Origin of the sequence: Halomonas sp. GXIMD04776, assembly GCF_049808615.1 — a bacterium.
Classification (GTDB): domain Bacteria; phylum Pseudomonadota; class Gammaproteobacteria; order Pseudomonadales; family Halomonadaceae; genus Modicisalibacter.
The window spans coordinates 56,161-106,276 of sequence record NZ_JBNCAN010000015.1; the positions used below are offsets into that span (position 1 = coordinate 56,161).

A 50,116-nucleotide genomic window follows, 5' to 3' on the forward strand; every position below is an offset into this window, starting at 1 on the left:
GATATAGTAGGCGGGGCCGCCACGAAACACGCCGTCTTCGTTGGCATGCTTGTAGAGCTGGGCCAGGGACGACTCGATGAAGGCGGTGGCGAAGCCCACCAGGGCGGTGACCCACATCCAGAAGATCGCCCCGGGCCCGCCGATCCACAAGGCGATGGCCACTCCTGCCAGATTGCCGGTGCCGAGGCGCGCCGCCATCGAGGTGGCGAATGCCTGGAAACCGCTAACGCCTCCGTTGGCTCCCCGGGCGGTCACCGTCACCTTGGCCATGTGCCGGAACATCCGGAACTGCATGCCGCGGGTCATGACCGTGAAGAACAGTCCGGCCCCCAACAGCAGGTAGACCAGGATGTAGCTCCAGATGAAATCGCTGATCGGGTTCATGACGGCATAGATGCCATCGCGCAAAGGTTCGATGAATGAAAGTAAGGCTTCCATGGCATTATTCTCCTGATTTTTCCTAGGCCCGATCCAAAGGATAGCGGCGCGAGCGGCATCGCGAAATACCGCCAAGAAAATGTTTTTGTCGACACGTACTTAACAGGAAAACCCAGGATGGACAGACACATCGAGGAGTGTTGCTATGCGAGAACGTACTAGCTGGATCGCCACGGCGTTGAGTGGCTGCGTGGTGGTACTGGCCGGCGCCTTCGGCGCTCATGGTCTGGAGGGTCGTGTCAGTGAGCGCCTACTCGCGGCCTTCGAAACCGGGGTGCGCTATCAGGCCTGGCATACTCTGGCGATTCTGGTAGTGCTGGTCTGGTGTCAGCAGCAGCAACTACGCGGTCAGAAACTCGTGATGGGACTGTGGGGCGCGGGTATGCTGCTGTTTTCCGGCTCGCTGTATCTGATGACGCTGACCGGCATTCGTACATTGGGCATGATCACCCCCGTGGGAGGCGTACTGCTCATGGCAGGCTGGTTATCACTGGCCTATACGGTCTGGCGTACCAAGCATCTTGAAAATAGTGAACGCTAGTCATCATCTCGATCGGGCAGCACATAGGTCGCCGTCACGATCGCGACCGGGTCGTTGTCACCGGCGGAGAATAGCTCGACCTCGCCCACCGCGAGTCGCTGCCCCAGTTTGATCACTCGTGCGTTGGCGATCAGATCGCGATCGCCCCGAGCCCGGCGCAGGAAATGACAATTGAGATCCGTGGTCACCGCCATGGGTTCAGGGCCAATCTGAGCGAGAATCGCCACGTAGAGGCAAACATCCGCCAGGCCCATCATGCTGGGGCCGGAAACACAGGCGCCGGGCCGCAGGTGCTCGTCCTCGATGGCCAGGCTCATGGTGGCGCGCATTTCATGAACGCCCTCGATGGTGCCCTGACGATGGGGAAAGACCTCATCGAGAAAATCCTCGATGGCGGCAGCGGTCATTACGGTCATTGATGTTCTCCCGGCGGCAACTTACCAAGGGTTCCAAGATAGCGTAACCGCATAAGGTGTCACAGTCTTTGCAGGACCCCTGTTCCTCGACCCAGTCAACGCAAACGTCGTCAACAGCGTCTTTTGATTGTAAGAACATATAAAAAACGCTTAGCTATAAAGTCGCTTTTCATGAAGAAACACACCCAAGAAGAAAGGGCGCCATGGACTCCGCTGCGGAATCACCTCGAACAACCACTTTTGGCGCTGCCTGGAGCCTATGGGCCCTACTGCTGGGTGTTGGGCTGCTCATGCTGGGCAATGGCTTGCAGGGCAGCCTGCTCGGTGTCCGTGCGTCTAGCGAAGGCTTCGGCAATACTGTCACCGGCATCGTCATGTCCGCCTATTTTGGCGGTTTCCTGCTCGGTTCTACCCTGACTCCCCACAAGCTGCGCGATGTCGGACATATACGCGTGTTTGCGGCGCTCGCCTCGATCACCTCAGTGGCCATCCTGGTGCATGTCATGTACGTCGACCCCTGGGTGTGGGGCGCCATGCGCTTCGTGACCGGATTCGCCTATGCAGGGTTGTACGTGGTCTCGGAGAGCTGGCTGAACGGTTACGCCTCCAACCGACTGCGCGGACGCTTGCTGGGTTTCTACATGGTGATCAGCTATTTGGGCCAGGGAGGCGGCCAACTTTTGTTGAACCTGGCCGACCCGGGCGGCGTGCTGCTGTTCCTGCTGGTGTCGATCCTTGTATCCCTGGCACTGGTGCCAATCCTGCTCAGTTACACACCGCAGCCGGATACCAGCCAGCCCGAGTCCATGAGCCTGATACGCCTTTGCCGACTCTCCCCACTGGGCACGATCGGGTGTTTACTGAGCGGCATTTCAACGGGTGTCATCCTGGGCATGGGGGCGGTCTTCGCCACCAACAGCGGCATGACCGTGAATCAAGTGGCGACGTTCATGGGCGCCTTCATTCTCGGGGGCGCGCTTCTGCAATGGCCGATCGGCAAGCTATCGGACAAGAGCGACCGGCAATGGGTGATTGTTGCAGTGGCCGCTATCGCCATGCTGCTGGCCTTGTTCGGGCTGGGTCATGCCGACTGGTCACCCATGGCGCTGACCTTGCTGGCCATCCTGCTGGGTGGCACGACCCTCACGCTCTATTCGCTGTTCCTCGCCTGCGCCAACGATTTCCTGACACCTCACCAGATCGTCACCGCCAGCAGCAGCCTGGTGTTGGCGCTCGGTATCGGCGCCATTCTCGGCCCGGCCAGCGCGGGGCTGCTGATGGATTGGCTGGGCCCCAATGGCTTCATGTGGGACCTGGCGCTGATTCACGGCGCCATCGTGGTATTCGGTCTTTTCTGTATCCAGCGCTATCCCAGCGACGCCTCCGAGGAACATGGCCATTACGTCGCCGCATCGCCCGGGACGGCAACATTGGGCGCCGCCTGGACCGAAGAGGCCGCCGGCGAGGCGATACAGCTTGAGTTACACTGGATGAGGTCGAAGACAACGCTTGAGATCCCCGGCTCTGTAATGCAAGAAGCCCTGCCACGCTGTAGTGACAGGGCCTCTTGTTTGACAAGCCCTACAGCGATATCAGCGGCTTATTTCGCCTTTTCCACCGCCCGCCAGTGATGCAGTAGCGGCTCGGTATAGCCAGAAGGCTGTTCGCGACCCTTGAAGATGAGATCTGTCGCTGCCTGGAAGGCCGTGGAATCTTCAAGATGCGAGGTCATCGGCGTGTAGTCGGGGTCGCCTTCGTTCTGCTTGTCGACCACCTCCGCCATGCGTTCAAGCGTCCGATTGACCTGGGCTTCGCTGATCACGCCATGATAGAGCCAGTTGGCGATGTGCTGACTGGAGATACGCAGCGTCGCACGGTCCTCCATCAAGCCCACGTCATGGATGTCCGGCACCTTGGAGCAGCCCACGCCGTGCTCGACCCAGCGCACCACGTAACCAAGAATGCCCTGGCAGTTGTTGTCGAGTTCCTGCTGGATCTCTTCTGCAGACCACTCGGCTTTCTCGACCACCGGCACGGTCAGCAGATCATCGAGCAGATCGACCGTGCCCTGATCGTTCAGCTCATGCTGCACGGCATTGACGTCGACCTGGTGATAATGCAAGGCGTGAAGCACCGCGGCGGTCGGTGATGGCACCCAGGCGGTATTCGCCCCGGCCTTGGGATGACCGACCTTCTGCTCGAGCATGGCAGCCATCAGGCCCGGCATCGCCCACATGCCCTTGCCGATCTGGGCACGTCCTCTCAAACCGCAATCAAGACCCACATGAACGTTGTTGCGCTCATAGGCATCGATCCAGGTCGCCCCCTTCATATCGCCCTTGCGCAGCATGGGGCCGGCTTCCATGGTGCTGTGCATCTCGTCGCCGGTACGATCCAGGAAGCCGGTATTGATGAACACGACCCGACTGGCGGCCTCATTGATGCACGCCCTGAGGTTGACGGAGGTACGACGCTCCTCGTCCATGATACCCATCTTGAGGGTATTGCGAGGCAAGCCCAACACGTCTTCAACCCGTTCGAACAAGGTATTGGCGAAGGCAACTTCCTTGGGACCATGCATCTTGGGCTTGACGATGTAGACCGATCCGGTGCGACTGTTCTGGATGCCCTTCGACGCCCCCGGATCGCCGCCCAAGACTCGCGTCTTCTTCAGGTCGTGCATGGCAATCAGGCTGGTGAGGACGCCGTCGAGGACGCCTTCGGGTACCTCGTTGCCCTCGCCATCGAGCATGGCCGGCGTGGTCATCAGATGTCCGACGTTGCGCACGAACATCAACGAACGCCCGGGCAGGGTCAGATCGCTCCCATCGGGACGGATATAACGACGGTCCGCATTCAGGCTGCGCGTATAGCTCTTGTCCCCTTTGTCGATATACTCTTCGAGATCGCCGCGCATCAGGCCCAGCCAGTTGCGATAGACGCCGACCTTGTCTTCGGCATCGACCGCGGCCACCGAATCCTCGCAGTCCATGATGGTGGTGATAGCGGCCTCGACCACGACATCCTTGAGATGTGCTGCATCGGTCTTGCCGATGGGATGCTCGGCATCGAACTGCAACTCCAGATGCAGGCCATGCTGGGTCAGCAGGATCGTATCGGGCTTGGCGGCATCACCCTGGTAGCCGATCAGCTGATCCGGGCGCTCTAGGCCGGTCTCACGATCATCCTCCAGTGTGACCACGAGCTGGCCATCGCGTAGCGCATAGTGCACCGCATCGCGGTGGGAAGCACTGGATAGCGGCGCGGCCTGATCAAGCACATTGCGCGCATAGGCGATGACCTTGGCACCCCGCTTGGGATTATAGTCACCGCCGATCTCAGCACCATCCTCTTCGCTGATGGCATCGGTGCCGTAGAGCGCATCATACAGGCTGCCCCAGCGTGCATTGGCGGCATTCAGCGCGTAGCGGGCATTGCTTACCGGAACCACGAGCTGAGGGCCGGCCTGAACGGCGATCTCATCATCGACGTTCGCGGTACTCGCCTCGACCTTGGCGGGGGCATCGACCAGATAGCCGCTCTTTTTCAGAAAGGCGCGATAGGCCGCGAGATCGCGTACCGGACCAGGATGCTCCCGATGCCAGGTATCGAGTTCTGCCTGGAGTCGCTCACGCTCCGCCAGGAGTTCACGGTTGTGCGGCGCCAGCTCATGGATCAGGGCGTCGAGGCCGGACCAGAAAGCATCGGCGTCAACTCCGGTACCGGGTAGGGCTTCATCGCTGATGAAGCGATCGAGTTCAGGAGCCACCTGGAGACGATGGCGGGAGATGCGTTGGGACATGAAAAAACACTCCTGCTGCATTGCTATCGCCTTTTAAACAGCGATAGATAAATTCGTTATGACAATGACGCCTGTGAAAATGACGCCCATATGATACCTGAAAGCAAACTCGAGATGTGCTTCACTTGACCAATGACTTAGAGGAACGTCTTCGTTTTCCTGCACGATTCGGGCTAGCATGGGAACGTACAGGGAGAACTCGATGATCGACTTCGCACCACTGCAAGCCTTGGGGCCCTTGGCTCCGATCACTGAACCACAGTCCTCGACACTGATTCATTATCTTGATCACTACCAGCTGACACCCTTGCTACGCGACAACGTAGGACTGTACGCAGGATTCGTCGATACCGGACATTATCGTTTGTGGGCGCAGTTGTGGTCACCCCCGGATCCTCTCGGTACGGCATTTGTCGTGCATGGCTACTTCGATCATCTCGGACTCTACCGCCATCTACTGGAGTGCCTGCTGGCACGGGGCCTGCGGGTCGTCTTGTGGGATCTGCCCGGTCATGGCTTGTCCAGCGGCCCACGGGCAACCATCGACGATTTTCAAGAGTATGGCGCATGTTTACAGGCCGTGCAGCATCACCTGCTGCTGAACGATCTGGCGCCACGGCCCTGGATCGGTATCGGGCAGAGCACCGGTGCAGCGATTCTCGCCACGGACGCCTTGTCCCGAGGCGAAGATGCGCCTTGGCAGGCACTGGTCCTGCTGGCTCCTCTGGTCCGCCCCTGGGGGTGGAATCAGTCGAACTGGTTGCATTGGCTGGCAAGCCCCTTCATCAACTCGATTCCTCGTAGTTACCGCCCCAACTCCACCGACGCCGAGTTCGTCGCCTTCCTGCGCGAAAACGATCCGCTTCAAGCGGATCGGCTTACTCTGAGCTGGGTAACCGCCATGCGCCGCTGGATGACGCATCTGCTGACCCTACCAGCCAGCGATGTCCCGGTGCTGATCCTGCAAGGTGAACAGGATTTGACCGTCGATTGGCAATGGAACCTGGATGTGCTGACCCGCAAGTTTCCTGCGGCACGGGTTCGCCGGCACCCCGAAGCGCGCCATCATCTGGTCAACGAGACAGACAGCATCCGCGAATCTCTGTTTGCCGAACTGGACGACTTCCTGGTCGAGATCGAACAAGCGCATCCCCCCTCTTCACCTGGATCACCTCGCTCTGCCACGCTATGACGATGAAACGATTGTGTCATGTATTGATGATCAGCCTACTCGCGGGTTGCACCAGTGCGCCCCAGACTCCTCCCCAACGTCAAGCGCTGTATGGCCTGGGCGAGCGTGCCGCCGAGACCGTTGTCAACGAACCCGACTGGACGGCCGCAGATATCGTACTGCTGTTGGCACGCCCGGACATCGAGACCTCGCTCGATGTGGATACCGACTATTTTCGCGAAACCTTGACCCGAGCCTTGCTGGCGCAAAACGACGGCCCCCAGGTGCTCAATTGGGTCCCGTCGATGGCGGATGCGTCGACACCGGAAAATCAATGGTTGCTGAAAACCCGTTTGTTGGCCGAGGGGCCGGCCATCACGCTCTCCGATCGCGAATTGCGTCCTTATCGTCTGGAGCTAGCTCTGTACAGGCCCGGCAACGCGACCCCGCGATGGCACTGGAGCATTGACGGCGCACTGGATATCAGCGCGCTGTAGCTTGGCAGTCCGCAGCCCGGGCACCACAATGATCGATCACATCCACTTCATCTCGGAGCCGCCATGCCTCGCCACGCCAACCATCTTTATCATGAAGGGCCCCATAACCCCTTCCCCGGCGTCAAGGCGCTGGAACGACGACTGGGCCGGGAAATACCGCACCGGCTGGGTTCCAATGAAGGCCTGGACATGCCCCATACGGCGCTGTCCAGGCGCCTTGGTGATGAGGTCGCGGCGCTCGCACGCAGTTATAGCGATGCCGAGGCACTCGGGGTGCGCCGGCGCCTGTCGAAACACCTAGGCACCTCGCTCGACGCCCTACTGGTGGATGCGGGTGCCGACAGCCTGATCGCCCTGGTGCTCAGGGCGATATGCGATCCCGGCTGTGTCGTGATCACCAGTGCCGGCACCTATCCGACCTTTCGCTATTTTGCGCAAGGCCAGGGGTGCGCCGTGCTAGAGGTCTCCTACCAGGACCGCCCGGGTGTGCTTGCACCGGATCTCGCCGCCTTGGCCAACGCCGCCGCCAGCCATCGCGCTCGGCTGGTCTATCTGGCCAACCCGGACAATCCCGGTGGCCACCTGCATGACGATCAGGCCATCGCCACGTTGCGGCGCGCCCTGCCCGGGGATTGCACGCTGTTGTTGGATGAGGCCTACCACGACTTCCGACAGGACGCGGCGGCACCGGATAGTGGCGAGACATGGCCCGGCGTGGTGAGGGTACGCACCTTCTCCAAGGCCCATGGTCTGGCTGGGCTGCGCATCGGTTATGCCATCGCCACGCCGGAATGCATCGAGGTGCTACAGAAAGTAAGGATTCACTACGCGGTCTCATCCCTGGCTCAGGTGGCTGCCGAGACCGTGCTCGATCATGCCGACGAGGTGCAAGCCCATATCGCCGACGTAATCGATCGCCGGGAGCGTCTGGCATCCTGGCTAAGGGGACTGGGCGGCGACGTGCCGAATAGCGCCACCAACTTCGTCGCCCTGCGCATGCCGAGTGCCGAGCAGGCTGCCCAGGTGAACGCTGAACTGCTCGACGCCGGCAGCCTGATTCATCGTCCGCCCCATCCTGCATTGGGCCACGTGCTCAGGATCAGCGCCCTGGAAGATGCGCTGGTACCGGGGCACCTGGCGGCGCTGGAGAAAGTGCTGCGGGATACTCAATGATAGGGCGGCTCAATCCTTGCCACCCGAGATCAGGATCATTACCACGCCGGCGGCATAGCAACCGATGATCGCCACGCTCTCGAAGCCGATACGCCCTGGCCCTTGCTCTTCGCGGCGTATCAGCCCCATGAGCAGCACACCGGTCATGAGTAGCGACAGAGCGACCCACAGCGCGACGGAATCCGGCACCACGTGGTAAATCGAGCCACCGCGATAGGCGATATCCGAGGCGGCGGCAAAGAGGGTGTCGAAGGCGTTGCCACCAATGATACCGGCCACCGCCAGGGTCAGAGCGCCACGTTTCACGGCAGCGATCGTGGTGACCAGCTCCGGTAGCGAGGTGGCTACCGAGGTCAGCAGCACCCCCACAGCGGCCTGACTGAGCCCTGTCTCCTGGGCGATTACCGAAGCGCTACGCTCGAGCATGAAACCGGAGATTCCCAATATGGCAGCCAAGAACGCGAATAGCAGCCACAATGAGGTCAGCGACTGCTGCAGGGCCTGCTCGTCCGGCTCATCGACCCGGGTCTCCCGGGTGCGCGACGGTCGCCACATGGGGTTGGCCTGAGCCTTGCCCACCAGGTGCAGTCCATACACATAGCCGATGAACAACAGCGGCGTGATTGGATGCACATTCCAGAAGGTCACTTCCGGTGAGAAGCGTCCTATCAGCAGTAGAGACAGCAGACAGAGCAGCAACGTGCCCTGCATGAGATTGCCGATGGAGGCAGCCGCGTGTTCAAGATTGGCGCGCCGATGGGCCACATCCGCCGCGGTCAGGAACAGGGTCTGTACCGCGATACCACCGAGAGCGTTACTCATCGCCAGTTCGGGTTGATCACGCAGCGCCGCACTCACCGAGAGCACAATACCGGACAGCGAGGTCGCCATGCCCATCAGCACCGCCCCGGCGATCGCCTCGCCCAGTCCGGTACGATCCGCCAGGTCGTCGACGATATGGGCCAAGCGCGTGCCTACCACGCCAATCACTACGGCAAATGCCAAGAACAAGCCAATGGCAAGGAGCAGGGACATATCACTCAGAAATGACAGCATCAAATGCTCTCTTGATTCGTTGTCGGGGTTGTGTGGGTACCACGCAAACGATCGAGCTGTCGATAACCTATGGCTTCCATGAGATGCGCGCGGGTTGGTCGGGGCTCGGCGGCCAGATCCGCCAGGGTCAGGGCGACGCGCAGTACGCGATGATAGGCACGGGCCGAGAGCTTGAGCCGGGTCAGCACCTCTGCCAGCCAGGCACGTTCACCGCTGCCCAGGGCACAGGCGGCTTCCAGCTCGCGTCCCGGAAGACGGGCATTGAGTGCACCGCGTGCCTGTTGACGCTGGCGCGCCGCCAACACCCGCTCCCGCACCGCGGCCGAACTTTCACCGGTAGCAGGGGAAGTCAGTTGATCTGCGGGCAGAGCCGGGACTTCCACCTGCAAGTCGATGCGATCGAGCAAGGGCCCGGACAAGCGCGACTGATAGCGCTGTATCTGGACCTGTGTACAGACGCAGGTCTGGCGGGGATCGCCGAGATGGCCACAGGGGCAGGGGTTCATCGCCGCAACCAGCTGAAAACTGGCTGGAAAGCAGCGTTGATGACTGGCCCGGGCAATATGGATACGTCCCGATTCGAGCGGTTCACGCATCACCTCAAGCACGCTACGGTCGAATTGCGGCAATTCATCGAGGAACAATACGCCATGATGCGCCAGGGATATCTCGCCGGGGCGGGGTTTCGAGCCCCCGCCCACCAACGCCACCCCGCTGGCGGTATGATGCGGAGAACGGAAGGGTCTTTCTCCCCAACGTTCCAGCAGTCCAAGGCCACAGACCGAACGAATCGCTGCAACCTCGAGGGCTTCGGCATGAGAAAGCGGTGGTAAAATACCCGGCAAGCGACTGGCAAGCATGGTCTTGCCTGTGCCGGGCGGGCCAGCGAACAGCAGGTTGTGTCCGCCGGCTGCGGCGACTTCCAATGCGCGTCGTGCCTGATGCTGACCGCGCACCTCGGCGAGATCCTCGCTGGACCTGTCCGGTAACGCGGGCATGGTGAGCCGATGTGGCGCGATGACTGCGTGCCCGAGCAGATGAGCAACCACCTGGCTCAGGTGTTCTACCGGTAACACGGCAAGATCACCGGCCAGAGCCGCCTCGTTGGCATTGCTTGCCGGCAGCAGCAGGCATCGCCCCGCTTTCTGGGTGGCCAAGGCCACCGGCAAGGCTCCGCTGATTGGCCGCAACCGGCCATCCAACGCCAGTTCACCCACGCACTCGATTTCCCCTAAGGCAGACACGGGTATCTGCTCGGACGCTACCAGAATGCCCAAGGCGATGGGCAGGTCGAAGCGTCCTCCTTCCTTGGGCAAATCCGCCGGCGCCAGATTGACCGTGATGCGCCGTGTGGTCGGAAAGTCGAAGCCGGCATTGAGCAAGGCGCTGCGTACCCGCTCGCGGCTTTCGCGCACGGCGGTTTCCGGCAACCCCACCAAGGTCAGCCCTGGCAATCCATTGGAAAGATGCACTTCGACCAGTACTTCCGGCGCTTCGAGGCCCAATCCTGCTCGTGTAGTGACTATGGCCAGCGCCATGTGCATTACCTACTGTCATTATTTTCCATGACGGTTTTCAGAACACCGCCATCAATGTGAAAGAAGCACATCGTCGTGAACAGGCGCTTGGAACGTCACCCTTGTGATCACGGGGTCATGTCTGAATCACGATCAATAGACATTATCGGTTTTAAGGCCGAATACGTCGGCATCGATGCCCTCGAGAAGCAGCTTGGCGACGTCATCCGCCGGCAACGGCTTACTCAATAGATAGCCTTGAAGCTGGTTACATTTTTCCCCGGCAAGCCGTATTGCCTGCTCCCGCGTTTCGACTCCCTCTGCGGTCGCCTCAAGACCCAGGCTTCTCGCGATGAACAGAATTGCCGATACGATCGCTGCATCCTGGGGGTCCGTCAGCATACCCTGTACGAAACACTTATCAATCTTGAGCTTGCCGATCGGCAGCTCCCGTAGAAGGTTCAATGATGAGTAGCCCGTGCCGAAGTCGTCCAGGGAGATGGTAATGCCTTTACGCTGCATGATGCTCAGGTGTTCGATGACCTCGGCATTGACCTTCATCAAGGTGGTTTCGGTAATTTCCAGTTCGAGAAATTCCGCTTGGAGCCCAGTATCCGCCAGCACCCAATCGACGATCAAGGGAAGCTCCTGGCGTTGCAATTGAATACCGGAAACGTTCACCGAGACCCTTACTTGAGGAAGCCCTGCGGCTTTCCAGGCGCTACTTTGACGACAGGCCTCGTGCAGCACCCATTCGCCGATCGGCAATATTAGACCACAAGCCTCGGCAATCGGAATGAACTGATCCGGTGAGACGAGTCCTTGGTCGGGATCATTCCAGCGTAGCAGCGCTTCGACACCGGTTATTTCACCTGTTTCAGTGCGTATTTGAGGTTGATAATGAAGCTCGAACTCATTGTTCGAAAGTGCTCGTCGTAACCTGCTCTCCAGTGATAAAAGCTCTGTGGTCACCAGGTTCTGGGAAGCGGAATAAAACTGAAAGTTGTTACGCCCCTGCTCCTTGGCATGATACATGGCGGCATCCGCATACTTGATCAGGTCATTCACCTCTTCGCTGTCGCTGGGGAATAGCGAGATGCCAATGCTGGTACCAATACATAGCTCATGCCCATCCAGATAAACCGGATCTTTTATTACTTTGAGAATACGCGTGGCGATCTTGGCTGCGTCTCTGGCCCCTTTGATTTTCGGCAACAGGATAATGAATTCATCCCCTCCCAGGCGAGCGATCACCTCGGAGGTATTCGGAGATGCCTCATGGTAGATAAAGTCTTCCAGGCGAAGAACCGCTGTCAGGCGGGTCGCCATTTCCTTGAGAAGCTGATCACCTACCTGGTGTCCTAGCGTGTCATTGATTCGCTTGAAGTTATCCAGATCGAGGAACAGTATCGCCATTTCCGTGTCCTCACGGCGGGCAAGCGCAACCATATGCTGTAGATATTCATGAAACATGAGCCGATTGGGCAGGCCGGTCAGGCTGTCGTGATACGCCAGGCGCTCGATCTTGTGCCGCGACGTTTGTAGATGACGTCCCATCTCCTGAAAGCTCAACGCCAGTTGGCCAAGCTCATCTTTGGAAGACAGCGAAAGCTGCGGCGTCAAGTTGCCGCTACCAATCTCGCGAACCGCGCGCATCAACTGTTTCAGCGGTCTGACCATGATGAAATTCATGGCAATCAGCAGGGCGATAATCATCAGCACCACGGTGCCAAGAACGATCCAGGCGATGACTTTTTCCAGACGCTGACTTTCTCCTAATAGCTCCGATTCCGGTAGCACACCGATCAGCAATAGACCCTCGTGCAACCGACGGGTGGCCAGGAGTCCTGGCTCTCCTTGATAAAAAGCATGCAACAGCCGCTGACTGCCATCCGTACTCCAAACGGTCTCTAAAAGTTGTGCCGAGAGATGCTTGCCTGCCTGAGAAGGATCTTGATGTAACAAGATCTCGCCTTTGCTGTTGACGATGAAGGTTTGACCGCTCTCGCCGATCTGACTTGCAGCCATCTGTTCCGCCATGAAATCCAGCGCCATGGTGACGACTAGATAACCACGCAGCGTAGGTTTGGCACTCAGTGGGTCTTCCATCGCCAAGTTGATAAGCCTGATGGGGCGCGCCACCTGCAGCGACACCGTATCGATATCAGGACGAATCGAGACACGACTCAATGTCTCGCCTTCAAACTGCTCTAGGGCTTTGAAGAAAGGAGTTTCACCCTCCTCTTCCATGGCATTCGGTATCGGTGTCAGGGTAGCGCGAGCATCCTCGTACCCATCCGGTAACAAAAAACGGATTTCAGTGTAATCAGGATACGCGCGTAGATAGCTGGTAAAGAGCTTCAATAGAGAGGGAAGCATCAATACATAACGCTCTTCCTCATCTTCGGTCAGCGCGTAGGAGCGCATCAGGGAAGCATCGGCAAACAGCTGAATATTGGCCTCGGCGACCTCCTGATGCATCTGGAAGTTGCGTGCCAGCTGGTCCATCAGGGTCGTCATCTGACTGGAGGTTCGCTCTACACCCGTTGAGCGCAGTTGATCATAGGCAAGCCACCCCAGCATCAGTAACGGGATGACTGCTAAGGGAACGACGACCATTAGAACCTTGGCATGTAGCCGCATAAGTATGACCCAGGCTCAGTAGACGATGCGCGAGAAAATTGCCGCACGGTTTTTTTGCGTCCGTGCAGGCAAGCGATGGTAGGTTTCCGATTTTTCCAGCGCCTCTTCACTCGGGTAGATGACCGGATCGCTCTTGAACTCTGCCGGAAGTAATTCTTCGGCGGCCCGGTCGGGCGTGGCGTAATAGACGTACTCTGCAAGCCGTGCGGCGATCTCCGGCTCGTTGAGGAAATCGATGAACTGTTTAGCGGCAGCCTTCTCCGTCGAGGCACTGAGAATACTCAAATAGTCGACCCAGATATTGCCACCCTCCTTGGGGAGGACGAAGGCAATCTCATCATGATGCTCCTGCACCATCATGGCATCACCGTTGTACATCATGCTCATGGCGACCTGACCGTTTACCAAGGCTGAATTTTCATTCAGGGAGATGTACTTATAAGTTTTGACCGCGGGTGCCTGCGCCTGAAGCAGCGCCTCGGCTTGCTTGAGTTCCTGCGAATCGGTGCTGTTGAGCGAGTAACCGAGCGCCTTGAGTGCCGCACCGATCAAGTCTCTAGTATCGCTATTCATGCTCACCCTGCCATGCAGCGCCTCCGTTGGCTGCAACAGATCCATCCAGCTTGAAACGGTGAAGGGCACGAGATCCTGACGGTAGGCGATACCGAGCGTCCCCCAGAAATAGGGCACGCTATACACTTCCGCCTCCTCATGGATGGTGCGCCAGCGCGGGTCGATATGCTTCAGGTTGGGAATAGCCGCTTCATCGAGGGGCTCGAGCCAGCCACGTTTAGCCAGAATCCGAATCGAGGTGCCATCGATGAGCGCCACATCGAAGCCTCTACCCTCGGTCTCGACGAGAAGCTCATCCCGAGCGGCATCGGACTCAAAATAGGTTTGTTTCACTGTGATCCCGGTGCGCTGTTCGAACTCTGTCAGGATCTCGGGATCCATGTAATCCGTCCAATTGAGGAACGTCAGTTCCGTCGACTCCGTCGCCTGAACAGGAAGCCCGGCCATGAGCAGGAAGAGCGCCGCCCACGAGGCGTTGTATTTGTTCATCGTGATAGCACCTATCCCGTATCGTCGAGATCACTTCAATTAGACTAACCCTCGACTCTGCGATCTTCTCGGTCTTTTGGTCGTGACGTTTGTCAAGCAACCGGAGTGTGATCGGCTGGGCCAAGCAAGCCCCAGGACGACATCGGATACCGCTATAGCTCGGTACTCGATTGTTTATCCGGATATCAGATGAATCGGCCAATAGGAATAAAGCTTTAGCAGCATTGATGAGACAGATCATGGCTTCTCACCAATCGAGCGATCCGCCTGGAATCTTGAGACATCTGATTCCTATCTTAGTAGACGATGCGCGAGAATATGGCCGAGCGACGTTTCTGCGTCCGTGCAGGCAAGCGGTGGTAGGTTTCCGATTTTTCCAATGCCTGTGCGCTGGGGTAGACGACCGGGTCATTCTTGAATTCTGCCGGCAGGAGTTCTTCGGCGGCCCGATTGGGCGTGGCGTAATGAATATATTGAGCGTTTCGTGCGGCGATATCTGGCTCGTTGAGGAAGTCGATGAACCGCTTAGCGGCGGCCTTCTCCGTCGAGGCACTGAGAACGCTCAGATAGTCGACCCAGACATTACCGCCCTCCTCCGGGAGTACGAAGACTATATCCTCGTGATGCCCCTGCACCATCAAGGCGTCACCGCTATACATGATGCCCATGGCAATCTGGCCGCTTACCAGGGCGGAGTTTTCATCCAGAGAAAGGTATTTATAGGTCTTGACCGCGGGTGCCTGCGTCTTCAAGAGCGCCTCGGCTTCCTTTAGCTCCTCCACGTCGGTACTGTTGAGCGAGTGCCCGAGCGCTTTGAGAGCCGCGCCAATGAGTTCCGAACTATCACTGATCATGCTCACCTTACCCTGCAGCATTTGTGGTGGCTGAAACAGATCCATCCAGCTGGAAACGGTGAAAGGAACGAGATCCTGGCGATACGCGATACCCACCGACCCCCAGGAATAAGGCACACCGTATGCATCGGCCTCCTCATAAGTGGTACGCCAGCGCGGTTCGATATGCGTCAGATTGGGAATACCCGTTTCATCCAGGGGCTCGAGCCAGCCGCGCTTGGCTAGAATCCGAATCGAGGCGCCATTGATGAGCGCCACATCGAAGCCCTTACCCTCGGTCTCGAGCAGGAGTTCATTTCGAGAAGTATCGGAATCGAAATAACTTTGCTTCACCCTGATGCCGGTGCGCTGCTCGAACTCTGTCAGGATCTCCGGATCCATGTAATTCGACCAGTTGAGGAACAAAAGCTCCGTCGACTCCACCGCCTGGGCAGGAAGCCCGACCATGAGAAAAAAGGGCGCCACCCATAAGGCGTTGCATTTGTTCATGCCGGCTTTGTACTTGTTCATTTTGGTGGAATTCATCGATTGCTTGCCCGAATATCAGTTGGATCGGCACATGGGAACAAAGCTTGAGCGGCATCGGCGAGGCAGGACGCGGCCCTTGCTGATAGAACGATCAGCAAGGGCCATAAAACGGCGAATTTCAATGCTCAGTAGACAATGCGTGAGAAGATCGCCGAGCGGTTTTTTTGCGCCCGAGGAGGCAAGCGACGATAAGTCTCCGATCTTTCCAGCGCCTCCTTGCTCGGATAGATGATTGGATCGCTCTTGAACTCTGCCGGCAGAAGTTCTTCGGCGGCCAGATTGGGCGTGGCGTAATAGACGTATTGCGCAAGCCGCGCAGCGATCTCTGGCTCGTTGAGGAAATCGATGAACTTCTTGGCGGCGGCCTTCTTGGTGGAGGCGCTCAGCACGCTCAGGTAGTCGGTCCAGATGTTGCCGCCTTCCTTGGGGAGTACGAAGGCAATATTGTCATTGTATTCCTGCAACATCAGGGTATCGCCGTTATACATCATGCTCATGGCAACCTGCCCGGTCAGCAGAGCGGAGTCTTCGTTCAAGGAAAGGTATCGGTAGGTCTTGACTGCAGGTGCCTGGGATTGAAGTAGCGCCTCCGCTTCCTCGAGCTCCCCCGGATCGGTACTGTTGAGCGAGTATCCAAGCGCCTTCAATGCCGCACCGATCATATCCGAGCTATCGCCAATCATGCTTATCTTGCCATGCAGCGCCTCAGACGGTCGCAACAGGTCCATCCAGCTTGAAACAGTGAAGGGAACGAGATCCTTGCGATAGATAATACCGACCGTGCCCCAGAAATAAGGCACCCCATAGTCTTCGGCTTTTTCATGCTCGGTGCGCCAGCGCGGATCGATATGCTTCAGATTGGGAATATCCGTTTCACTGATGGGCTCAAGCCAGCCACGTTTAGCCAGAATCCGAATCGAGGCGCCATTGATGAGCGCCACATCGAAGCCCTTACCCTCGGTTTCGAGCAACAACTCATCCCGGGCGGTATCGGAATCGAAATAGCGTTGTGCCACTTTGATGCCGGTGCGCTCTTCGAACTCCACGAGAATCTTCGGATCCATGTAATCCTGCCAATTGAGGAACGTCAGCTCCGTTGCCGCCACCTGTGAGGGAAGTCCGGCGGTAAGCAGGAAGAGTGCCACCCATAAGGCTTTATACTTGTTTATAGCAACATAGTAACTGTTCATGCTGATAGCACCCATCGATTGCCGGTGAAGGGACGCGATCGTCAAGCAGCCGGCATATGACTGGCTGGGCTAGGCATTACAAGGCAGGACACCCTCCAGGATGAACTCGAACATCGCCCGAATCCGATACTCGACTACTCATCTGGATACCAGATAGATCGGCAGATGGGAATAAAGCTGTAGCTGCATCGATCCAGCAGGTTACGGCCCCTCATCGATCGAACGATCAACGAGAGGCCATGGCATGAAGGATTCTGAGCACTGTGTCGATGAGCGCATCACCGCGGTCAGTGCGATTAATTCTTTGCACCGTCGTCGGCAGGTTTATCGCCACCGTCAGTACTTTTTGTCGTGCTCTCGCTCTCACCTTTAACGATATTGCCCGATGCCTTCGGTGCTGGAGGTGCCGCCGTATCAGCAGCCACCATCCCCGGCGAGGCTGCCGCGCCAGCCTTGTCGTCTAGGGTGGCCTCCAACGTGGCGACCTGTTTTTCGAGGGCTTCGACCCGGCTGCGGGTGCGCTGCAGTACATCCATGAGAATGTCGAAATCTTCCCGGGTCACCAGTTCCATGCGCTCAAAAGCACTGCGCATGGCCCCTTGCACGCTGCGCTGAATCTCTTCCGGGGCATGGGATGCATTCTGCAACCGCTCGCCCACTTGCTGTGCCAGCCGGCTAATCGGATCGTTGCCTGCCATATGACGCTCCTTTACTCGATGAACTGTGCCCACTCTTAGTCTCCAAGCATACGCAAGGATGCCCTGATACGCATGCGCCAGATTGGTGCAGCGTGTTGACGACACGATATCTTGCAGTGCACAAACCATCTTCCACTCTAGCGCCCGACTATTTCAATCCTTCCGGAAATGCGTTTTAGCGTTTGATCTGAAAGGAAAAGTCTAATGCCGGCATGCAGCACGCATTCTGTTATCCGAGACGCCATCAGGAGACACGAGAAATGAAACTCATCACCGCCATCATCAAGCCCTTCAAGCTCGATGATGTCCGCGAGGCCCTGGCCGACAACGGTGTACAAGGCATCACCGTCACCGAGGTCAAGGGCTTTGGCCGTCAGAAAGGGCACACCGAGCTCTATCGGGGGGCGGAGTATGTCATCGACTTTCTGCCCAAGGTAAAGATCGAGATTGCCGTGGACGACGACCGGGTCGAAGGCGTGCTCGACGCCATCGTGCAATCAGCCAATAGCGGGCGCATTGGTGACGGCAAGCTTTTCGTCACCCCCTTGGAGGATGTCATCCGCATTCGAACCGGTGAACGCGGGCCCGACGCAGTCTAGGAGACGACAACAATGCCAGAACTCAATTACGCGCTTGATACATTCTACTTTCTCATCTGCGGCGTGCTGGTCATGTGGATGGCCGCCGGCTTCGCGATGCTGGAAGCTGGCCTGGTGCGCTCGAAGAACACCGCGGAGATCCTGACCAAAAACATCGTGCTATTCGCCATCGCTTGCACAATGTATCTACTGATCGGCTACACCCTCATGTATGCCAGTAGTGCGGGGGGCTTCCTTCCCAGCCTGGGCTTTCTGATCGGCGAGGAAAATAGCGTCGATGCAGTGCTCGCCGGCGGCGACGATGCGCCCTACTACTCTGCCCGGGCGGATTTCTTTTTCCAGGTGGTCTTCGTTGCCACCGCCATGTCCATCGTTTCAGGCGCCGTGGCCGAACGCATGAAACTCTGGGCTTTTCTGGCCTTCGCGGTGGTCATGACCGCCTTGATCTATCCGGTATCCGGTTTCTGGACCTGGGGCGGTGGCTGGCTCTCGGAGCTCGGTTACTCGGATTATGCCGGGTCCGGCATCGTGCATCTGGCCGGCGCTTCCGCCGCGCTTGCCGGGGTGCTGGTACTGGGTCCACGCCGGGGTAAATACGGCAGGAATGGCGCCATCTACGCCATTCCTGGAGCCAACATGCCCTTGGCGACGCTGGGTACCTTCATCCTGTGGATGGGCTGGTTCGGTTTCAATGGCGGCTCGGAGCTCAAGGTGTCCGATATCGGCTCTGCCAATAACGTGGCCCAGGTGCTGCTCAACACCAACGCCGCGGCCGCCGGAGGGGTGATCGGCGCCTTGATCCTGGCCAAGCTATGGTTTCGCAAGGCGGACCTGACCATGATCCTGAATGGCGCTATCGGAGGGCTGGTCGCGATCACCGCGGATCCTCTCTCTCCCACCGGACTAGGCGCAACACTCATCGGGGCCATCGGCGGGGCCATCGTGCTGGTGGGCATCGTCACACTGGACAAACTCAGGATCGATGATCCAGTAGGCGCCATATCGGCTCACGGTATCGCCGGCATCTGGGGTGTGATGGTGGTGCCTTTCACTAACAGCGACGCGAGCTTCGGCCCCCAGTTGATCGGTACCGTCGCTATCTTCTCCTGGGTGTTCATTGCCAGCCTGATCGTGTGGTTGATCCTCAAGGCGATCATAGGCATCCGTGTCAGTGAAGAGGAAGAATATGAGGGGGTCGATCTGGTCGAGTGCGGACTAGAGGCCTATCCCGAGTTCATGGTCGGCGGCAATCGATGAGCCTCGACACACCGGTGAGCTGGCGTGCTCCTACTGGCCCTCTTCGGAGGGTCTTTTTTATTCATGGGGATGGCGGTGTATGCTTTATGTCCATCAATGCTGCAAACTCGACCCCCCGGTAGTCATCACGCACCCGGGCAGGCTGTTCAAAGGACGCGAGGAATACCCCCCATGAAACTGGTGACCGCTATCATCAAGCCCTTCAAACTCGACGACGTCCGCGAATCTCTTTCCGAGATCGGCGTGCAGGGTATCACTGTAACCGAGGTCAAGGGATTCGGCCGACAGAAAGGCCATACCGAGTTGTACCGCGGTGCGGAATATGTCGTCGACTTTCTACCCAAGGTCAAGCTGGAAGTCGCCGTGGACGATAACATGGCCGAACAGGTCATCGATGCGATCACTGAGGTGGCTAATACGGGCAAGATCGGCGATGGCAAGATCTTCGTCTCGGCGCTGGAGCAGGTCATCCGCATCCGCACCGGCGAAACCGGCAAAGATGCAGTCTGATACACCAAGCGCTCAGGTGGCTCTCTTTACTTCAGCAAGATCGGCGATGGCAAGATCTTCGTCTCGGCGCTGGAGCAGGTCATCCGCATCCGCACCGGCGAAACCGGCAAGGATGCAGTCTGATACACCAAGCGCTCAGGTGGCTCTCTTTACTTCAGCAAGATCGGCGATGGCAAGATCTTCGTCTCGGCGCTGGAGCAGGTCATCCGCATCCGCACCGGCGAAACCGGCAAGGATGCAGTGTAATGGCCTTTATGGCCGACAGCATTATTTCTCCACGAAAGCGCGCTCGATGACGTAGTCACCGGGCTCGCCCATACGGGGAGAAATCTTGAAGCCGAGGCTGTCGAGCAGCGCGCTGGTATCGACCAGCATCGCCGGGCTACCGCAGATCATCGCGCGATCCTGACGCGGATCGAGAGTGGGAACACCGACATCTTCGAACAATTTTCCGGTGCTGATATGGTCGGTCAGCCGCCCCATGGTATGGAACTCTTCCCGGGTCACGGTCGGGTAATAAATCAGCTTGTCGCGGATCTCATCACCCAGATACTCATGATCCGGCAGCGTCTTGCTGATGAAGTCCGCATAGGCCAGTTCATTGACATGGCGCACGCCGTGTACCAACACGATCTTCTCAAAACGCTCGTAGACCTCCGGATCCTGGATCAGGCTCATGAACGGCGCCAGACCGGTACCGGTGGACAGCAGGTAAAGATTGCGTCCGGGGAGTAGATCGTCAGTAACCAAGGTGCCCGTCGGCTTACGGCTGACCATGATCTGATCGCCGACCTTCAGGTGCTGCAGACGTGAGGTCAAGGGGCCATCCTGCACCTTGATGCTGAAGAATTCGAGATGATCCTCGTAGTTGGGGCTGGCAATCGAATAGGCACGCATCAGCGGCTTGCCCTGCACTTCCAAACCGATCATCACGAACTGACCATTCTTGAAGCGAAGACTGCGCTCTCGAGTGGTGCGAAAGGTAAATAACGAGTCATTCCAGTGATGAACGCTAAGCACATCCTCAAGTGCGAACTTGCTCATAATATCTCCAATGTATATAGCTTTAAATTATATAAAGCTCTTCAATACCATCTTTAAATTATATTCTGCAAACAAATATCTGTTAAATGGTTTATATGGATAACCCTTATCTATAATGCAGATATCAATGCGTATCCTGGATATCCGTCATGCGCTACAGCCTGCGCCAACTCGAGGTCTTCGTTGCCATCGCCCAACACGAGAGCGTCTCACGAGCCGCCCAATCATTGGCGCTCTCTCAATCCGCGGCCAGCACCGCCCTGGCGGAGTTCGAGCGCCAGTTCGACTGCCTGTTGCTCGACCGTATCGGCAAACGCCTGAAGCTCAACGCCCTGGGCTTTCAGGTGCTGCCCAAGGCCGTGGCGCTACTTGACCGCGCCGAGGAAATCGAAGAACTGCTGAGTGGGCAGCGCGGCGTGGGTTCGTTGGACATCGGCGCCACCCTGACCATCGGCAATTATCTGGCGACCCTGCTCATTAGTGACTTCATAAAACGCCATCCAGGCAGCAGGGTGCGTTTGCAGGTACGCAATACTGCGATGATTATCGAGCATATCGTTCAGCACGAGCTTGATCTGGGTCTAATCGAAGGCGATTGTCAGCATCAGGATGTCGTCATGCAGCCCTGGGTAGAAGACGCCTTGACTGTCTTCTGCGCCCCCTCTCACCCGCTGGCCAAGACCGGCGCGGTAAGCCTGGACAGGCTGCTGCGTGAAACCTGGATCATGCGCGAGCAGGGCTCGGGCACGCGCTTGACCCTGGAACAGGCGACACGCCATCGTCGCGGACGCTTCGATATCCTGCTGGAACTGGAACATACCGAGGGCATCAAACGCGCGGTGGAATCCGGCCTGGGCATCGGCTGTGTGTCCCGGCTGGCGCTCCGCGATGCCTTTCGCCGAGGCAGTCTGGTACCGGTGGCGACACCGGAACTCGATCTTCGCCGCCAGTTCACCTTCATCTGGCATCGTCATAAATACTTGACCACGGGCATCCGCGAATTTCTGCGCCTGTGTCAGCAGATGACCGAGGACATTCAGCGTATCGATGAGATCGAGTTGCCCCGGGTGCCCTGAATGGGACGGCCCGAGCAATTACCCGGGCAGCTTCGCTTATCGGGTTCGATATCAGGCCCGTTCGCTCTCCGGGTGAACAGCGGCCTCATGTGCTGCCGGGAGTGGCGTCAATAGTGTCTTACCATCTTGCCGCGTTACTAGCGTAAAGGCTCCTACAATTTGAGCGAGGCGCTGGGACTGCTCTTGCAGCTGTCCCGCGGCAGTCGTGGACTCCTCGACCATGGCGGCATTTTCCTGAGTCATGCGATCCAACTCGGCAACGGCTTCATTGACCTGACCGATGCCTTGGCTCTGCTCGTTGGTGGCGGCGCTGATCTCACCCAGCACGTCGGTGACTCGGGCCACGCTGGCCACGATCTCGTCCATGGTCGCCCCGGCATTGCGTACCAGTTCCGCACCGGCCCGGGTCTTGTTCGAGGAGTTATCGATCAACTCCTTGATCTGCTGCGCAGCATCGGCACTGCGCCCTGCCAGTTGACGCACCTCAGAGGCCACCACCGCAAAACCACGTCCCTGCTCGCCGGCCCGGGCCGCCTCTACCGAGGCGTTGAGCGCCAGCAGATTGGTCTGGAAGGCGATGCTGTCCATCACCGTCACGATCTCGGCGATCTGCTTCGAGGAGGCATCGATGTCGTCCATGGTCTGCACCACGTTGGCGACCACCTGGCCACCGCGAGTCGCGACTTCAGACGCGGATTCGGAGAGCTGATTGGCCTGGCGCGAGGACTGGGCGGTGTGCTCGACAGTGCTGGTCAACTGCTCCATGGACGCCGAGGTTTCCTGTATGTTCGAGGCCGCGGTCTCGGTACGGCTGGACAGATCCTGCCCACCCATGGCGATTTCCGAGGCGGCGACCCGCACCGACTCGCTGCTCTCACGCACGTCCAGCAATACGTCGTTGATCTTGTCGGCGAAGCGATTGAAAGCATCCGCAATCTTCGCTACCTCATCACGACCCGCAACCGGCAAGCGACGGGAAAGATCGCCATCGCCACTGGCAATATTCTCAAGCGCATCGCTAACATGCACCAACCCACCTAAGGTGCGCTTGAGCCACAGACCAAGCAGTACAGAAGCAGTGAGCGTGATCACCAGCAACGCAATCAATGACGACTGGATAATGGCGCCAAGCGCGGCAGTCGCCTCTTGTTCATCGAGTGCAACACCCAATTCCCACTCGCTACCTGGGATCGGGGCCATGGCAAGCCGTTTGATACGGTTATTAATAACGATCTCCTGCCAGCCGCCGCTCTCGCTCAAGGCGGCAGTGGCCGACGGCGTCAATTGGTCGTTAAGTGTATTCAAAGGCTTTAACGTGAGATCGGGGTTGGGGTGGGCAATCAAGGTTTTCCCACCTGTACTAAGAAAGGCAAAGCTCGAGGGTGTAGTCTGAATCGCTGCAACATCTGCAACCACAGTGTCGATGAAGACATCACCACCGACTACCCCAGCCAGCGTTCCGTTACGCTCAACAGGGGTTGCGAAGGTAACTACCATCTGTCCTGAATCCGCATCGACATAGGGCATTGTAACGACGGTCTTACCTTGTTCGACAGCATTTAGATACCAGTCGCGCTGGCTAGCATCATAATCTGCGGGTGGCTCCCAGCCATCGGATGAGATCATGCTACCGTCTGGCTTGCCCAAGAATGCTGCAATAAACCCGCCAGACTCGGCCAACTGAATCAATGCGCTCATGGGAGGCTGCTCGACAACTGGAGTGCGCGCCGCTTCGATCATGCTTGTGCGCGAAGAGATCCACTCCTTGATCGCTGAAGCATTGCCCTCTACCACAGAATTCAGATTTTTTACGATCGTCTTTTCGTAATGTGACTCGACGGTGAAATAGCCGACCGCTGTAACCAATAACATGGCTAGTGCGATGATAGCCACACAGGCAACTTGTATACGACGTTTCAAGGAAGACAACATAGAATAGGCCTCTGCTTATTGAATCGTTTATCGGATATGCATGTGCACCAATAGTCGATAAGACTGGTCTGGTATTCGATAGCTATCGGCTGTTGTTCCTATAATTTAATGTTTATCTAATATTATTAAAAAAAGACGTATGCCTATGCCTCCGTGAAACAAAAACGGCCCGAGCAATTACCCGGGCCGCTTCGCTTATCGGGTTCGATATCAGGCCCGTTCGCTCTCCTGATAGTCAGCCGTTTTCTTTGCTTTAGAAGGCAGTGCTAGCGGTGCCTTGCCATCATGTCGTGCGGCCAGAGTAAACGCCCCCACGATCTGGGCCAGGCGTTGGGACTGCTCCTGCAAATGACCGGCGGCAGTCGTGGATTCCTCGACCATGGCGGCGTTCTCCTGAGTCATGCGATCCAACTCGGCAACGGCTTCATTGACCTGACCGATGCCCTGGCTCTGCTCGTTGGTGGCGGCGCTGATCTCACCCAGCACGTCGGTGACTCGGGCCACGCTGGCCACGATCTCGTCCATGGTCGCCCCGGCATTGCGTACCAGTTCCGCACCGGCCCGGGTCTTGTTCGAGGAGTTATCGATCAACTCCTTGATCTGCTGCGCAGCATCGGCACTGCGCCCTGCCAGTTGACGCACCTCAGAGGCCACCACCGCAAAACCACGTCCCTGCTCGCCGGCCCGGGCCGCCTCTACCGAGGCGTTGAGCGCCAGCAGATTGGTCTGGAAGGCGATGCTGTCCATCACCGTGACGATCTCGGCGATCTGCTTCGAAGAGGCGTCAATGTCGTCCATGGTCTGCACCACGTTGGCGACCACTTGCCCGCCACGAGTCGCGACTTCAGACGCGGATTCGGAAAGCTGATTGGCCTGGCGCGAGGACTGGGCGGTGTGTTCGAAGGTACTGGTCAACTGCTCCATGGACGCCGAGGTTTCCTGTATGTTCGAGGCCGCGGTCTCGGTACGGCTGGACAAGTCCTCTCCGCCCATGGCGATTTCCGAGGCGGCGACCCGCACCGACTCGCTGCTCTCGCGCACGTCCAGCAATACGTCGTTGATCTTGTCAGCAAAGGCATTGAACTGGGTCGCCAGCTCCGCGGTTTCGTTGCGCCCTTTGACCGGCAGGCGCTGGGTCAGATCGCCGCCACCGGAGGCGATATCGCGCATGCGATCCGCCAGTCGGCGCAGCGTGCGCGCGATGCTGGAGCCGACGAACCAGATGGCGACCAATCCTACGACAGCGACCAGCAAGCCAACCAACAGCATGCCGATGATACTGTTGGTGCTTTGGCTACGCAGGTCGCCCTTGAACGCCTGCAGGTCGGCCATTACCACGGCATCAGGCAATTGCACCAATAAGGTCCAGTACACCCCGGAATTGGCGATCTCGAAGGGCAGATACAGCTCCACTTGCCCCGCTTCTGCATCCCAGTGTGTCATCGGCTGATTGTTTTTCAGTTCGGCCAGATGTTCGATCGTTTCCGCCTCGAACACGTCCGAGGCCAGGGTGCCCAGGCGTTTGTCATCCGGTGTGTACCCTACCAGACCGCCTCTCGGGGCGATCAATGCCATGCTGCCGGCACCATCATAAAGAGCTTCATTGGCTTTGATCAGGCTTTGCTGGATGAATCCTGTCCCAAGATCGGCACCGGCTACACCACGAAACTCACCCTCGACAATGACCGGTACATTGAATGAGGTGGCGGATTCAAACGCATCATCGTCGAATTCCAGGGGTACCGGATCAATGATACAGGGGCTCAGGGTTTGCTTGGGGCATTCGTAATACTCGTTTTCCCGTACGCCAAGCGCGATGATCTCGTCGCTGTTGATGTCATCGAGCATGTCGACTTCGATATTTCCTTCCTCGGTGCGATACCACCAGGGCGCGAAGCGTCCATTGGCAAAATAGCCATCCATTTCACGGCCGGTAAAGAACTGGTCGACATCAAAGGCATTGGGTTCCCAACCGATATACAATGCATCCAACTGCGGATGCTCGCGTAGTGTTTCGGCAATCAGATTCGATAGCTCATCACGGTTCATCCATAGCTGGGGCGTTCCATTTGGGCCTATTTCTCCCATCAATTCATTGGTTTTCGCCAGCATCGAGGCTACCGTCATGGGTATGTCCAAGCGGCGCTGGATCTGCCCGGCCTGGGCCTGCCCAAGCGCCGTCAAACGCTCGTCGATGGCCTCTTTTAGAAGCGTCTGAGTACGGGTTTCTACCGTGTCCTGTGTTTGCGATGCCGTGAAGATCGCATAAATCACTAGTGCCGCCACGACGAGCAGCAAACAGGCGCCAACCAGCGCCGCAATAAAGGTGCGAATGGATTTGAAATGCATAATCGATATTTCCCCGTTCTAGTTTTATCCACCGCATTGACATGTGATGACGTACACACGGTGTTTAGCGCCCTATCGCCCTCCAGAGTTAAAACTTTAGTCTTATCTGAAAATGCAAGGCGAATAAGCGGGGAAAAGTAAGCGCATTTCAATATGATTCAATCGACACTTATATGCCGAGAAAGATGGCCGCGCCCGATGAAGGCGCGGCCGGCAGGATCATTGTGCGTAGGGTTTGGCGAGCTTTTCGGTGATATCGTCGAGACTCGCCTTGGAATAGTCCTTATCGACTTCCTTCACCACCATGTCGCGGGTATTGGAATCCATCTTTTCGCGCAGATGCCCCAGAAACTGCGGCGCTGCAGCGATGACGAAGCTGTCCGCCTTGCCCTGAGAGCGAGCATTCTTCAAGTAATCCGCCACTTCCTTGGCGAAGAACATGGCGTGCTTTTCCGAGGTGGCGTCATCATCGCCGGTCTGGCGCTGTTGACCACCCGCGTTGGTGGCGGCGCCTTCCCCACCGGTACGCAGATCACCGGTATGCTCCCGGCTCTCAGGGTGCACCAGGTTGTCGATTTCACGGGTATTGCCCGCCGCATGGGCAAATACACGAGCGCGGGCCGCATCGGAAACCACGATATAGGTGGTCATGGCATCTCCTTTTCCATTGGGTCGTCATTACTGGCTCATAGTATCGAACACATTAAATATCTGGCGAACCGTTTCTTTTTCAAGCCCGTCAAGGGGTATTCGCTTCTCATCGCCTCTTCAGGATGGCTGATAGCCGCGCCAGACTCAAATACAGGCTGCGAAAAAGTGATGGATATTGCTGAGGACAATCAGTCGTTTCCTGCACCTTGGAAACTGGTAGTATCCCGTTTCTGATAAGGATGCCGACACAACCGAGTCATCATCGACCCTATCGACTATTCGGGAGTACTGCCGATGGGCACCCTCTTTTCGTTGCGTCACCCTTTGCCGCGACGCACCTTGATGTTTTGTCACGGCGTGGCTCAGCTGGGCTGGCTGCTGGGCGGGATCGCCTGGCTGCTCCGCCGTAGCCCCTGGATGACCTCTTTGAGCTGGTTGGATGCCTGGCCGACATTGGCATTCGGCGCCGGCGTGGTGTTGCTGGCCATGGTCGGAACTCGCCTGGTCGGCGAGCTTTTGATGCTGCCTCATCATGTGAGACATCAGCTTCAAGGGCTTTTGCCCGGCTCGGTCGTCACTCGCTCCTTCGAGCGACGTCCGGGCATGCACGATCCAGCCGACGCCTGGGTCAACGAAGTCAAGCCGATACCGGAAGATGAAGGCGTGGTTGGCGATGCCCGAGTGTTGGAGCCACGCCGCAAGTTGACGCCACGAGACAGGGAGACAGCTCGAGACACGCATCGCCAGGGAACGAGCCTTTAGCCTTTAATGGCCGAGGATCTGACTGAGGAACGTTTTAGTACGCTCCGAGCGAGGATTATTGAAGAACTCCTGAGGGGCGTTCTCTTCAATGATCTGCCCTTGATCCATGAAGATCACGCGATCAGCCACGGTCTTGGCGAAGCCCATCTCATGGGTCACGCAAAGCATGGTCATGCCTTCACGGGCCAGTTCGATCATGACGTCGAGCACCTCCTTGATCATCTCCGGGTCGAGTGCCGAAGTCGGCTCATCGAAGAGCATCACTTCCGGATGCATGCATAGCGAGCGAGCGATCGCCACTCGCTGCTGCTGTCCGCCGGAAAGCTGCCCGGGGTACTTCTTGGCCTGTTCGGCGATCTGCACCCGCTCCAGATATTCCATGGCCCTTGCTTCGGCCTCACGGCGCGGCTTTTTCTGTACCCAGGTCTGGGACAAACAGCAATTCTCCAGCACCGTCAGATGCGGGAATAGATTGAAATGCTGAAAGACCATGCCTACCCGGCGACGAATCTGCTCGATGCGTTTGATATCCTGAGTCATGGTGATGCCGTCAACGACGATCTCGCCTTCCTGATGCGCTTCGAGGTGATTGATGCAACGTATCAGGGTGGATTTGCCCGAGCCGGAGGGGCCACAGATGACGATGCGTTCGCCCCGTGCCACTGTCAGGTCAATGTCTCGCAGCACATGAAAGTCGCCGAACCACTTGTTGAGCCGGCGCATCTCGATCATCGGTGCCTTATTGTCTTTCGCCATGGCGTCGTTCATTGGCGCAGCGCCCTCTTTGTTATCGAATTCAGAACCCGGTCTCAGTTGCGATGCCCGGTATCCAGGCGTCTTTCCACGTACTGGCTGTAGCGCGACATGCTGAAACAGAAGACCCAATACACCAGCGCCGCAAAGACATATCCCTCGATGGCGAAACCCAGCCAATCCGGATCCGTCAGTCCCGCCTGAATGATCGACAATAGATCCAGCAGGCCGATGACCAACACCAGCGAGGTATCCTTGAATAGGGCAATGAAGGTATTGACGATCCCCGGAATCACCGTCTTGAGCGCCTGAGGCAATACGATCAACCCCATACGCTGCCAATAGCTCAGGCCCAGGGCCTTGCCGGCCTCCTCCTGCCCAGAAGGGATCGCCTGCAGCCCGCCACGAACCACCTCCGCCATATAGGCACTCCAGAACAGCATGATGCCCACCAGGGCACGCAGCAGCTTGTCGAAATCGACCTCGGAAGGCACGAACAGCGGCAGCATCACCGAGGCCATGAACAATACCGTGATCAACGGCACACCGCGCCAGAACTCGATGAATACCACACTGACGCCACGCACCAATGGCATCGTCGAACGGCGTCCCAGGGCCAGCAACACGCCGATGGGCAACGAGCCGACGATACCCACCACGGCGATAGTCAGTGTCAGCATCAAACCGCCCCAGTCGCGGGTAGACACTGGCATCAGGCCGAAGTGACCGCCCGACAACAATACATAAGCAATGATCGGAAAGCCGAACAGGGCGAAGAGGCACACCCAGCGTTTGATCGGCAGGCGGGGTATCGCCAACCAGGCGATCAGCGCCGCCAGCAGGGCGAACACCAGGTCCACCCGCCAACGCGCTGCTTGCGGGTAAAAGCCATAGACAATGGTTTCCAGGCGAGCCGATATGAACACCCAGCAGGCGCCTTCACTGCTACAAGCCTCCCGGGAGTCCCCGACCCAGTCGGCATTGATCAACGCCCATTGGATCAAAGGCCACAGCAGATATCCCAGCATAACGATGATCGCCACCGAAACCAGGCTGTTGAGCGGGCCGGAAAACAGATTGGCACGCAGCCAGCCCACGATGCCCTGTTCCAGACGCGGTGGCTGTCGTGCAGGGATCGGAGGCATATGCGAACTCATAATCAGCGCTCCTTGAGCAGCGTGCGTGCGTTATACAGATTCATGAAGAACGACACGATCAGGCTGATGGTCAGGTAGACCGCCATGGTCATGGCGATGATCTCGATGGCTTGGCCGGTCTGATTGAGCGCCGTGCCGGAGAATACCGCGACCAGATCGGGATAACCGATGGCGGTGGCCAACGAGGAGTTCTTGATCAAATTGAGATATTGGCTGGTCAATTGCGGAATGATGACGCGCATGGCCTGGGGAATGACCACCTTGCGCAGCGTGATTCCCCCCGGCAGACTCAAGGCTCGTGCCGCCTCGACCTGCCCCTGGGGTACGGACTGAATGCCCGAGCGCACGATCTCCGCGATGAATGCCGCGGTATAGATCGACAGCGCCAGCCACAAGGCCATGAGTTCCGGCAGGATATTGACGCCGCCCCGAAAGTTGAAGCCGGTGAGTTCTGGGAGCGACCAGGTCAGCGGTGAACCGGCCGCCCAATACGTTGCCAGTGGCAAGCCCAGAATCAACGCCGCACTGAGCCAGCCGCTAGGCAGCGTCTTGCCGCTTCGGGCTTGGCGACGTCGGGCGTAGCGCACCAAGAGCCAAGCCAACACGATGCCCACTACCAGCGCCAGAGGGACGGTGGCAAAGCCTGGCTGGGGCTCCGGTGCCGGGATTATCATTCCCCGCACATTGAGAAAGAACGTTTCGAGCAGAGACATGCTTTGACGCGGCGATGGCAGGCTGCGCAGCACCGCGAAATACCAGAACAGAATCTGCAGGAGCAGCGGGATATTGCGAAATATCTCAACATAGGCCGCCGCCAGCTTGGCCAGCAACCAGTTGGGCGACAGCCGCGCGATCCCCACCGTAAAGCCGATAATGGTTGCCGCAACGATTCCGAGTGCAGAGACCAGCAGGGTATTGAGCAGCCCGACCAGGAAGGTACGCGCGTAGCTGCTATCGCCGGTATACTCGATCAATGTCTGCGGGATTGAAAATCCCGCCCGGTTGTTCAGAAAGCCGAAACCGGTGCTGATGCCTCGCGCTTCGAGGTTGGACAGAGTGTTCTGCACAAGTACGGCAATCAACGCGGCCAGCGCCAGCAGCAGCACGGCTTGCACCAGCAGCGCACGAAACGCCGGATCGCGCCACAGCGGTCCGCGCTCGCGTCGTCGAGAAGAGGAACGCGCCATCGAGTGTCTCGCTTGAGCCTAGGGATTACCCGTCCTGCGCCGATCGGCACAAGACGGGCATGGGTTCAATTCAGTGGCTCAGCGCACGGGCGGCGCGTACTGAATCCCACCTTCGGTCCACAAGGCGTTCAGGCCGCGCTCGATCTTGAGCCGGGAGTCCTCGCCCACGGTGCGCGCGAACACCTCGCCGTAGTTGCCCACATGTTTGATGATGTTGTAGGCCCAGTCATTGGAAAGGCCAAGCTGTTCACCGTATTTGCCTTCCACTCCGAGCAGGCGCGCTACCCCGGGGTTGGGCGGATTGCTCTTCATGTCGTCAACGTTATCCTGAGTGATCCCCATCTCTTCGGCGTTGAGCATGGCAAACAGTGACCACTTGACGATGTCGAACCATTTGTCATCGCCTTGACGCACCACCGGACCTAGCGGCTCCTTGGAGATCAGGGTCGGTAATACCTTGACGCTATCAGGCTCGGGCAATTGCAGGCGTAGTGCGCTTAGCTGCGAGGTGTCGGAGGTGAGCACGTCGCAGCGACCGCTAGCGAAGCCTTGTACCGTCTGGTCAGGCGTATCGAAGGTGACGGTATCGATATTGATATCCCGGGACGGGAAGTAATCAGCGAGATTGAGTTCGTGAGTGGTGCCGGACTGGATGCAGATGGAGGCGCCGTCGAGCTGTTCGAGGCTGTCGACACCAAGGTCCTTGGCAATCATGAAGCCTTGGCCGTCATAAAATGTCGTCGCGGTGAAGTTGAGCCCCAAGGAGTTGTCCCGGGTGGCGGTCCAGGTGGTATTGCGCGAGAGCACATCGATCTCGCCGGATTGCAGGGCGGTGAAACGCTCCTTGGCAGTCAGCGGCGTGAATTCCACCTTTTCCGGGTCGCCAAGAACCGCCGAGGCTATGCCACGACACACCTCGACGTCCAATCCCTGCCACTCGCCCTTTGAGTCCGGGGCTGAGAAACCGGTCAAACCCACGTTGACACCGCAATTGAGACTGCCGCGATTCTTGACGTCGCCGAGGATATCCGCCTGGGCGGTGGTGGTAGCACTTGCGAGTAGTACCGCTGCCGACATGAGGAATAGACGCTTGTTTTTGTTCATCTATGAAGCTCCTAGCGTATGGGATTGTTATGAGTTTGTATCCACTGACAAGACCTTAGCAAAGAGATGACGGGTAGCGACATGCTCCTTAGGGTTAATAGCCCAGACAAGACCGACGCTTTATCAACGTAATTAGAAAACCATCAATCTTTCAAAAGACGATGCATGAACGGCGGCAGGCTCAGCGCGCCGCGATGGATGCCGGCACTGTAGTAATCGAGGGCGAAATCGGCGCCACCGGTGGCGTCTTCACGGAAGGCATTCACGTCGACTCCCTTGCCGGCCAGGGTGGCGCTCCACCAGCCCGAGGGATAGACCGGCTGCGGAAACGGCAGCGTGGCGACGCTGGTAAAACCGGCTTTCTTCATATCTTCGCGCAGTTCACGGATGATGCTGCCGCTGTGATAGAGCGGCGACTCGCTCTGCTGCACCATCACTCCGCCTTCGCGGAGCAGACGGTGGCATTTGGCCAGAAAATCGACCTTGAACAGCCCTTCGGCGGGGCCGACCGGATCGGTGGAGTCGATGATGATCACATCGACGCTACCCTCTGAGGCCGCATCCACCCACTTGACACCGTCTTCAAACAGCAGCTCGGCGCGCGGATCGCCATTGGAGGCGGTCAATGCGGGAAAGAAACGCTCGGATGCCTTGGTGACCTCTTCATCGATGTCGATCTGGGTGACCTTCTCCACTCCGGAATGCTTCAACACCTCGCGCAGGGTGCCGCAATCACCGCCGCCGATGATCACCACCCGCTTCGGGTCGGCGTGAGTAAACAGCGCCGGATGCGCCATCATCTCGTGATAGAGAAAGTTGTCGCGATCGGTGAGCATCACGCAGCCATCGAGCAGCATCAAATTGCCGAAGGTTTCGGTGGCATAGACCTCGAGGTGCTGATAGGCGCTCTGCACATCGTGCAATTTCTCGGTGACCTTGAGCGAGAAGGCGCTGCCTTCGCTTGAAAATATTTCCGTGAACCAGCTGTCGTCGAGTCGTTCGCTCATAGGATGTCCTTGCGGTAGTTCTTTAAAAATAGCTCTTTAAAGATAGCGCTTTAGAAATAGTTCTTTGAAGGGAGACGGTCGTTCAGAAAATGGCGAAGGGCCGCGAGCAGCAGCACTGCCAGCGCCGCGCCCAGCGCATTGGCCAGCATGTCCTGGGGATCGCCCCCGTACCGTCCCGGGACGATGATCTGAGCATATTCGATGATCACGCCATAACCAGACACCACCAGCCAGGCGAGCCACGACCGCAGCCCGGCAAGCCCGGTCAAGAGGCCGAGCACCCCATAGCCGAGGAAGTGGTTGAGCTTGTCCCAGGGCAGGTTTTTGGGCATCTCGTCGCCGGGAGCGAGACTACCCAACGCGATGGCCAAGGCGGCGGCCAGGGCCAGCGATGTCCAGAGCCATCGCTTTTCGAGCCAATACCGGATCATCATGTCAACGCTGATGGTATGCCGGACTCAATTCATGTAGCGCGCCCATGAAGGCGGTGACATGGTCCGGATCGGTGAACTGACTGATGCCGTGACCAAGATTGAAGATGTGCCCCGGGCCGGCACCATAACTGGCCAGAACACGCGCCACTTCGGCCTTGATCGCCGCTGGATTGGCGAACAGCACGCTGGGATCGAGATTGCCCTGCAGCGCCACCCGGTCGCCCACCCGGGACCGGGCATCGTCAAGCTCCGTGGACCAGTCGAGGCCGATCGCATCGCTGCCCGCCTCGACGATGTGCTCGAGCCACTGTCCGCCGTTCTTGGTAAACAGGATCACCGGCACCCGACGGCCTTCCTGCTCGCGAATCAGGCCCTCGACGATCTGCTTCATATAGCGCAGGGAGAACTGCAGGTAGGCCGGTGTCGACAGCGCCCCGCCCCAGGTATCGAAGATCTGCACCACCTGGGCACCGGCGCGAATCTGGGCGTTGAGATAGTCGGTGACCGCTCGGGCCAGCAGATCCAGCAGCTTGTGCATGGTGTCCGGGTCGTCGTAGAGCATCGTCTTGACGTAGCGGAAGTCCTTGCTCGAGGCGCCTTCGACCATGTAGGTCGCCAGGGTCCAGGGGCTGCCTGAAAAGCCAATCAACGGCACCCGGCCGTTGAGCTCGCGGCGGATCGTGCTGACCGCGTTCATGACATAATCCAGATCACGCTCCGCATCCGGCAGATCAAGAGCGTCGACTGCCGCAGCGCTGCGCACCGGCTTGCGAAACTTGGGGCCTTCGCCGGTCTCGAAATAAAGCCCCAACCCCATGGCATCCGGAATGGTCAGGATGTCCGAGAACAGGATGGCGGCATCCAGCGGATAGCGTTCCAGCGGCTGCAAGGTGACCTCACAGGCCCGGGCGGTGTCTCGGCACAGATCCATGAAGCTACCGGCGTCGCCACGCACCCGGCGATACTCGGGCAGATAGCGCCCTGCCTGGCGCATCATCCACACGGGGGTGCGATCCACCGGCTGGCGGGCCAGGGCGCGAAGAAAACGGTCGTTCTTGAGTTCCATCGGAGTCTCGTCAGATCGCGAATTTGCCGCCATTGTAACGGATGGCGGCCCTCGGCTGTTATAATACGACTCTTTTCTCTGCGACCGCGCTCGCGTCTATCGAGAGTCGCGCGCATTTACCGAGGTTCAATGTGACGATTCGCTTCATCGCCGCCTCCCAACTACCAACGCCCTGGGCCACCTTCACCATGCATGGCTTCGAGGACGAGGCCACCAGCAAGGACCATATTGCCCTGACTCTGGGCGACGTAGCCGATGGAACGCCGGTGCTCGGGCGCGTGCACTCGGAGTGTCTGACCGGCGACGCGCTTTTCTCGATGCGTTGCGACTGTGGCTATCAACTGCAGGAAGCCCTCAAGCGCATTGCCCTGGAAGGACGCGGCGTGCTGCTCTACCTGCGTCAGGAAGGACGCGGCATCGGATTGCTCAACAAGATTCGCGCCTATCATCTACAGGATCAGGGCTTCGATACCGTCGAGGCCAACGAGCATCTGGGCTTCGGTGCCGATCTGCGCCGCTACGATCTATGCGTGCCCATGCTCGAGCATCTCGGTGTCGCCGCGCTCAAGCTGATGACCAATAACCCGCGCAAGGTCGATGCGTTGACTCGGGACGGGGTGACCGTCACCGAACGATTGCCGCTGACCACGGGTCTAAACCCACACAACGAACAGTATCTTTCGACCAAGGCGGGCAAGCTCGGCCATATGATGGCGCTGGACGATTTCACCCGGGCCGGGGATGAGGACAAGCATCGTAAACCCTGACCCCGACACCCGGTGCTGCTTTCCGCTCCCAGAGGACAGACAATGAGCCGACCGCACCCCGACCACGGTACTAGCGATAACAGCGTTGCCAACACTAGCGAATACAGCTTTATAGAAGAGCTGCTGCACAGCATCAGCCACGGCATCGGTGCAGCCCTGAGTCTGGCGGGTATGGTAGTGCTGATCGTGTTGGCAAGCCTGGCGGTCCACGTCGATCCTTGGACCATCGTCAGTGTCAGCCTCTATGGCGTCACTCTGGTGCTACTCTATACCGCCTCGACGATCTATCACGGCATCCGCCATCCCCGGCTCAAACGCATCTTCAAGCTGCTCGATCACTGTGCCATCTATGGCCTGATCGCCGGTACCTATACTCCCTTTCTGCTGGTCAATATGCGCGGCCCCCTGGGCTGGACGCTGTTCGGCGTGATCTGGAGCCTGGCGCTGGGCGGTATCGCGTTGAAATTGATCTGGCCCCATCGCTTCGGTGTGCTGCGGGTCGCAATCTATCTGATCATGGGCTGGTTGATTCTGCTCGCCGCCGGGGAAATGGGCGAGTATCTGTCCACCACCAGTATCGCCCTGCTGGTCGCCGGCGGCGTCACCTACACGCTGGGCGTGATCTTCTACGCCATTCGTGCCATTCCCTACCATCACGCCATCTGGCATTTGTTCGTGCTCGGCGGCAGCATCTTCCATTACTTCGCGGTGTACACCGCGGTGCTGCCGTTCAAGGCCTGACGCCTGATCACAATTGAATCAGAGCTTAAAATGCCTGTCAGGTGGCACAACTAACGGGGCTCGTTTCAGTGTTGGCTTTATCTTTTTTATTACCTAGAAACGCTTCCAGCTCGTTGGGGAAAAGCGCTTTGCTGCACAGGTAGCCCTGATATTGATGCCCATGTAGCTGGCGAATAAAGGACAGTTGTTCCTCGCTTTCGATACCTTCGGCTACCACCTGCAGGTCGAGACTGCGTGCTAGCGCGATAACCGCCTGAACGATGGCGGCATCCTGGGCATTGGTCGTGACATCGGACATGAAAGTACGGTCGATTTTCAGGCGCTGGATGGGGAAGCGTTTCAGTTGGGCCAGGTTTGAGTAACCCGTGCCGAAGTCGTCGATCGATAGCATCACCCCGAGTTCACGGAGTTCGTTGAGAATTGGCAAGGCATGATCGGGATCCTGGATGAGAGCACTCTCGGTCAACTCCAGCTCGAGGCATTCCGGTGGCAGTCCGCTTTCGCTCAACACTCGCTTGACCACGGTGACAAAGTGGCGACTATTGAGCTGGAGAGCCGAAATATTGACGGCCACGGGCAGAATGGAGTTGGTGTCCCGAGCTGATTCGACGCTGTACCGACAGGCGGTATGCAGCACCCATTCCCCGAGGGGCAAAATCAGGCCGGTATCCTCGGCGATGGGGATGATTTCATCAGGTGTCACTACGCCGAGTTTTTCATCATTCCAGCGCAGAAGGGCTTCTAAACCGGTGATTTCGCCGGTGACGACGTGCACCTTGGGCTGATAGGCAAGCGACAGAGTGTCATCATCGATAGCCATTCGAAGCCGCCTTTCTAATAGAGAGCGACGTTCGGCCAATGACGACATGCCGTGTTCATAAAACTGGAAGTTGTTTCTGCCTCGTTCTTTGGCACTATACATCGCGGCATCGGCATGAATCATCAGGTCGTGCTTGTCGTCCCCGTGCTCCGGATAGAGGCTTATGCCTACGCTGGAGGAGACTTTCACGATGCTGTTGGCGATTTGAAAGGGCTTGTCCAGGGTGCTGACAATATGCCTAGCCAAGGCGGCATACCCCTCACGCTTGGCACTACTTGAGGCAAGCACCATGAACTCGTCCCCTCCGACTCTCGCGACCGTATCGGATTCACGTATCGCCGCTTGGAGCCGTGAAGCCACGTGTTTGATCAGCTCATCCCCAACGTGGTGCCCATATGAGTCATTGACGTTCTTGAAGCGATCCAGGTCTACGAAGAAAACCGCGAACTCACTGTTGGCGCTTGCCATCAAGCTATCCAGCCGCTCCTCCAGTAACAAGCGGTTAGGAAGTTGCGTCAGAGGATCTCTATGTACCATGCCCTTGAGCTCCTGGTTGGCCTGCTGAAGGGAATTGGCGAGTTGCGCGGTGCGCGAGGAAAGATGGGCATCGTAGATGGAGATCATCAGTGCCGCGAGCATGATGCACGAAGAGATCAGAGCGATCACGATGGCCAGCTGGTTATGAGAAATGCCTCCTGCCATCTGGTGCATTTCCCCCTCAGGCAGCATGGCGGCGGCCATGCCTGTATAGTGCATGCCGGAAATTCCCACGGCCATGACCAAAGCGGCAATGCTGCGATGCCATAAGGGTGAGCGGGAGCGGGCGTGGTTGGGATTCAGACGAAACGCCAGCCATAGTGACAGTGCCGAGGCGGAAACGGAGATCACAACCGATACCAGAAAAAGCGATGGTCGATAGCTTATGGTTCCAGCGGTCTGCATGGCCTCCATGCCAACGTAATGCATGAAGCAAATGCCAATCCCCATGACCAGCGAACCAAAAGCGAGGCGATAATTGGTCAAGTTGCCCGTCTGCACAATGGCCAGAGCCAGCGCAGATGACAGAATGGCCGCGATCAGCGAGATAACGGTCAGCGTCGTTCCGTATCCGACGTTTGCATGCATTTCCATCGCCAGCATGCCAATGAAATGCATCGCCCATATCCCCGTGCCCATGGCGAAGGCACCGCCGATCAGCCAGGCATGACCCGCCGCCCCCTTACTGGCACGTACTCGTCCAGCAAGGTCGAGCGCGGTAAGCGATGCGATGGCGGCCACTCCAAAAGACAACGCCACCAGCGCCAGGTTGTAAGAAGAATAGAAATCGGTCATCAAACATGGTTCCCAGGGAGAGAAGAAGACACGTTGCTACCCACAGATCAGTGACCCGTTTTTTTATTGTCCTGAAATAGTACTTCGGCGAAAGCTAGAGAAAATGAAGAGAAACCTTGTCGTTCTCTAACTATTCTTGGTTTTTTCAGTGATTTTAGTCTTCTCGGCTCTTCGACATTTCATTTGGTTTTGGCTTGTGTCAGCTAGCAGGAACGTCGCGACCGATTGGATTACTACCCCACAGTCGGCTGAGTAGATAGGCCAACAGCAATAGCGTGATCACGCCAGCTCCGAGCGCCGCAAGTGTCGATCCGGTCAGGCCGGCGACAAAGAAGGCGACGATGGCGGATGTCCCTGCGGTCACTGCATAGGGTAACTGGGTACGCACATGGTCGATATGGTCACAGGATGATCCGGCCGAGGAGAGGATGGTGGTATCGGAAATCGGCGAGCAGTGATCGCCGAAGATACCCCCGCTGAGTACCGCGGCGATGGTCAGCGCCAAGGGCAGATCGAGGGCCGCCGCCACCGGCATGGCGATGGGGATCATGATGGCAAAGGTGCCGTAGGAGGTGCCGGTGGTAAAGGCCACCACGGCACCGATCAGAAACAGCAGCACAGGGATCAGGCTCGGCGCGATGCCCTGCTGAGCCAGGGTCACGATATAATCCGCGGTGCCAAGTTCCGAGGTAACGCTGCCGATCGACCAGGCCAGAGTAAGGATGATGTAGACCAGCGTCATGCTCTTGAAGCCGGTGACCACGATCTCCATTGCCTCGCGGAAATTGAAGCGTTTCTGCTGCATGCCCATGGTAAGGCCCACTATTGACGCCAAAAAGGTCGCGATCAGGATCGACTTGCCTCCCTCGGCTTCGCCTACGGCGGTCACCAGATCGTTTTCGGGAAAATTACCGGACCACAGAAACAGCGGCGGGATCAGGCCCACCAATACGGCGATGGGCACCAACATGTTGCGCTTGCGAGAGGGCTGACCGGAGGTGTCGGCCATCTCTCGAACCTCCTCGTCCGAGGGCGGCTGGGCGCCATCCGCCATCAGTTTACCGGTACTGCGCGCGCGATGTTCAGCTCGGGCCATGGGGCCGAAGTCCCATTGAGTAATCACTACCAGCAGGATCATCAGCAGGGTTAGCCAGGCGTAGAAATTCAGTGGTATCGAGGTCAGATACATCAGATATTCGGAGCCGGTGATCTCCATTGCGTTGAGCTGGGTGCCAATCAGTCCCATCACGAAGACCACCCAGGTAGACACAGGCCCCAGCAAACACATGGGGGCGGAGGTGGAATCGACGATATAGGCGAGTTTCTCCCGGGAAACGCGCATGCGATCCGTGATCGGACGCATGACGCTACCCACCGTGAGCGCATTGAAGTAATCCTCGAAGAAGATCAGCACGCCGAACCCCAGGGTGGCGCCTTGTGCGCCGCGAGCGGACTTCACCTTCGTCGAGATGCTACGGGCAATGGCGTCGGCCCCGCCGGTGCGCTGCAGTATGGTGATCAACACCCCGAACAGGCCGCAGTAGATCAGCACGGTGGCACTCCATTCATCCCCTACACTGGGAATGATGAAGTCGCCGAAACTGGCGTACAGCCCCGTCGCGGGGTTCCAGCCGTTGAGCATGGTGGCCCCTAGCCAGACACCGCAGAACAGCGCGGGAATGACGTTCCGGGTAAGCAGCGCTAGAAGAATCGCCAACAAGGGCGGCAACAAGGAAAGAAGTTCGAACTGCATATCGCTATGCCTCTGCTTCCTGGGCTTCTTGTTCGCGCTGCTGCGCGGCGTCTCTAGCCGGTCTTGCGTTACAGCGTTGGCGATACGCCTCCAGCGCATCGGGCAATGGCTGCTTGGCTCCCCGCGCCCAACTCAGGGTATGCCCCAGCAGAATATCGCCGATGGTGAACTCATCACCCACCAACCAGCCTTGGCCATCGAACTCACGCTGCAGTGCCGCCAGGGCACGCTGAAACTCCCAGGCGGCGGTGGGAATCACGGCGGGGACGCGGCGCTCCTGAGGCAGGGCAAACTTGTGTTTGCCTAGCGTCCAGAGCGGCTGCTCCAGTTCGCTGACGATGAAGAACAGCCACTGATCGAGCAGCGCTCGCTGTATGGAATCGCTGGGTATCAATAAACCCTGACCATAACGCTCGGCCAGATAGCGACAGATTGCCGCCGACTCGAACAGCGTCAGTTCGCCATCCTCCAGCGCCGGCACCTTGCCGTCCGGATGGCGGGCCAGGTACTCCGCGCCCTGGCCTTCGCCGGAGGCCAGATCGACATATTGGCAGGTATAATCGAGGCCTAATTCCTCGAGGGTCCAGGCGACCCGCAGCGAGCGGCTGTTGGGATAGGAGTAGAGGGTGATCATCGCGTGCTCCGGCTATGCAATAATGTCCGTAGTGTAGCCGGTAGCGAAATGTTTACGCTAAAGCAGACACAAAAAAGGCCCATCCATTGGGCCTTTTTTGAATTCGCAGTATGACTACTTTTATTACCAATCGACAGCGTGGCCTACTTCTGGCTCTTCGGCGCCGATGTAATCATTGGTGTCGGTGAACTGAGTCCGGTAATCGGTATGATTCGCAATGAAGCGAGCATGCTCTGCGGCTGCAGCACTTTTACCACTGTAGCGCTGCGTGAAGGAGGTATTCGCCGCCTTGTCGTTCATACTGCTCTTTTGCAACTGCTCACTGTTGGCCTGCATGGCTCTTTCGGATGCCAGGCTGGCATGAGCAGCAACGGGCAGTAGAGCAATAGCCAGGGCGGCAACGGTTGTCTGTAGTTTCATGATCATCCTCTCGTGTCGGTTGATGTCTATGTGTTGGCGATCATCTTACTAACAGACTAATTAGTTTGCTAACAAATATTGCCAATAACTTCGATTAGCCGGCGCTATCGATACACGGAATCCTATACTTTGGGTTTTCCATGCCTGGTTTGAGAGCCAGGCATGGAAATCGCGCACTAGGCAGGCTGGTGATCGCGGGTCTTCTTGATCAGATCGTAGGCATTGCCTATTTCGCGGGTACGCTGTTCGGCCATTTCACGCATATTCTCGGGCAGCCCCTTGCCGGCCAGTTTGTCGGGATGATTCTGACTCATGAGACGTCGATACGCGCGTTTGACTTCGGCATCGCTGGCACTAGCATCAACGCCCAGCACCCGATAGGCGTCTTCCAACGACAACCCGGACGTTGCCCCCGGAGCCTGCGCCCCGCCGCCACGCAGCATGGCCTCGATCTGTTGGATCTCCGCCTCGGAGCAGCCCAGGCCACGGGCGATCCGCAGGAACATCTCGTGTTCCGCCGGGTGCACGGCGCCATCGGCGGTGATGGCCGCCAGTTGAACCTGCAGAAACATTTGCAGCAGGACGCGTTGTCCCTTGGTCACCTGACGCAGGGTTTCAAGCTCCGCATCCAGATCGAAGTCCGACGATTTGCCGCGGGTGAAGGACGCTCTGGCGCGCTCACGCTGGGTTTCGTTGAGGCGCAAGCGCTCCCATAGCTTTCTGGAGACCTCGAGCTCGTCCTGAGTGACCTGGCCATCGGCCTTGCACAGGCAGCCCATCACCGCAAAGGTGGAATCCAGAAACTGTCGTTGCGTCTGTACCAGCTTGCCCAGCAGACTTCGACGCAGGCGACGAACCAGCCAGTAGGCCAGTCCCGCGCCGATCAGCATGCCGAGGAAATCGCCGATCAGATACCCCAGCACGCCGCCAATTATGATGGCTATCAGCATGATGCTCTCGTTTTAGCAGGAAATTTTGAACACACTCACGAGGCTTGTCCTGCCTCGAGACGTTTACGGATAGTGGCCTCGATACCACTTGCATCGAGCCCACACTCACTAAGCAGCTCCTCGGGCTTGCCGTGTTCGATGAACACATCCGGCAGGCCGAGATTGAGGATGCTGGTTGGCAACTTTTCCTTCACCAGCAGCTCATTGACGGCGCTCCCCGCTCCTCCGGCGATCACGTTGTCTTCCAACGTCACCAGCAACTCATGACTACGCGCCGCCTCGAGCACGGCGTCCCGATCCAGCGGCTTGATCGAGCGCATGTTGAGATGCGTGGCATCCAGACGTTCGGCGACCTCGGTGGCCGGCGTATTCAGGCTACCAAAGGCGAGCAGTGCGATACGTTGACCACGCCGACGAGTCTCAGCCTGGCCGATGGCCAAGGGTTCGAGATGCTCGGGGATGGCGACGCCCGGGCCGGTCCCACGTGGGTAACGTACCGCGGCAGGCCCGGCATGATGATAAGCGGCGCTCAGCATTGCCCGGCATTCGGCCTCATCCGCAGGCGCCATGATCACCATACCCGGCACACAGCGCAGATAGGAAAGATCCAGCGAGCCATGGTGCGTGGGGCCATCTTCGCCCACCAGCCCGGCGCGATCGATGGCGAAGGTCACATCCAGGTGTTGCACGGCAACATCGTGAATGAGCTGATCATAGCCGCGCTGCAGGAAGGTCGAATAGATTGCCACCACCGGTTTCATGTTCTCGCAGGCCATGCCGGCGGCCAGGGTCACCGCGTGCTGCTCGGCGATGGCCACATCGTAATAGCGCGCCGGGAACTCCTGGGAAAAACGGATCAGATCGGAGCCTTCGCGCATCGCCGGGGTAATGCCGATCAACCGCTTGTCGGCGGCGGCCATGTCGCACAGCCAGTCGCCGAACACATTGCAATACTTGCGGGGTTTAACCCTGGGCGTGACGGGGGGCTGGCCGGCCGGGGCCTGAGCAGGCGCCTTGGGTGCCACACTGGCAATGCCCTTCTCGAGCTTGGTGATGGCGTGATAGCCGATCGGGTCGGCCTCGGCGGGACGAAAGCCCTTGCCCTTGCTGGTTCGCACGTGCAGAAACTGCGGACCATCCAGATCGCGCAGAGTCCGCAGTGTATGAATCAGTCGAGGCAGATCGTGGCCATCAACGGGACCAATGTAGTTGAACCCCATCTCCTCGAACAAGGTCGCCGGGCTGACCATGCCTTTCATGTGTTCCTCGGTGCGTCGCGCAATCTGCAGCGCGCCGGGCAAGTGCGCCAGCACCTTCTTGCCGCCTTCGCGAACCGTGGTGTAGGTGCGGCTGGCGAAGACCTTCGCCAGGTAGCTGGCCATGCCGCCGACATTCTCGGAGATCGACATTTCATTGTCGTTGAGAATCACCAGCAGGTTGGCATCGACATGACCGGCATGGGCCAACGCCTCGAAGGCGATGCCGGCTGTCAGGGCGCCATCGCCAATCACGGCACACACGCGACGCTGCTGGCCCTGGGTGCGGGCCGCCAATGCCATGCCCAGAGCAGCGCTGATCGAGGTGCTGGAATGCCCTACACCGAAGGTGTCGTATTCCGATTCGCAGCGTCGTGGGAAGGCAGCCAATCCTCCATATTGGCGAATCGAGGTCATCGTCTCTCGACGCCCACAAAGAATCTTGTGCGGGTAGGCTTGATGACCGACATCCCACACCAGGCGGTCATGGGGCGTATCCAACGCCTGATGCAGGGCCACGGTCAGTTCGACCACCCCCAACCCCGCACCGAAATGACCGCCACTACAGCCAACACTGTAAAGCAGATAGGCACGCAACTCGTCGGCCAGTTCAAGCAATTGGGCCATGCTGAAGGCACGTAATGCCACGGGCGTATCGATGGTATCGAGCAGCGGCGTCGCCGGACGCTCGACCGGTATCTCGTCGAACAGCTTCATAAAGGCTCTTTCAGTAATCGCGCTCGATCATGTAACAGGCAATCTCCGCCAGCGGCGTGGCGGTATCGCCCAACGGAACCAGGGCATCGAGGGCTTGTTCGAGAAGGCTCTGGGTCTTGGCCCGTGCACCATCAAGCCCAAGCAACGACGGGTACGTTGGTTTGTCGCGGGCCGCGTCGGCACCACTGGCCTTGCCCAGGGTCTGGGTGTCGCCCACCACGTCGAGGATATCGTCTTGAATCTGAAACGCCAGGCCGATGGCGGCGCCGTAATCGTCCAGCGCGATCAACCGAGGGTCGGTCTCGGTGACACCGGTCAGCCCGCCTAGCCGGAGAGCAGCACGCATCAATGCGCCGGTCTTGTGCCGATGCACATTGGCCAGTGCCTCCACGTCCAGACGATCACCCACCGACAACAGATCCAGCGCCTGCCCGGCAGCCATGCCGTCACGACCGGAAGCCCCGGCCAGGGTACGTACCATCGCCGCCAGACGCGGATGCGCGGCATCGGCAAGCAGCTCGAACGCCAGGGTTTGCAGTGCATCGCCGGCCAGAATCGCACTGGCCTCATCGAAGGCGCGATGCACGGTGGGTTGCCCCCGCCGCAGATCGTCGTCATCCATGGCAGGTAAATCGTCGTGTACCAGCGAATAGGCATGGATCAGTTCGATGGCAGCAGCAGCAGGATCGAGATCGTCATCCTCGGCCCCTACCGTACGCCCAGCAGCATAAACCAGTAGTGGACGCAACCGCTTGCCATTGCCGAGTACGCCATAGGCCATGGCCTCCTCCAGGCGCGGCGCAATCGCGTGACGCTTGTCGAAAAGCGTTGCCAACACGGCATTGACCCGAGCTCGGTCGGCATCCAGACGCAACGGCAACTCGGCCACGTCACTACTCATTGTCGACCTCCCAGTGCATTGCGGCGCCGCTAGACGCAGCACTCGACGTACTATCGAAAGAAACCTCGTCGATGGAGCCGTCAGGTTGCTCGACCAGTGTGCGTACTTTCAACTCGGCTTCGCCAAGGCGCCGCTGCGCCTCCCGTGTCAGCCGAATGCCCCGTTCAAAAGCAGTAAGCGAGGCTTCCAGGGAAAGATCGCCGGATTCAAGCTGGTTCACCAACGACTCAAGCTGCTCCAGCGTGGAGGCAAAGTCATCGGGTGATCTGTTTTGTACATCGTCCTGCGTATCCGCCATGACACTACTCGCCTTTAACGGGCTCATTGATCAAATATCGCCGCCGCGGCAGCCTGGAGGCACAGTATACATGCTCGTACTCGCCCTGAAGATGCCTTTGGTTAGCTCGACCAGCGGCAAACGGCTCATGATCGAGACGGTTCATGTTCAAGGCACGGCAATTTCACTTTGCTCGATTGCGGCTGTGCTACGATAGCGCCCCTGTCAATGCACTCCCAGTTACCTGCTGAAAACGCGGCCCAAACCAACGTGAGGATTGATTCGAGAATGGCCAAGACCTCCCTGGACAAAAGCAAGATCAAGATACTGCTGCTCGAGGGCATCCATCAGTCTGCAGTGGACAGCTTCCTGAATGCGGGTTACACCAACATCGAGCATCTGCATACGTCGCTGGACGAACAGGCACTGATCGACAAGATCGGCGATGTCCACTTTATGGGCATTCGCTCGCGTACCCAACTCAACGAGCGCGTCTTCGCCGCCGCCGAAAAGCTTACCGCAGTGGGCTGTTTCTGCATCGGCACCAATCAGGTCGATCTGAATGCCGCACTCACTCGGGGCGTTCCGGTATTCAACGCCCCCTATTCCAACACCCGCTCGGTGGCGGAACTGGTACTCGCGGAAACCATCATGCTGTTACGCGGCATCCCGGAGAAGAGCGCCCGTGCTCATCAGGGGGGCTGGCTCAAGACGGCCAAGAATTCTCACGAGGCGCGGGGCAAGACCCTAGGCATTATCGGTTACGGCAGCATCGGCGCCCAGCTCTCGGTGCTCGCCGAATCCGTCGGCCTCGATGTGATCTACTACGATGCGGTCACCAAGCTCGCCATGGGTAATGCCCGTCAAGTCGGCAGCCTGCAGGAGTTGCTGGCCCGCGCCGACGTGGTCACCCTGCACGTGCCGGACGTGCCCTCCACGCGCTGGATGATCGGCAAGGAGCAGATCGCCCTGATGAAGCAAGGCGGCATCCTGATCAACGCCTCGCGGGGCAGCGTGGTGGTCATCGACGAGCTTGCCGAGGCGCTGAAGAATGGCAAGCTGCTGGGGGCCGCCATCGACGTCTTCCCGGTCGAACCCAAAGGCAACAACGAAGAGTTCGTCTCGCCGCTGCGTGGTCTGGAGAACGTGATCCTGACCCCGCACGTCGGCGGCTCGACCCTGGAAGCCCAAGAGAACATCGGCGTCGAAGTGGCGGAGAAACTGGTCACCTACTCCGATAACGGCACCACCATCACCTCGGTCAACTTCCCCGAAGTCTCGCTGCCGGCGCATCCGGACAAGCACCGTCTGCTGCACATTCATGACAACGTGCCCGGCGTGCTCTCCGAGATCAACCGTGTACTGTCGGAAAACGACATCAACATCGCTGCCCAGTATCTGCAGACCAACGACAAGGTCGGCTACGTGGTCATCGACGTGGACAAGGCCTACGGCCCCCAGGCGTTGGAAGCGCTCAAGCAGGTCGAGCACACTCTGCGCATCCGCGCGCTTTATTCGGATGCCAACTTCGATAGTTGAGTGAAGATCGCGTATTCCCAAAGCCCTCGGCAATTGCCGGGGGCTTTGTTTTTCTAAGGTAAAAGAGTGATACGGCCCTTTCGCCCATGTAATCTCTGGGTGAGAAAAAAGACGCAGGCTGGTAGTAATGCTGATAGTAGTGGAAAGTGCAGAGCGAAAGAACATATGAGCGTATTAACTCCTGAGCAGCAAGCCCGCCAGTGTATCGACGCCCAGCTCGAACAGGCCGGCTGGCTCGTGCAATCGATGAGCGAACTCGATCCCGGCGCCGGACACGGCGTGGCGATACGCGAATATCCGACCGACAGCGGCCCCATGGACTATCTGCTAGTGGTGGAGGGTAAGGCCTGCGGCGTCATCGAGGCCAAGCGCGACGAGGAGGGCCATCGCCTGAACACCGTCGAACTGCAATCGACGCGCTACGCTACCGCCAACCTCCATCACCTGGGCCAGGTGCCGCTGCGCTTCATTCACGAAGCGACCGGCGCAATCACCCGCTACACGGACAGCCGCGACCCCAAGCCGCGAGCACGGGAGATCTTCCAGTTTCCCCGACCCGAAACCTTGGCCCAGCGTCTTTCCGAGCCGGATACCCTGCGTACCCGGCTGACCCGCTTTCCCGAGCTACAAGCACAAGGCCTGCGCGACTGTCAGTTCCGCGCCATCGGCAACCTGGAAGCATCGCTGGCGAACAACCGCCCCCGCGCATTGATCCAGATGGCCACCGGCGCCGGCAAGACGTTTACCGCCATCACCTCGATCTATCGGCTGCTGAAATTCGCCGATGCCAAGCGGGTGTTGTTTCTGGTGGATACCAAGAACCTTGGCGAGCAGGCGGAAGGCGAGTTCTACCAGTACATTCCCCAGGACGACAACCGCAAGTTCACCGAGCTCTATACCGTCTGCCGCTTGACCAGCAGCCATATCCCCCAGGATGCCCAGGTCATCATCTGCACCATTCAGCGTCTGTACTCGATCCTCAAGGGCGAACCGCTGGACGAGACGGCGGAAGAAACCGTACCGGACGACCTTGTCACGCTGCGCAAGCCGCCGCTGCCGGTGGTCTACAACCCGCGCATTCCGCCGGAATTCTTCGAGTTCATGGTCATCGACGAGTGCCATCGCTCCATCTACAACCTGTGGCGTCAGGTGCTGGAATACTTCGACAGCTTTCTGATCGGCCTGACCGCCACGCCGGACAAGCGTACCTACGGCTTCTTCCAGCAGAACGTGGTCAGCGAATACACCCTGGAGCAATCCGTGGCGGATGGCGTCAACGTCGATCACCGCGTCTGGCGCATCGCTACCGAGATCACCCAAGGCGGTGGCCAGCTAGAAGCCCGGGAGCTGGTGGAAAAGCGCGAGCGCCTGAGTCGCAAGAAACGCTGGGAACAGCTCGACGAGGAAGTCACTTACCAGGGCACCCAGCTCGATCGCTCCGTGGTCAACGAGTCGCAGATTCGCCAGGTCATCCGCGCCTTTCGCGACGGCCTGCCGCGGATGTTCCCGGAGCGCTATACGGAGACAAACACCTTCCAAGTGCCCAAGACCCTGATCTTCGCCAAGACCGACAGCCACGCGGACGACATCATCCGCATCGTTCGCGAGGAGTTCGCCGAGGGCAACGACTTCTGCAAGAAGGTCACCTACCGCACCGAGGAAGACCCCAAGAGCGTGCTGGCGAGTTTTCGCAACGACTACCATCCGCGCATCGCCGTGACCGTGGACATGATCGCCACCGGCACCGACGTCAAACCCCTGGAATGCCTGCTGTTCATGCGCGACGTGAAAAGCCGCAACTACTACATGCAGATGGTCGGCCGCGGCACTCGCAGCCTCGACGCGGACGGTCTGGCGGTGGTCAGCAACGCCGCCCGGGGCCCCAAGCGGGAGTTCATCCTGGTGGATGCCATCGGCGTCAAGGACTCCGAGAAGAAGGACACCGGCAGTCTGGAGAAGGCGCCGAGCCTGTCACAGAAAGCACTGATGACCGGCGTGGTGATGGGGGTTCGCGACGAGCCGACTTTAAGCTCCCTGGCCGGGCGCTTCGCGCGTTTCGCCAAGCGCCTGAACGCCGAGCAGCAGCGCCAGGTCAAGGAGTTGACCGGCGGCGCCAGCCTCAACGACCTGGCCGGCGGCCTGCTCGCCGTGGACGACCCGGATGCCATCGATACCGAGGCTAGAAAGCAGTTTGAACTGGGGCCCGGCGAGACGATCACCAGCGTGCAGCGGGAGCAGGTGCGCAACCAGCGTGCCCAGGCCGCCTGCGCCCCCATTACCGGCAAGCTGACCACTCTGCTCGAGGACATTCGCGAGCGCCAGGAGCAGACCCTGGACGCCACCAATCTCGATAGCGTCACCTATAGCGGCTGGGACAGCGATCTCGACGCCCAGCGCGCGCACCTGCGCCAGGAGTTCGAACAGTGGCTGGCAAGCCACCGAGACGAAATCACCGCCCTGACCATCTATTACGCCCAGCCCCAGCGCCGGGCGGATATCACCCAGCGGACGATCACCGAACTACTGGAACGGCTCAAGCAGGAAAAACCCACCCTGGCCCCGGTCAAGGTATGGGACGCCTACGCGGCGCTGGATGAAGTCAACGTTACCCGCCCCGAAAGCGAACTGACGCAGATCGTCGCCCTGGTACGCCGGGCCTGCGGCTGGGACGACAGGCTCACCCCCTATGCGGATACCGTGCGCGCCAACTTCAAGCGCTGGATATTCGCCAAGCACGCCGGCAACCAGCCCAAGTTCACGCCCCAGCAGCAAGCCTGGCTGGAAATGATCCGCGACCATATCGCCGTCAGCCTGCATATCGAGCTCGACGATTTCGATTATCACCCCTTCGACGCCCAAGGCGGCGTGGGAAAGATGTATCAGCTATTCGGCGACGAGATGGACCGGGTAATCGATGAAATCAATGATGCTCTGGCGGCGTAATCGCCGGGCAGTATAAGGTAAATATTAGAGCTATGGATGATGTAGTTAATGAGGTTTCGGCGCAGTATTTAACTATTACAAACAATACAGAAGCCCAAGAACTGCCTATGGGGTGGGCATCATGCAAACTAAAAGAAATAATTCAGCTCAATTATGGTAAGGCTCTTAAGAAAACAGACAGGAATGACTATGGAAAAACTCCTGTTTATGGCTCTAGCGGTATTGTTGGCTATCATGACGCCCCGCTAACCACAGAGCCTAGCTTGATCATTGGGCGAAAAGGTGCTGTTGGCAGCATATATCTTGAAACAAAAAATTGCTGGCCCATCGATACTGTTTACTTTTCTCAAGTACCCTCTGGCACAAATGCAAAGTATTTAAAATACCTGCTTAGCTTTGCTAACTTGAACAGACTAGAAAAGTCTACAGCCATTCCAGGACTGAGCCGCAGCGATGCTAATGAAGTAATAATAAACCTGAATCCGTGATGCCGGCGTCGACACTTCCCCTATCACCGCCAGCGAGCATTTTCTGACCGCCGATTCCGTCTCACCCGCTGAACGCATACCGGGGAGGACCAACCATGGCGACG

Annotated in this window: 44 protein-coding genes and 1 pseudogene (1 of these 45 cut by a window edge); 16 read left to right on the plus strand and 29 right to left on the minus strand. The window is 58.4% G+C overall.

Features of this window, described 5'->3' with window-relative positions:
* Positions 1 to 438, minus strand: the 5' end (the start) of a protein-coding gene (locus tag ACPF7Z_RS11590) for an alanine/glycine:cation symporter family protein (protein ID WP_425193402.1). Its footprint begins 1,062 nt before the window's first position; only the first 438 of its 1,500 coding nucleotides appear in the window; it begins with the start codon at positions 436 to 438; its stop codon lies beyond the left edge, outside the window.
* 145 nt (positions 439 to 583) lie between these two features.
* On the opposite strand from ACPF7Z_RS11590, the gene ACPF7Z_RS11595 reads away from it, so the two are divergent.
* Positions 584 to 979, plus strand: coding sequence for a DUF423 domain-containing protein (locus ACPF7Z_RS11595; RefSeq protein ID WP_425193403.1), 396 nt, complete (start codon positions 584 to 586; stop codon positions 977 to 979).
* Here ACPF7Z_RS11595 and ACPF7Z_RS11600 read toward each other — a convergent pair.
* Entirely contained in the window at positions 976 to 1,395 is a 420-nt protein-coding gene (locus tag ACPF7Z_RS11600; RefSeq protein WP_425193404.1) for a PaaI family thioesterase, read from the minus strand. The two genes, ACPF7Z_RS11595 and ACPF7Z_RS11600, sit on opposite strands and share 4 nt — an antisense overlap.
* A 203-nt stretch (positions 1,396 to 1,598) precedes the next feature.
* Here ACPF7Z_RS11600 and ACPF7Z_RS11605 point away from each other — a divergent pair, with 203 nt between their 5' ends.
* Positions 1,599 to 3,026 (plus strand): MFS transporter, encoded by a 1,428-nt coding sequence (locus tag ACPF7Z_RS11605; protein ID WP_425193405.1) that lies wholly within the window; start codon positions 1,599 to 1,601, stop codon positions 3,024 to 3,026.
* Here the strand turns inward: ACPF7Z_RS11605 and ACPF7Z_RS11610 are convergent.
* On the minus strand, positions 2,996 to 5,197 hold the full coding sequence (locus ACPF7Z_RS11610; protein WP_425193406.1) for a malate synthase G: 2,202 nt from the start codon (positions 5,195 to 5,197) through the stop codon (positions 2,996 to 2,998). The genes ACPF7Z_RS11605 and ACPF7Z_RS11610 overlap by 31 nt on opposite strands.
* A gap of 202 nt (positions 5,198 to 5,399) precedes the next feature.
* On the opposite strand from ACPF7Z_RS11610, the gene ACPF7Z_RS11615 reads away from it, so the two are divergent.
* From ACPF7Z_RS11615 to ACPF7Z_RS11625, 3 genes are all read left to right on the plus strand, one after another.
* Positions 5,400 to 6,389, plus strand: a complete 990-nt coding sequence (locus ACPF7Z_RS11615; protein WP_425193407.1) for an alpha/beta hydrolase — start codon at positions 5,400 to 5,402, stop codon at positions 6,387 to 6,389.
* 2 nt (positions 6,390 to 6,391) lie between these two features.
* Positions 6,392 to 6,865, plus strand: coding sequence for a hypothetical protein (locus ACPF7Z_RS11620; RefSeq protein WP_425193408.1), 474 nt, complete (start codon positions 6,392 to 6,394; stop codon positions 6,863 to 6,865).
* Positions 6,866 to 6,928: 63 nt separating this feature from the next.
* Complete coding sequence (locus ACPF7Z_RS11625) at positions 6,929 to 8,038, plus strand: pyridoxal phosphate-dependent aminotransferase (protein WP_425193409.1); 1,110 nt, start codon at positions 6,929 to 6,931, stop codon at positions 8,036 to 8,038.
* A gap of 9 nt (positions 8,039 to 8,047) precedes the next feature.
* Here ACPF7Z_RS11625 and ACPF7Z_RS11630 read toward each other — a convergent pair whose 3' ends face one another.
* The 7 genes from ACPF7Z_RS11630 to ACPF7Z_RS11660 form a co-directional block, all read right to left on the minus strand.
* On the minus strand, positions 8,048 to 9,094 hold the full coding sequence (locus tag ACPF7Z_RS11630; RefSeq protein ID WP_425193410.1) for a sodium:calcium antiporter: 1,047 nt from the start codon (positions 9,092 to 9,094) through the stop codon (positions 8,048 to 8,050).
* The gene (locus ACPF7Z_RS11635; RefSeq protein ID WP_425193411.1) at positions 9,094 to 10,632 is read right to left on the minus strand and encodes a YifB family Mg chelatase-like AAA ATPase; all 1,539 of its coding nucleotides are present in this window, start codon (positions 10,630 to 10,632) and stop codon (positions 9,094 to 9,096) included. The genes ACPF7Z_RS11630 and ACPF7Z_RS11635 overlap by 1 nt, the downstream gene beginning before the upstream one ends.
* A gap of 132 nt (positions 10,633 to 10,764) precedes the next feature.
* Entirely contained in the window at positions 10,765 to 13,254 is a 2,490-nt protein-coding gene (locus ACPF7Z_RS11640) for a bifunctional diguanylate cyclase/phosphodiesterase (protein ID WP_425193412.1), read from the minus strand.
* Between the two features lie 15 nt (positions 13,255 to 13,269).
* Positions 13,270 to 14,316, minus strand: coding sequence for a polyamine ABC transporter substrate-binding protein (locus ACPF7Z_RS11645; protein WP_425193413.1), 1,047 nt, complete (start codon positions 14,314 to 14,316; stop codon positions 13,270 to 13,272).
* A 296-nt stretch (positions 14,317 to 14,612) separates the two neighbouring features.
* Entirely contained in the window at positions 14,613 to 15,680 is a 1,068-nt protein-coding gene (locus ACPF7Z_RS11650) for a polyamine ABC transporter substrate-binding protein (protein ID WP_425193414.1), read from the minus strand.
* 143 nt (positions 15,681 to 15,823) lie between these two features.
* Positions 15,824 to 16,888 (minus strand): polyamine ABC transporter substrate-binding protein, encoded by a 1,065-nt coding sequence (locus ACPF7Z_RS11655; protein ID WP_425193415.1) that lies wholly within the window; start codon positions 16,886 to 16,888, stop codon positions 15,824 to 15,826.
* Between the two features lie 296 nt (positions 16,889 to 17,184).
* Positions 17,185 to 17,586: an accessory factor UbiK family protein gene (locus ACPF7Z_RS11660; protein ID WP_425193416.1), complete on the minus strand. Its 402-nt coding sequence runs from the start codon at positions 17,584 to 17,586 to the stop codon at positions 17,185 to 17,187.
* A gap of 260 nt (positions 17,587 to 17,846) precedes the next feature.
* Between ACPF7Z_RS11660 and ACPF7Z_RS11665 the strand changes: the two genes are divergently transcribed.
* The 4 genes and pseudogenes from ACPF7Z_RS11665 to ACPF7Z_RS11680 all read left to right on the plus strand — a co-directional run.
* On the plus strand, positions 17,847 to 18,185 hold the full coding sequence (locus ACPF7Z_RS11665) for a P-II family nitrogen regulator (protein WP_425193417.1): 339 nt from the start codon (positions 17,847 to 17,849) through the stop codon (positions 18,183 to 18,185).
* Between the two features lie 12 nt (positions 18,186 to 18,197).
* Positions 18,198 to 19,442: an ammonium transporter gene (locus tag ACPF7Z_RS11670; protein ID WP_425193418.1), complete on the plus strand. Its 1,245-nt coding sequence runs from the start codon at positions 18,198 to 18,200 to the stop codon at positions 19,440 to 19,442.
* 171 nt (positions 19,443 to 19,613) lie between these two features.
* The gene (gene glnK, locus ACPF7Z_RS11675) at positions 19,614 to 19,952 is read left to right on the plus strand and encodes a P-II family nitrogen regulator (protein WP_425193419.1); all 339 of its coding nucleotides are present in this window, start codon (positions 19,614 to 19,616) and stop codon (positions 19,950 to 19,952) included.
* A gap of 159 nt (positions 19,953 to 20,111) precedes the next feature.
* Positions 20,112 to 20,198, plus strand: a pseudogene (locus tag ACPF7Z_RS11680) (P-II family nitrogen regulator); the annotation flags it as partial.
* Positions 20,199 to 20,219: 21 nt separating this feature from the next.
* Here ACPF7Z_RS11680 and ACPF7Z_RS11685 read toward each other — a convergent pair.
* Positions 20,220 to 20,996, minus strand: coding sequence for a ferredoxin--NADP reductase (locus tag ACPF7Z_RS11685; protein WP_425193420.1), 777 nt, complete (start codon positions 20,994 to 20,996; stop codon positions 20,220 to 20,222).
* A gap of 149 nt (positions 20,997 to 21,145) precedes the next feature.
* On the opposite strand from ACPF7Z_RS11685, the gene ACPF7Z_RS11690 reads away from it, so the two are divergent.
* Positions 21,146 to 22,072: a LysR family transcriptional regulator gene (locus ACPF7Z_RS11690; RefSeq protein WP_425193421.1), complete on the plus strand. Its 927-nt coding sequence runs from the start codon at positions 21,146 to 21,148 to the stop codon at positions 22,070 to 22,072.
* 51 nt (positions 22,073 to 22,123) lie between these two features.
* On the opposite strand, the gene ACPF7Z_RS11695 is transcribed toward ACPF7Z_RS11690, so the two are convergent.
* From ACPF7Z_RS11695 to ACPF7Z_RS11705, 3 genes are all read right to left on the minus strand, one after another.
* On the minus strand, positions 22,124 to 23,770 hold the full coding sequence (locus ACPF7Z_RS11695; protein ID WP_425193422.1) for a methyl-accepting chemotaxis protein: 1,647 nt from the start codon (positions 23,768 to 23,770) through the stop codon (positions 22,124 to 22,126).
* 444 nt (positions 23,771 to 24,214) lie between these two features.
* Positions 24,215 to 26,353, minus strand: coding sequence for a methyl-accepting chemotaxis protein (locus ACPF7Z_RS11700; protein ID WP_425193423.1), 2,139 nt, complete (start codon positions 26,351 to 26,353; stop codon positions 24,215 to 24,217).
* 219 nt (positions 26,354 to 26,572) lie between these two features.
* A complete protein-coding gene (locus ACPF7Z_RS11705; RefSeq protein ID WP_425193424.1) occupies positions 26,573 to 27,004 on the minus strand; it encodes a host attachment protein in 432 nt (143 codons plus the stop codon).
* Positions 27,005 to 27,298: 294 nt separating this feature from the next.
* Here ACPF7Z_RS11705 and ACPF7Z_RS11710 point away from each other — a divergent pair, with 294 nt between their 5' ends.
* Complete coding sequence (locus tag ACPF7Z_RS11710) at positions 27,299 to 27,766, plus strand: hypothetical protein (RefSeq protein WP_425193425.1); 468 nt, start codon at positions 27,299 to 27,301, stop codon at positions 27,764 to 27,766.
* Positions 27,767 to 27,769: 3 nt separating this feature from the next.
* Here ACPF7Z_RS11710 and ACPF7Z_RS11715 read toward each other — a convergent pair whose 3' ends face one another.
* The 7 genes from ACPF7Z_RS11715 to hemE form a co-directional block, all read right to left on the minus strand.
* The gene (locus tag ACPF7Z_RS11715; protein WP_425193448.1) at positions 27,770 to 28,498 is read right to left on the minus strand and encodes an amino acid ABC transporter ATP-binding protein; all 729 of its coding nucleotides are present in this window, start codon (positions 28,496 to 28,498) and stop codon (positions 27,770 to 27,772) included.
* Between the two features lie 77 nt (positions 28,499 to 28,575).
* Positions 28,576 to 29,676, minus strand: coding sequence for an amino acid ABC transporter permease (locus tag ACPF7Z_RS11720; protein WP_425193426.1), 1,101 nt, complete (start codon positions 29,674 to 29,676; stop codon positions 28,576 to 28,578).
* A 2-nt stretch (positions 29,677 to 29,678) separates the two neighbouring features.
* Positions 29,679 to 30,863, minus strand: a complete 1,185-nt coding sequence (locus tag ACPF7Z_RS11725; RefSeq protein ID WP_425193427.1) for an amino acid ABC transporter permease — start codon at positions 30,861 to 30,863, stop codon at positions 29,679 to 29,681.
* Between the two features lie 78 nt (positions 30,864 to 30,941).
* Positions 30,942 to 31,967, minus strand: coding sequence for an amino acid ABC transporter substrate-binding protein (locus ACPF7Z_RS11730; protein WP_425193428.1), 1,026 nt, complete (start codon positions 31,965 to 31,967; stop codon positions 30,942 to 30,944).
* A gap of 143 nt (positions 31,968 to 32,110) precedes the next feature.
* Positions 32,111 to 32,974, minus strand: coding sequence for a polyamine aminopropyltransferase (gene speE / locus ACPF7Z_RS11735; protein WP_425193429.1), 864 nt, complete (start codon positions 32,972 to 32,974; stop codon positions 32,111 to 32,113).
* Between the two features lie 50 nt (positions 32,975 to 33,024).
* The gene (locus ACPF7Z_RS11740) at positions 33,025 to 33,408 is read right to left on the minus strand and encodes a VanZ family protein (protein WP_425193430.1); all 384 of its coding nucleotides are present in this window, start codon (positions 33,406 to 33,408) and stop codon (positions 33,025 to 33,027) included.
* 1 nt (position 33,409) lies between these two features.
* Positions 33,410 to 34,474 carry a uroporphyrinogen decarboxylase gene (gene hemE / locus ACPF7Z_RS11745; protein ID WP_425193431.1) on the minus strand — a complete coding sequence of 355 codons (1,065 nt, stop codon included), beginning with the start codon at positions 34,472 to 34,474 and terminating at the stop codon, positions 33,410 to 33,412.
* 131 nt (positions 34,475 to 34,605) lie between these two features.
* Here hemE and ribA point away from each other — a divergent pair, with 131 nt between their 5' ends.
* Complete coding sequence (gene ribA / locus ACPF7Z_RS11750) at positions 34,606 to 35,241, plus strand: GTP cyclohydrolase II (RefSeq protein ID WP_425193432.1); 636 nt, start codon at positions 34,606 to 34,608, stop codon at positions 35,239 to 35,241.
* Between the two features lie 42 nt (positions 35,242 to 35,283).
* A complete protein-coding gene (gene trhA, locus ACPF7Z_RS11755) occupies positions 35,284 to 35,982 on the plus strand; it encodes a PAQR family membrane homeostasis protein TrhA (protein ID WP_425193433.1) in 699 nt (232 codons plus the stop codon).
* A 37-nt stretch (positions 35,983 to 36,019) separates the two neighbouring features.
* Here the strand turns inward: trhA and ACPF7Z_RS11760 are convergent, their stop codons facing one another.
* The 8 genes from ACPF7Z_RS11760 to ACPF7Z_RS11795 all read right to left on the minus strand — a co-directional run bounded on the left by ACPF7Z_RS11760 (position 36,020) and on the right by ACPF7Z_RS11795 (position 45,063).
* Positions 36,020 to 38,134, minus strand: coding sequence for a putative bifunctional diguanylate cyclase/phosphodiesterase (locus ACPF7Z_RS11760; RefSeq protein ID WP_425193434.1), 2,115 nt, complete (start codon positions 38,132 to 38,134; stop codon positions 36,020 to 36,022).
* A 199-nt stretch (positions 38,135 to 38,333) separates the two neighbouring features.
* A complete protein-coding gene (locus ACPF7Z_RS11765; RefSeq protein WP_425193435.1) occupies positions 38,334 to 39,887 on the minus strand; it encodes a Na+/H+ antiporter NhaC family protein in 1,554 nt (517 codons plus the stop codon).
* 4 nt (positions 39,888 to 39,891) lie between these two features.
* On the minus strand, positions 39,892 to 40,521 hold the full coding sequence (locus ACPF7Z_RS11770) for a glutathione S-transferase family protein (protein WP_425193436.1): 630 nt from the start codon (positions 40,519 to 40,521) through the stop codon (positions 39,892 to 39,894).
* Positions 40,522 to 40,644: 123 nt separating this feature from the next.
* The gene (locus tag ACPF7Z_RS11775; protein WP_425193437.1) at positions 40,645 to 40,941 is read right to left on the minus strand and encodes a hypothetical protein; all 297 of its coding nucleotides are present in this window, start codon (positions 40,939 to 40,941) and stop codon (positions 40,645 to 40,647) included.
* Positions 40,942 to 41,117: 176 nt separating this feature from the next.
* Positions 41,118 to 41,891, minus strand: a complete 774-nt coding sequence (djlA, locus tag ACPF7Z_RS11780; RefSeq protein ID WP_425193438.1) for a co-chaperone DjlA — start codon at positions 41,889 to 41,891, stop codon at positions 41,118 to 41,120.
* A gap of 35 nt (positions 41,892 to 41,926) precedes the next feature.
* Positions 41,927 to 43,864 carry a 1-deoxy-D-xylulose-5-phosphate synthase gene (dxs, locus tag ACPF7Z_RS11785; protein ID WP_425193439.1) on the minus strand — a complete coding sequence of 646 codons (1,938 nt, stop codon included), beginning with the start codon at positions 43,862 to 43,864 and terminating at the stop codon, positions 41,927 to 41,929.
* Between the two features lie 10 nt (positions 43,865 to 43,874).
* Positions 43,875 to 44,765 (minus strand): farnesyl diphosphate synthase, encoded by an 891-nt coding sequence (locus ACPF7Z_RS11790; protein ID WP_425193440.1) that lies wholly within the window; start codon positions 44,763 to 44,765, stop codon positions 43,875 to 43,877.
* Complete coding sequence (locus tag ACPF7Z_RS11795; protein WP_425193441.1) at positions 44,758 to 45,063, minus strand: exodeoxyribonuclease VII small subunit; 306 nt, start codon at positions 45,061 to 45,063, stop codon at positions 44,758 to 44,760. Before ACPF7Z_RS11795 ends, ACPF7Z_RS11790 begins: the two co-directional genes overlap by 8 nt.
* Before the next feature lie 267 nt (positions 45,064 to 45,330).
* Here ACPF7Z_RS11795 and serA point away from each other — a divergent pair, with 267 nt between their 5' ends.
* The 3 genes from serA (at position 45,331) to ACPF7Z_RS11810 (ending at position 50,012) form a co-directional block, all read left to right on the plus strand.
* The gene (serA, locus tag ACPF7Z_RS11800) at positions 45,331 to 46,581 is read left to right on the plus strand and encodes a phosphoglycerate dehydrogenase (protein ID WP_425193442.1); all 1,251 of its coding nucleotides are present in this window, start codon (positions 45,331 to 45,333) and stop codon (positions 46,579 to 46,581) included.
* A gap of 165 nt (positions 46,582 to 46,746) precedes the next feature.
* Entirely contained in the window at positions 46,747 to 49,524 is a 2,778-nt protein-coding gene (locus ACPF7Z_RS11805; RefSeq protein WP_425193443.1) for a type I restriction-modification enzyme R subunit C-terminal domain-containing protein, read from the plus strand.
* Between the two features lie 32 nt (positions 49,525 to 49,556).
* The gene (locus ACPF7Z_RS11810) at positions 49,557 to 50,012 is read left to right on the plus strand and encodes a restriction endonuclease subunit S (RefSeq protein WP_425193444.1); all 456 of its coding nucleotides are present in this window, start codon (positions 49,557 to 49,559) and stop codon (positions 50,010 to 50,012) included.
* Positions 50,013 to 50,116: the final 104 nt, after the last annotated feature.

Bases quoted from the DNA above. Each gene is read 5' to 3' on its own strand.
- ACPF7Z_RS11595 (WP_425193403.1), top strand. From the start codon at position 584: ATGCGAGAACGTACTAGCTGGATCGCCACGGCGTTGAGTGGCTGCGTG.
- ACPF7Z_RS11600 (WP_425193404.1), bottom strand. From the start codon at position 1,395: ATGACCGTAATGACCGCTGCCGCCATCGAGGATTTTCTCGATGAGGTC.
- ACPF7Z_RS11605 (WP_425193405.1), top strand. From the start codon at position 1,599: ATGGACTCCGCTGCGGAATCACCTCGAACAACCACTTTTGGCGCTGCC.
- ACPF7Z_RS11610 (WP_425193406.1), bottom strand. From the start codon at position 5,197: ATGTCCCAACGCATCTCCCGCCATCGTCTCCAGGTGGCTCCTGAACTC.
- ACPF7Z_RS11615 (WP_425193407.1), top strand. From the start codon at position 5,400: ATGATCGACTTCGCACCACTGCAAGCCTTGGGGCCCTTGGCTCCGATC.
- ACPF7Z_RS11620 (WP_425193408.1), top strand. From the start codon at position 6,392: ATGAAACGATTGTGTCATGTATTGATGATCAGCCTACTCGCGGGTTGC.
- ACPF7Z_RS11625 (WP_425193409.1), top strand. From the start codon at position 6,929: ATGCCTCGCCACGCCAACCATCTTTATCATGAAGGGCCCCATAACCCC.
- ACPF7Z_RS11630 (WP_425193410.1), bottom strand. From the start codon at position 9,094: ATGCTGTCATTTCTGAGTGATATGTCCCTGCTCCTTGCCATTGGCTTG.
- ACPF7Z_RS11635 (WP_425193411.1), bottom strand. From the start codon at position 10,632: ATGGCGCTGGCCATAGTCACTACACGAGCAGGATTGGGCCTCGAAGCG.
- ACPF7Z_RS11640 (WP_425193412.1), bottom strand. From the start codon at position 13,254: ATGCGGCTACATGCCAAGGTTCTAATGGTCGTCGTTCCCTTAGCAGTC.
- ACPF7Z_RS11645 (WP_425193413.1), bottom strand. From the start codon at position 14,316: ATGAACAAATACAACGCCTCGTGGGCGGCGCTCTTCCTGCTCATGGCC.
- ACPF7Z_RS11650 (WP_425193414.1), bottom strand. From the start codon at position 15,680: ATGAACAAGTACAAAGCCGGCATGAACAAATGCAACGCCTTATGGGTG.
- ACPF7Z_RS11655 (WP_425193415.1), bottom strand. From the start codon at position 16,888: ATGAACAGTTACTATGTTGCTATAAACAAGTATAAAGCCTTATGGGTG.
- ACPF7Z_RS11660 (WP_425193416.1), bottom strand. From the start codon at position 17,586: ATGGCAGGCAACGATCCGATTAGCCGGCTGGCACAGCAAGTGGGCGAG.
- ACPF7Z_RS11665 (WP_425193417.1), top strand. From the start codon at position 17,847: ATGAAACTCATCACCGCCATCATCAAGCCCTTCAAGCTCGATGATGTC.
- ACPF7Z_RS11670 (WP_425193418.1), top strand. From the start codon at position 18,198: ATGCCAGAACTCAATTACGCGCTTGATACATTCTACTTTCTCATCTGC.
- glnK (WP_425193419.1), top strand. From the start codon at position 19,614: ATGAAACTGGTGACCGCTATCATCAAGCCCTTCAAACTCGACGACGTC.
- ACPF7Z_RS11685 (WP_425193420.1), bottom strand. From the start codon at position 20,996: ATGAGCAAGTTCGCACTTGAGGATGTGCTTAGCGTTCATCACTGGAAT.
- ACPF7Z_RS11690 (WP_425193421.1), top strand. From the start codon at position 21,146: ATGCGCTACAGCCTGCGCCAACTCGAGGTCTTCGTTGCCATCGCCCAA.
- ACPF7Z_RS11695 (WP_425193422.1), bottom strand. From the start codon at position 23,770: ATGAGCGCATTGATTCAGTTGGCCGAGTCTGGCGGGTTTATTGCAGCA.
- ACPF7Z_RS11700 (WP_425193423.1), bottom strand. From the start codon at position 26,353: ATGCATTTCAAATCCATTCGCACCTTTATTGCGGCGCTGGTTGGCGCC.
- ACPF7Z_RS11705 (WP_425193424.1), bottom strand. From the start codon at position 27,004: ATGACCACCTATATCGTGGTTTCCGATGCGGCCCGCGCTCGTGTATTT.
- ACPF7Z_RS11710 (WP_425193425.1), top strand. From the start codon at position 27,299: ATGGGCACCCTCTTTTCGTTGCGTCACCCTTTGCCGCGACGCACCTTG.
- ACPF7Z_RS11715 (WP_425193448.1), bottom strand. From the start codon at position 28,498: ATGATCGAGATGCGCCGGCTCAACAAGTGGTTCGGCGACTTTCATGTG.
- ACPF7Z_RS11720 (WP_425193426.1), bottom strand. From the start codon at position 29,676: ATGAGTTCGCATATGCCTCCGATCCCTGCACGACAGCCACCGCGTCTG.
- ACPF7Z_RS11725 (WP_425193427.1), bottom strand. From the start codon at position 30,863: ATGGCGCGTTCCTCTTCTCGACGACGCGAGCGCGGACCGCTGTGGCGC.
- ACPF7Z_RS11730 (WP_425193428.1), bottom strand. From the start codon at position 31,967: ATGAACAAAAACAAGCGTCTATTCCTCATGTCGGCAGCGGTACTACTC.
- speE (WP_425193429.1), bottom strand. From the start codon at position 32,974: ATGAGCGAACGACTCGACGACAGCTGGTTCACGGAAATATTTTCAAGC.
- ACPF7Z_RS11740 (WP_425193430.1), bottom strand. From the start codon at position 33,408: ATGATGATCCGGTATTGGCTCGAAAAGCGATGGCTCTGGACATCGCTG.
- hemE (WP_425193431.1), bottom strand. From the start codon at position 34,474: ATGGAACTCAAGAACGACCGTTTTCTTCGCGCCCTGGCCCGCCAGCCG.
- trhA (WP_425193433.1), top strand. From the start codon at position 35,284: ATGAGCCGACCGCACCCCGACCACGGTACTAGCGATAACAGCGTTGCC.
- ACPF7Z_RS11760 (WP_425193434.1), bottom strand. From the start codon at position 38,134: ATGACCGATTTCTATTCTTCTTACAACCTGGCGCTGGTGGCGTTGTCT.
- ACPF7Z_RS11765 (WP_425193435.1), bottom strand. From the start codon at position 39,887: ATGCAGTTCGAACTTCTTTCCTTGTTGCCGCCCTTGTTGGCGATTCTT.
- ACPF7Z_RS11770 (WP_425193436.1), bottom strand. From the start codon at position 40,521: ATGATCACCCTCTACTCCTATCCCAACAGCCGCTCGCTGCGGGTCGCC.
- ACPF7Z_RS11775 (WP_425193437.1), bottom strand. From the start codon at position 40,941: ATGAAACTACAGACAACCGTTGCCGCCCTGGCTATTGCTCTACTGCCC.
- djlA (WP_425193438.1), bottom strand. From the start codon at position 41,891: ATGCTGATAGCCATCATAATTGGCGGCGTGCTGGGGTATCTGATCGGC.
- dxs (WP_425193439.1), bottom strand. From the start codon at position 43,864: ATGAAGCTGTTCGACGAGATACCGGTCGAGCGTCCGGCGACGCCGCTG.
- ACPF7Z_RS11790 (WP_425193440.1), bottom strand. From the start codon at position 44,765: ATGAGTAGTGACGTGGCCGAGTTGCCGTTGCGTCTGGATGCCGACCGA.
- ACPF7Z_RS11795 (WP_425193441.1), bottom strand. From the start codon at position 45,063: ATGGCGGATACGCAGGACGATGTACAAAACAGATCACCCGATGACTTT.
- serA (WP_425193442.1), top strand. From the start codon at position 45,331: ATGGCCAAGACCTCCCTGGACAAAAGCAAGATCAAGATACTGCTGCTC.
- ACPF7Z_RS11805 (WP_425193443.1), top strand. From the start codon at position 46,747: ATGAGCGTATTAACTCCTGAGCAGCAAGCCCGCCAGTGTATCGACGCC.
- ACPF7Z_RS11810 (WP_425193444.1), top strand. From the start codon at position 49,557: ATGGATGATGTAGTTAATGAGGTTTCGGCGCAGTATTTAACTATTACA.